Genomic DNA, 57,671 nt, shown 5'->3' with positions numbered 1-57,671 from the left:
AAGTACAGCGTACGAAGGACCTGTTAGTGACTTTTAAAGCGGTACGATATGCAACAGGGGATCATTACCTGCTTACAGTGGGAGTTAATGGACCAGGAGCAGTCAGTGTAAAAGAGTTTGACGTTATGAATGTGGCTAGTCCGAATTCGAACCTAGAAGCATGCCGAGCGGCATGGCAAGCTCCAGAAGCGACATATTCTTTTGTCGTGACAGGTGCGACTGCCGAAACGCAAGTGTGGTTTTTGGGAGGAGCTTTTGATCAACGTGCCGGCAATTGGCCTAAAACGACAAATCGTATTTTTATAGATGATGTAGTCGTCACTGTTAAATAATTTATCACCTATAATTAACCCAGATCAAAGTCCGTGTAGAGTATTCCGCACGGGCTTTTTAATAACATTCAACGATGAGAAAGAAATTTCACTATAGCAGACGTTCGTTTATTCAAGCTTCTTTAGTGACGGGGTTAGGTTTGTCTTTAAATCTATACGGCTGTACAAAATCTGTAGCCGAACCAACAAAAGAACCTACTACCCCAGATTCTGGAGGAGGGGATGATGGTAAGTTCAGCATTACGGGGGTGCTTATTGCTGCATATATAGATGCGACCAAAGGTTCAGAATATAGTATTAGTGGAAAAGGATTTGCAGTCGGTGATCAGCTCTACTTTGAATCGCGGGCTAATATGACAGCAACAGGAAAACACACCATAACGAGTAAAACTGTCACAGCAGATCAGATTAGTTTTGTTTTCCCAATGGATATTCCTTCGGATAGCTATAGGATATCTGTAAAACGGGGATCACAGTCGTTGCTGTTGGGGACGACTATCCTTAATCTATACTTTAACGCTAATATACCAGATAGGGCGGGGATGACTATAAAAGGTGTGGTGTACGCTGCAGGTGCAGGATTGGCAAATGTGGTTGTATCAGATGGATTTGAGGTGACCACAACGGACGAAAACGGAGTCTACTATCTGCCCTCAACAAAAAAGGGGAAGTATGTTTTCGTTTCCATTCCGGGGAACTATGAGGTGGCAACAACAATGAATGCACCGCAGTTTTTTCAACGACTCAACCAACCGATAGATGTTGTTGAAACCAAAGATTTTGAACTTAAAGCGGTCAATAACGAGAAACATACGGTCATGATATTGGGCGATATGCACCTGGCACGACGTACGGATGATCTTAATCAGTTTCAAAAAGGTTTTTTACCTGATGTCAATAAATCTATTCAGGCCTATAAGAACGCCGGTAATAAGGTGTACGCGCTGACGCTCGGTGATATGACATGGGAAAGTTATTGGTATTCAAATAATTATGCTCTACCACAGTACCTGACCGAGATGAATAAAATAGAGGCTATGGTATTCAATACGATGGGCAACCATGATAATGACCCTAAGGCGGTTGGCGATTGGGAGTCTGAAAATACCTATAGATCGATTATTGGACCTACTTATTATTCCTTCAATCTGGGTAAGATCCATTATATCGTATTGGACAATATCGAGTACCTGAATGTAAATGATGCGAGAAATTACAATACGAAAATCGTGGAAAACCAGATCGAATGGTTGAAAAAGGATCTTGCTACATTAACCGACAAAAGTACACCTGTAGTAGTCGCGATGCATGCACATTTGCATAGTAATCCTTCATTAAATAGTAGTGGTAGTGAGACATCAGGCTATAGGATTATTAATGCGGATGATTTTGTCAATGCGTTAAAAGCTTTCACGACGGTGCATGTGATTACGGGACATACACATATCAATTATAATGTAGAAACGGCGGCGGCACCTAATATCATGGAGCATAATACTGGAGCGGTGTGTGCGACCTGGTGGTGGACAGGCAATGTAGGCTACGCTGGAAATCATATCTGTAAAGATGGTGCGCCAGGTGGCTATGCTATATGGGAGATGCAGGGTAGAGATTTGAAATGGAAGTACAAAGCGATTGGTGAGAACGAAGATTACCAGTTTAGAGCATATGACCTTAATAAGGTACACTTGACCAGGGAAAAATATGCGCCTGCATACAACGGCGCAGAATGGAACAACTACGCCGCTGAATATGCGAATGCAAGTACAGCCAATGAGGTGCTGATCAATGTGTGGAATTATGATAAAAACTGGAAGGTAGAGGTAATAGAAAATGGACAGCCTTTGAAGGTAACCCGTGTGCGTATGCGGGATCCATTACATATTATTTCGTACTCTGCGCAAAGATTGAATCGGAATGCGGTACCTACGGAAGATTTTGTAACGTCTTTGACGGCCCATATGTTTAAGGTGAAAGCTTCATCGCCAACTAGCACGTTACAGATCAGGGTTACAGATCGCTTTGGTAAGGTTTATCAGGAAAGTATGGTGCGGCCTAAAGCCTTAGGGTATTTAATGAAGTAGTCGAGTACGTCATGTCGCAGCGTCACGATTGTCGTCGACGAGCTTCCAGTATCGATTTATCGGGGACCTTGTGGAGACATCTATGGGCTATCTAGACGGTGAATATAATATTTATTGGTGTTAAAGTTTTTTAGAAATGAAATTCATATTAATATCTATTATTGGGATTTTTACGATTGTTTCCGCCGCACAGGCACAAACTGAATTTGGTCTCAAGGCAGGAGCTAGTTTTTCGTCTTATAAATGCGCTGATTCGGAAGTGCTTGGAGAGACCAAACCTCTTACCAGTTTTTATTTAGCAGGATACCTCGATACCCGTATTGCTTCAGGACTTTATTTTCAACCTGAAGTATCATTGCAAGGAAAGGGGAGCAAGCTGGTAGAGTCGCAGGTAAGAGGGGCATGGCAGACTGAACAGAAAACCAAATGGTTGGATTTTGCTTTTAACTTTTTGGGTAAAGTGCCTGTTGGGCAAATAGGTAAGGTATTTGTTGGTGCTGGGCCCTATGTTGGATTTGCGATGGACGGGACTAATGAATATACCGAAAAAGGTACTACCACAGCCGTGATTATATATGATGATAATGCCATGAGAAGCTTTGATTATGGCGTCAATTTTTTAACAGGGATTAAATTTGCCAAGCGATTTTCTGTGACAGCCAACTATCGGGTGGGGATGGCTAATATTGCAGAGAGTGGCTTCAAATGGTCAGATAATGTTAAAAACCGAGTGTTTTCTGTAGGTTTTGGGGTTGCTTTATGAGTGTATTTGGCGATAAACAAGTGTCTTTTTGCAATGCTAGTCGCTTGATTTATAGAATAGAAGAGGATGAAATTCAAATTGTCAAGTGTCGCTATCACTATGATTAAACAAAAAAGGAGCTTTTAAAGCTCCTTTTTTGTTTCTATTGATATCCTAGAAGTTTCATAACCTGCTTGGAGTTTTGCTCCTCGCCGAATACTTCGTAGTTGAATGTCTCGTCTCTATTACGTCGGATGATCACGTGTTTTGGAGATGGTAATAAACAGTGGTGTATACCGCCATAGCCGCTTAATACATCTTGGTAAGCACCTGTATGGAAGAATCCAAGGTATTGTACCTTACGTGTCTTAGGCATAAACACGGAGTTCATATGTGCTTCCTGATTGTAATAATCCTGTCCGTCGCAAGTAATACCACCTAGATTGACACGCTCGTACTCCGAATCCCAGTTGTTGATCGGTAATAGAATGTATTTTTGGTTCAACGCCCATACGTCCGGTAGGTTGGTAATGAATGAACCATCGATCATAAACCATTTCTCACGGTCATTCTGTAGCTTACGTCCTAATACTTTGTAAAGTATACCTGATGCCTCAGCCACCGTATACTTACCAAATTCGGTAATAATATCCGGTTCCATGACCTCGTGGTGCGCACAAATCTGCTTGATACGGTTTACGATCTCATTGACCATGTATTCGTAATCGAAATCATGAACCAAAGAATCTTTAAACGGCATACCGCCACCGATATCCAAGGTATCTAGATCAGGGTTTACTTTTTTGAATTTACAGTATAACGTAACGTATTTCTCTAACTCATTCCAGTAGTACGGGGTATCCGAAATACCGGAGTTGATAAAGAAGTGTAACAACTTTACTTTGAAGTTGGGGTTGTCCGCGATCTTATTATTGTAAAACTCGATAACTTCTTCAATACGGATACCTAGACGCGAAGTATAGAACTGCGAATCAGGCTGCTCTTCGGAAGCGATACGGATACCTAAAGCACAAGGTTGATCCAATTCGATCTCATCGTCATATAGGTTAAACTCTTCCTTGTTGTCTAATACAGGAATGATGTTGGTATATCCATCGTGAATCATGTCGATGATATACTGCTTGTATTGATAGGTCTTAAAACCATTACAGATTACTGTAATGTCTTTGTTGACCGTACCCGCGCGTTCTAGAGAGTCGATCATAGGCATGTCAAATGCCGATGAAGTCTCCAGGTGGATGTCGTTTTTAAGGGCCTCCTCTACGATATGTTTAAAGTGGGAAGATTTGGTACAGTAACAGTACTTGTACGACCCCCTATAATCATGTTTAAGGATAGCGGTTTGAAAAAGAATCTTCGCCTGTTGAATTTTTTTGCTAATTATAGGTAGATAGGTAAACCGCAATGGAGTTCCATATGTCTCTATCATTTCCATTAAATTCAAATCATGGAAGTACAATTCGTCGTCGATTATTTCGAATCCGTCTTGCGGAAAACCAACACTTAAGTCAAGAAATTCCTGATAGCTCTGCATTTTTTATTATTTTTGGCAAAGATATGCTTTCGTAATGAATACCTAAACACTTTGGGTGTTATTTTTATCGTTCATTATCAATGGGATATGAATATTACATAATATTTACATGACTAATTCTATACAATTTACGCTCGTCCAAGAAACTGTAGCGGCGGTAAAGTCGCTTTATGGCGCTGATATTCCAGAAACTCAGATCACTTTGCAGGAAACCCGCAAGGAATTTGAGGGTCAAATAACCATTGTCACGTTTCCGGTAACTCGATTTTCGAAAAAGTCGCCTGAGCAGACGGGAATGGAAATTGGCGAATATTTGCAACAGCATATTGACTCGATTTCGGGCTATAACGTCATCAAAGGGTTCTTGAATATCAGCTTGTCCGATGCATATTGGATCTCCATGCTCAATGACAGGATCTCTAAACCGGATTTTGGTCAGTTTGCAAAAAATGGGAAGAAACTGATGGTGGAATATTCTTCGCCAAATACCAACAAACCACTGCATCTCGGCCATATCCGCAACAACTTATTAGGCTATTCGGTCGCAGAGATATTGAAGGCGTATGGTTATGATGTTGTCAAAGCTAATCTGGTAAATGACAGGGGGATTCATATCTGTAAGTCGATGCTGGCTTGGCAACGATTCGGTAATGGAGAGACCCCAGAATCTGCCGGGATGAAAGGTGACCACCTTGTGGGCAAGTACTATGTTGTATTTGATAAAGAATATAAGAAGGAAATAGAGACCCTGAAAGCGGAAGGACAGTCCGAAGAGGAAGCTAAGAAAAATGCGCCTCTGATCAAAGCAGCTCAAACTATGTTGCAACAATGGGAGGCTGGAGATGAGGAGGTCATTTCTTTGTGGAAGACGATGAACGGCTGGGTATACGCAGGTTTTGAAGCGACATACAAACAGTTGGGCGTTGACTTTGATAAATATTACTACGAATCGAATACGTACCTATTGGGTAAAGATATCATTCAGGAAGGATTGGAAAAAGGGGTTTTCTTTAAGAAAGAAGATAACTCGGTCTGGATCGATCTGACAGCCGAAGGCCTGGATGAAAAGCTGGTACTCCGTGGTGACGGTACTTCGGTATATATCACACAGGATCTGGGTACAGCACAGCTAAAATACGACGAGTTCCACATGGATGAGTCGATTTATGTGGTGGGCAATGAGCAGGACTACCACTTTAAGGTGTTATTTGCGATATTGAAAAAACTGGGTAAATCCTGGGCAGAGGGATTATTCCATCTTTCGTATGGAATGGTCGACTTGCCTTCGGGTAAGATGAAATCCCGTGAGGGAACGGTTGTTGATGCCGATGATCTGATGCGTGAAATGGTCGATACCGCAAAGGAACGTACCGAAGAATTGGGAAAAACGGAGGGGTTTGACGAGGAAGAAAAAGCACAGCTTTACGATATGATCGGTATGGGGGCGCTGAAGTATTTCTTATTAAAAGTAGATCCGAAGAAGAGGTTGCTTTTTGATCCAAAGGAGTCGGTCGATTTTCAAGGACACACAGGGCCATTTATTCAGTATACACACGCTCGTATCAAGTCGGTATTACGTAGGGCATCTTTTGACAGTGCTGCTGCTACTGTGGTGCCTTCTTCTTTTTCGCCTTACGAACGGGATCTTATCTTGGCGCTATCCAACTACCCGATGGTAATTGAATCTGCAGCAAAGGAGTTCAGTCCGGCACAACTGGCAAATTATGTTTATGAAGTGGCCAAGCTGTACAATAAATTCTATCACGAAGAAAGTATTCTTAAGGCAGAGCAGGAGGATGTGAAGACTTTCCGTCTGCATCTATCTGCAGCATCGGTCCGTATCATCGCTGAGAGTATGCGCATGCTGGGGATTGATTCGCCAGAGAGGATGTAAGTGAAAAGAGAAGTTATCTGGTTAACAAGTTAACAGGATAATCCCGATTAGATCGGGACAGGCAAGATCACAGAATAACAACATAATAGGTGTTCACTTTAAAGAGTTAGAAAAATGAAAAAGTTTAAAGTTGGGTTAATAGGATTTTCGATAGGAGGTTATGTATTTCATGCGCCTTTTATCGCTAGTAATCCAAATCTTGAATTATACAAAGTAACTGCTCGAAAAGAAGAGCAACAGAAGATGTTGGCCGAACGCTATCCTAATACTATAGGCGTATTGTCTGCGGAAGATATTATCCAAGATCCGGAGGTGGATATTGTGGTTATCGCTACTTCAAACGATGTTCATTTTAGCTTGGCCAAAGCGGCTTTAGAAGCGGGTAAAAATGTGATTGTAGAGAAGCCGTTTACCAATACGACGGAAGAGGCAGATATCTTAATAGCATTGGCCAAGGAAAAAGGTGTATTGCTATCGGTGCACCATAATGCACGGTTTCATTCGGACTATAAAACAGTGCAGAAGGTACTAGCCTCAGGAAGGCTGGGACGTGTAGTGCATTACGAAGCTCGGTTTGATCGGTTTCGTAACTTCTTGCGCGAGGGTGCTTGGCGCGAAGCTGCGCTTCCAGGATCGGGTATTCATTACGATTTAGGAGCTCATCTTATTGATCAGGCATTACAGTTGTTTGGTTATCCTGATGCAGTGTTTGCAGACTTGAGAGCACAGCGCGATGGGGCCAAAGCAGTGGATGATTTTGAGTTTATTTTATCCTACCCGAGTTTAAAAGTTTCGTTAAAGGGACAGATGCTCGCTAAAGAACCTACGCCAAGATTTGCAATATACGGTATGAATGGCTGTTTTGTAAAACGTGGTGTAGACCCTCAGGAAAACATGTTGCGTGCTGGTGTACGTCCTGAAAATGACCCTAAATGGGGGGTGGAACCAGCCGAGATACAGGGGAAACTCTCTTTGTTGGAAAATGGTGAAGATGTAGAGGAATATGTGCTTAGCGAAATCGGAACGGGACAGGATTTTTATAAAAACATTGTCGCGGCGTTGTCGGGAGAGGAAGAATTGTTCGTCAAACCGGAACAGGCTAGGGATGTAATCCGTATTTTGGAACTGGCAGAACAATCCTGGGCGGAACAAAGAACGGTGAAAACTGAAGGACAGTTGATTTCTTAATGAAAAATAAGTGATCAAGTGATCGGGTTATCAAGTTATCAAGTGAACAGGATAACTCGATAACTCGATAACATCATAACTTTTATAACTTGAATAACTACGACGCTATTATAATAGGGGCTGGGGCTTGTGGGTTAATGTGTGCGGTACAGGCTGGATTGTTGGGTAAGAAAACGCTTGTCCTGGAACGTAACGATAAACCAGGGGCCAAAATATTGATCTCTGGTGGTGGACGTTGTAATTATACAAATCTATATACCTCTACCGATAATTTCGTATCGGAGAATCCAAAATTTCTGAATGCAGTCTTTGCACAGTGGTCTGTGGATGATACGATAGCGTTTTTTGAGAATTTCGGACAGATTACGGGGCAAGAGAAGACACTAGGTCAGCTTTTTCCCGTATCGAATAAAGCTAAAGATATCGTAACCACATTTACCCAATTGATGTACGATACAGGGCAAGATATCTGGTTAAATACCTTGGTTAAGGAGGTGACTCCAAATGGAGAAGGGTATCGCGTCACTATAGAGCGGAATGGGAAAATGGAGGACCTACAGACTTCCAAGGTTGTCTTTGCTTCGGGAGGACTCCCTGTGGCGAAGCTGGGGGCTACTGATTTTGCCCTGCGTACCGCTCGTCGATTGGGATTAGAAATCGTACCGACAGCACCTGCTTTGGTACCACTTACTATTACGGGGAAAGATGCTGAATGGTATGCTTCGCTTTCTGGAAATTCGGTTTATGCCCGGGTGTATAGCGATAAAATATCTTTTGAAGAGAATATACTGTTTACCCATTGGGGGCTAAGCGGTCCCGCTATCCTGCAAATATCTTCGTACTGGCAGCCGGGTGAATCTTTTACCATGGATCTTTTACCAAGATTTAAGCTACAGGATCTAATTGCTGAAGAGCGTAATTTTGGCGGCAAACGTACTGTTGGACAGATGCTGCAAAGCCATTTTACCAAAAAGATGGTGGATGCCTTAGCTCGTTTTTTACCGGTGGATATCAAGATAGCTTCGCTTAGTAAAGCGGATGCAAAACTGGTAGTAGAGACTATTCATAAGTTTAAAGTCAAAGCTGCTGGTGATAAAGGCTACGACAAAGCTGAGGTGATGCGTGGCGGTGTGTCTACGACGGAGTTAAAAGCTAAAACATTGGAATCTAAAAAATATCCAGGGTTGTATTTTGGAGGCGAAGCAGTGGATGTAACAGGTTGGCTGGGTGGATATAACTTTCAATGGGCCTGGGCCGCAGGCTATGCGATAGCGCAAGATATATAGAAGGAGGTGATGGAGTTAACAAGTTATCCGGTGAACAAGTTAACTAGATAATCCCGCTTATATCGGGATAGGCAAGATAACAGGTTAACAAGATAACTCGATAACAAGATTACTTTCTATTCTTATAAATACTATCTACAATAACCGCGATAGCACCGTCTCCGGTGACATTACAGGCTGTCCCGAAGCTATCCATGGCAATGTACAAGGATATCATTAAAGCTTGATTCTGCGCATCAAAACCTAACATGGAAGCGATAACACCAATAGCAGCCATGATAGCGCCGCCGGGTACGCCGGGTGCAGCAATCATAGTAACTCCCAACATGCATACAAAACCTATCATCTGAATAGGGTCTATTGGCATACCTTGCATAAGCATCAGGGCTACAACACAGGCTACAATCTTTAACATACTGCCCGCAAGATGTATGGTGGCGCACAAAGGAACGGTGAAGTTGGCGATGTCTTCACTGACACCAGCTTTCTTTGCCTGCGCCAAAGTGACCGGAATGGTGGCTGCAGAAGATTGGGTGCCCAATGCCGTGAAATAGGCCGGCAGCATCGTGGACAGAAGACGAATCGGATTCTTTTTGCCGATAATGCCGGCTATAACAAATTGTGTCAGGAGCAAGAGGACATGCATGATGAAAATCACGCCGATGATCTTGATGAATACATACAATATCATTCCGACTTTGCCTGAATAGGTCATATCCAAAAAGATCCCGAAAATGAACAAGGGAAGGATAGGAATGATCAGCTTTTCAATTATAAACGATATTATTTTTTCAAAATCTATTGCTGCTTTTTCCAAGGTGGAATCTTCTAAACGTGCTAAACCTATGCCCACCAGAAATGCAAACACCAACGCGGTCATCACGTCAAATAGTGGCGGAAAGCTTAATGTAAAATAAGGTGTGAGGGCTTTGGTAGACTCTGCGATGTCGGTAGCTACCTGTCCTTGGATAAGAGAAGGAAAGATAGCCATACTACCGAAGTAGGAAGAGAAACCAGCAAATAAGGTCGATCCGTAGGCTATAGCGACGGTCATTAACAGGAGTTTGCCGGCGGTCTTGCCTAGCTTGGAAATAGCAGGAATAATCAAACCTACAATGATCAACGGGATCAAAAACTTGAGCAGTTGATCAAATAGGGAATTGAAAGTGGCAAAAATACGACCTATCGGCTCGGGAATAATATAGCCTATACCTATGCCTAGCGCTATGGCTAGGACAACGCGGAACAGAAGATTGTCTATCAGTTTTCTCATGTTCTTACTTTAATAAGCCTGCTCTTTTTAATAGGGGTTCTACCTGTGGTTCCTGCCCTCTAAACCGTAGATACAGCGTCATAGGGTGTTCGGTACCTCCTTTGGAAAGGATGTTGTCTTTGAATTTTGTTGCGATTTCTTTGTTGAAAATGCCATTTTCCTTGAAGTAGTCAAAGGCGTCTGCATCCAGTACTTCGGCCCACTTGTAGCTGTAATAACCGGAAGAATAACCCCCATTGAAAATATGGGAAAAGCTGGGACTCATCGCATTGTCTGCGACATCGGGGTACAGTTGTGTGGAAGCAAACTGCTCGGTTTCAAAAGCCTTTAGGCTCTTTATGAGGTTTGGATCGCCACCATGCCAACCAATGTCCAATAAACCAAAGCTGATCTGTCTTACGGTAGCCATTCCTTCTTGAAAAGAAGCAGATTCTTTTATTTTCTCGACCAATTCCATCGGTATGTTCTCTCCGGTCTCATAATGCTTGGCAAATAGTGCTAGCGCTTCTTTTTCGTAGCACCAGTTCTCCATAATTTGGCTCGGCAGCTCTACAAAATCCCAGTATACCGAAGTGCCGGAAAGGCTGGGGTAAGTGGTGTCGGCCAACATGCCGTGTAGCGCATGTCCAAATTCATGAAATAAAGTGGTAACCTCTTGAAATGTCAATAGGGAAGGTTTGGACGGTGTTGGTCGCGTAAAGTTACAAACGATAGATACATGTGGACGTTCTTGTATGCCTTGATACTGGTACTGCGGCTTGAAAGAGGTCATCCAGGCACCGTTGCGTTTACCCTTGCGGGGGAAGAAATCGGTGTAAAATATAGATACGAGTTCTCCGGCATCATTGGTCACTTCAAAGGTTTGAACCTCTTCGTGGTACTTGTCGATTGTAGTTATCTCTTTGAAATGTAACCCGTACAAAAGCCTTGCTGTTTCGTAAGCGCCCTCCAGTACTTTTTCAAGCTGAAAATAGGGTTTTAACTTTTCGTCATCGAGATTGAACCGCTCTTGCTTTAACTTCTCGGCATAGTATGCACCATCCCATTTTTGCAACTGGCTGATTCCATCTGTTTTCTTTGCGAAATCCTTAAGTTCCTGAAACTCGCGCTCTGCTGCCGGTTTTGCTTTTTCTAATAAATCTTGTAGAAACTCCTTTACTTTGTCGGGAGACTGCGCCATACGTTCTTCTAGAACGAAGTGAGCGTGTGTCGCATAGCCCAAAAGCTGTGCCCGTCGAAAACGTAATTGCGCTATTTTAAGGACATTACTTTCATTGTTGTATTCATTGTTCTGAAATGCTTTGCGTCCTGCTGCAAGGGCTAATTCCTGACGTAGCGCTCTGTTGTCGGCATAGGTCATAAATGGAATATAACTCGGGTAATCTAGCGTAAATAACCACCCCTCTTTTTCTTGGCTTTCTGCCTGGGCTTTGGCGGCTTCAATGACGCCTTCTGGTAGACCGGATAAATCGGCTTCCTCTTCGATTAGGAGCTGGTAAGCATTGGTCTCCGCAAGAATATTTTCGCCGAATTTTAATTTTGTAACGGCGAGTTCTGCATCGATCTGGCGTAATTCTTCTTTATCTCCATCTTGAAGTAAAGCCCCGTTACGGACAAAATCTTTGTATGATTTCTCCAATAGGGTATGTTGTTCTGCTGTGAGACGGAGATCGTCCCGCTGCTCATATACTTGTTGGATGCGTCTGAATAGATCAAAATTTAAGGTGATATCATTGCCCAATGCAGAAAGCTTAGGTGCTATTTCCTGGGCTATTTTTTCCAGCTCGTCGTTGGTCTCGGCAGAATGTAGATTGAAAAATATATTGGAAAGGCGATCTAGGGTCATTCCTGAAAAAGCCATGGCTTCTAAGGTGTTTAAGAAACTAGCAGGCTCGGGATTATTGACGATGGCATCGATCTCATCCTTTGTCTTTTGTATAGCCTCTTCAAAGGCTGGGATATAATCTTCTATGTTGATTTTTGAAAAGGGCGCTGTATCGTACAGCGTATCAAATTTGCGTGTTAGTATTGACATGGGTGTAAAGTTAACAAATATTTGTGCGGATTCTATCCGCACAAATAATGTGAAAAGTTATTACATCTCACGCTCTACGTCTTTGTCTCCTCTTCCGGATACGTTGACGATAGCTAAAGCATTTTTGTCTTTTAATAATTTAATAGCCAACGCTACCGCATGGGCACTCTCGATGGCTGTTGTAATACCTTCTAAGCGTGATAATAATTTATAGGCATCGATGGCTTCTTGATCGGTCACCGGATAATACTGCGCACGGTTGGTATCTTTGAGATAAGCATGCTGTGGCGATATTCCTGGATAATCTAATCCGGCAGCGATGGATTTGGAAGCGATCGGTTGGCCGTTGTCGTCGACCAAACAATAAGAACGTGTACCTTGAAATACGGTAGGCTTGCCGAAAGAAAGTGTAGCGGCAGTATTGGGGTAAGTCCCATCTCCACCTCCTTCTGCGCCGTGGATTGCTACCTTATTGTCTTCCAAAAAACCTGAAAAAAGACCTATGGCATTGGATCCTCCTCCTACTGAAGCGAATATGCTATCGGGAAGGCGGCCTTCAAAAGTTAGTATTTGCTGTTTCGCTTCTTGGCCGATAACGGACTGAAAATAACCTACCATTTTAGGGTAGGGGTGCGGCCCTACATGCGAACCTAAGAGGTAGTAAGCCGTTGGATTTTCGATGTAATAACCCAATGCGGCATCAACAGCATCTTTTAAAGTCTTACTGCCCAGTTCGGTGGCGATAACCTCCGCCCCTAATAAGCGCATACGACGGACATTGAGTGCCTGTCGCTCGACATCTACAGCGCCCATAAATACCTTGCAAGGGATATTTAACAAAGCTGCTGCTGTGGCAGTAGCTACACCGTGCTGACCGGCGCCTGTCTCGGCGATGATCTCTTTGGCTCCCATTTTCTTTGCCAACAGTATCTGACCGATCGCATTATTGATCTTGTGGGATCCGGTGTGATTGAGGTCTTCACGTTTTAGATATATCGTAGAACCTACGTAGGCACTTAGATTTTTAGCATGAAATAGTGCTGATGGTCTTCCTACGTAATTTTTCAAGAGCTGGATAAACTCTTCATTGAATTCGGTTTTTTTAGCTTCGTTGTCAAAAAAAACTGCAAGTTCCTGCAGTTGTTTTTCGAGTACAGGAGGGATATAAGATCCTCCATATTCTCCATAGTTTCCCTGATAAGCGAGCATGGATGGGTTTGGTTTGACTTCGATCATGGTTGTATGCTGTTGTTAAATTGTATGCTAAACTTAGAAAAATTACGGTGAATAAACAATAAGATAGAATCCGCATAATGGAGATGTATGGGACTTATTCAGATGGTAGCTATGCGTATCATTAGTAAAGGGCCTCTACTGGGCAATCTTGATGATTTCTGTAGAAGGCCCTATTATAGTTAGTGATTGGTTAAAAACTTGTTAATTTAATTGCAGGGAGGCTGGGCCGAACTCTTCAAAATGTATCGCATCATGCGATACTCCATTGGCTATCAGGTAATCGTAATGTTTACGGATAAAGGGTGCCGGACCACAAATATAATAGTCTGCTTTAGATCCCAGAATTTCATTTTTCAATACATCTAATTCGACACGGCCTGGATATCTATTTCCCACTGGAGCAGTTATATCCTCGTAGAAAATATGTTGATTGATCTGTTGGTAAACACTACTAATCTCGGTAAGTCTGTCCTTAAATGCGTGTATCTGCTCGCTACGGCAACCATGAATCCAGGTTACGGGGGCATGGTCTATCTGTGGCCGCGAAACAATATCTTCTAACATTGAAAGTAGGGGAGTCTGACCTACTCCTCCACTGATGAAGACCTTATGGGCATGGCTCTCTTTGTTCAGAACGAATGAACCAGCCGGGGCGCTTAGATCGACAGCGTCGCCTTCTTGTACATGGTCGTGTAGGCGGTTACTGATCATACCATCGGGATGTTGGCTACCCACTTCGCGTTTTACAGAAATACGATAATATGCGCCATTGGGCGAGCTGGATACGCTGTACTGACGGGGTTGTAACAAGTTGAGCTCCGGTAGAAACAAACGTAGACTGATGTATTGCCCTGGAAGATGATCCGCTACCTGTCCTTTGTCTGATGGGTAGAGATAGAAAGAGGTGATCTCTGAAGACTCTCGTACTTTTTGCTTGACAATGAATGGACGCCAGCCCGTCCAACCTCCTTGTTTGGAACTCTGTGTATCATATATTTTTTGTTCATGACCACTCATGATGCTAGCGAGTTGCTGATAGGCTAGTGTCCATGCTTCTAATAATGCTGGACTTGCGGATTCACCCAATACCTCAGAAATGGAGGCTATCAAATGTTTTCCTACAATGGCATAATGTTCTGGACGGATATCTAGGCTGGTATGTTTTTGACCGATATGATCGACTGTAGGCATTAAGGCGGCAGGGTTTTCAATATGTTCGGCATAAGCGAGCACGGCTAACGCTAAAGCAGTCTGCTGTTTGCTGTTTTGTTGGTTTCCCATATTAAATACATGTTTTAGCTCTGGATTGTACGCAAACATACGTTTGTAAAAATGGCTAGTCAATAGGACACCCTGCTGACGTAGTATAGGGGCAGTGCTTTTTACCAGTTGTATTTGTTCTTTTGTCATCGTGTATTAAATTATTAAAGGATATTTTTGTCTTTTATTGAGAGGCTTGTTTATTGTATAGTGGATATTTTTGTCTTCTATTTGTTAAAAAAAACTATTTGTTCAGTGTGAGTGCTCCAGACAATAGATCTTGGTTAAACTCGCCTATACTTGTATTATAAAGCATGTGAGTCAACTGATTTCTTACTTTTTTAAATTCGTTGTGAAGGGGGCAAGGGTTGCTTTCGGAGCAATAGCTTAATCCCATGCCACAGCCAGTGAATATTTCATCCCCCTCTAAACAGGTGATAATATCGGCCAGTGGTCTATTCATTCCATTCGATTCAATATAGAACCCGCCATGGGGACCCTTAATGGAGGATATGATTCCTGTTTTAGTGAGTTTTTGCAGTATTTTGGCTAAAAAATGCTCAGGTGAATTGATGTTTTCGGCAATCTCTTTTATACCAGGACGACTGCTACTGGTCGAGTGACTGGCAATATAAAAAACGGCCCGCATCGCATACTCACATGTTTTTGAAAACAACCCCATTTTGTCTAATTACCTTCTACGGCCTGTTGTACGCGTTCTACCCGATCTCCTTTATATAAAGATAACCTGATAATGCTATTTACAGATGCTTTGAGCTCATGGACCACATTACTTTCTAGACTGATAAGAGAGCCTTTGGGCAAGTCGTGGCGTTGGTTGCCTACACCAAAATCTATAAAACCATCCACAACTTCAATGACAATAGGGAATGGCGCTTTATGCGCTTTAATTTCTTGACCCTCGCGAAATACAATGCGTATTTCTTTGCTATAGTCGTTATTGATCAATACTTGCGCCGAAGGGTGGTTCTCCGCGTAGTTGATGTTTGTTAGTAGTGACGTAATTTCCATAACATTAAATTCCCTTTAAAGGGTATTTCATAGATCAAAGGTAGTGATTATTTAATAAAAGATGAAAATATCTTTTATTATTTTGTCCTTAATTTCGTATACTAGCATATATATAGCCAATAGTATGACAATGGAAAAGGTAGGATTTATAGGTTTAGGTAGTATGGGGTACCCCATGGCGAAGAATTTGGAAAGAGCCGGGTTTCCACTCTCCGTATATAATAGAACGGCAGCCAAGGCTACAGCCTTCGTTGCGCAATCGAAGGTGTCGCCAAATGTAGAGACATTGGTATGCAATAACGATGTTATCTTTACAATGTTGACCGACGACGAGGCGGTGGTCACAATATATGATATCATTTTACAGCAGGATATCGAAGGAAAATTGTTTGTAGATATGAGTACAATCTCGCAAAAACGAAGCCTGGGACTTGCAAGGGCCTTGCGTAGCAAGGGGGCTACTTTTGTAGATGCTCCGGTGGCTGGAAGTACGGTGCCCGCAGCCGAGGGGACATTGATCATTATTGCTGGGGGGGAGGTAGCGGATATTGCCCGCGCTAAGCCTTATTTTGACAAGATGGGCAAGTTAACAAAGCATGTGGGGGTAAATGGACAAGGGATAGCTGCGAAGCTCGCTATTAATTATTTTCTATCCACGTTATATCAGGGATTAGCCGAGACGGTTCTTTTTTCGGAAAGCTTGGGGCTAGCCCGGAAAGATATGTTAGAGATTATTAATGAAAGTGCAAGCGGTAGCGGAGCGACTAAAGTAAAGACTCCACTTCTGCTAAATGAAGATTATAAGCCTGCTTTTGCGTTAGATCTGATGTTGAAGGATGTATTGCTGGCACAGGAAGCAGGAGTAGATTACCCATTGACCAACCCGCTGATTGAGACTTACCGTACGGCTCAAAAAGAGGGCTTGGGACAACAGGATGTAATAGCGGTTATCAATTGTTTACGAAAAAAATAACTTGGAAAACAGATGAAAATATATACAGCTCAACAAATGAAGGAGATAGACAAGGTGACCGCAGAACAACAGTGTATCTCTAGTTTTCAATTGATGGAACGTGCTTCCGGGGCGCTTCTGTCAGCTTTGAGCCGTAGATTTGTGTTGTCAAAGCAGCGCTTTGTGATTTTCTGTGGAAAAGGAAATAACGGCGGTGATGGGTTGGTCCTCGCTCAGTATCTTCGCCAGCATCTGGCCAGAGTGACGGTGTATCTGCTGGAGTCTGATTCGTATTCGAAGGATAATATAGAGGCACAGAAGCGTAACCCCATTTCGCTGACTCAGAAGTTTTCACTTGATGAACAACTGGATATACCAACAGATGCTGTAATATTGGATTGCCTGTTTGGATATGGTTTAAAGAGGGAACTGGATGTTACATGGAACCGTCTTGTAGAGGAGATCAATACCTCAGTGTGTAGCGTTATAGCTGTAGACATGCCATCAGGATTACTCTCTGATAGTCCTACTCCAAAGGAGGCCGTGGTGGTATATGCCGATGAAGTCTTGACTTTTCAGAGTCCGAAGCTAGCGCTACTCATGCCGGAAAATCAAAAGTTTTTTGGATCTTTCGAGGTCTTGGATATCGATCTTAGCAAAGATGCTACGGATGCAGTTGATTCGCCCTATTCGTACGTGACAAGGGAGGATGTTAGGATGTTTTATAAGAAGCGTAAGAAATTTGACCATAAAGGGGTATTCGGTCACGCACTTATTATTGGAGGAAGTCATGGTAAGATCGGTGCTGTACAACTGGCTGCGAAAGCGGCGTTACGATCGGGATGTGGTCTACTGTCAACTTATGTCCCGGAATGTGGCTGCCCGATTATTCAAACAGCAGTGCCCGAAGCGATGGTTATTACGGATGTACAAACAAATTTGATTTCTTCTATGCCCCAAGTGATGACATATCAGGCGGTAGGTATTGGGGTAGGAATGGGGACAGATGAAAAGACAAAGGTTGCGTTTTGTGAATTTTTATCGGCATTAGAACATCCTCCTCTGGTGCTCGATGCTGATGCCTTGAATATATTGGCGGAAGAGCCTACTCTGTTGTCGAAAATCCCGTTGCATAGCATCCTTACCCCGCACCCCAAAGAATTGAAAAGAATAATCGGGAACTGGGATAACGACTGGGATAAAATAGAGAAAGTGAAACTCTTGGCTGCAGAATATGAGTTGCATATATTGATCAAAGGTGCTAATAGTGTCATTGTTTTACCGAACGGGATGGTTTATTTCAATAGTACTGGGAATGTGGGCATGGCTACAGGCGGGAGCGGTGATGTGCTGACGGGAATCTTGACGGCACTAATCGGTCAAGGATATACTGCAGCTGATGCTTTGAGAATGGGGGTATACCTGCACGGTAGGGCCGCAGATATTGCTGTGCAGCAATATGGAACTTATGGTTTATTGCCTTCGGATATTATCAGTTCTTTGCCGCAGGCTTTTTTGGAACTGGAAAAGGGGGAGTAAACTTATTCCATAAACTCTTTTGGGTAGACCACTACACCTGACTTATTCTTAAGAGCATCCTCGGTCAGACCTATAACCATACAATTTTCTTTGGGTACTTCAAAAGGAAGAAAAATTCCATAATCTTTGGCCTTTTCATATCCAAATTTAGGATAGTATTTTTCGTGGCCTAACACTACAATAGTGTCAAAACCTAATGCTTGAGCCTTGCTGTGCGCATGTCGAATCAGACTACTGCCGATACCTTGATTTTGATAATGGGGATGGACCGCCACAGGTGCTAAGGCGAGGGCGTCCATTGTCGACGAATCGCTGACAATTTGAATCTTGGACAAAAGGAGATAACCGATAAGCTGTCCATCAATTTCTGCAACAAAGGAGAGTTCTGAAATGAAGTCTTTCGATTTGCGAAGTCGATCTACTAAATGCTGTTCCTGATGGTCGCTGTGTGTCTCCGATTCGAAAGCGGTGCGTATCAAATCAAATACTGCTGCATAATCTTGTGGGAGCTCCTGCCTGATGTTCATACGTACTAATATAGTGGATAAAATTTGGATATTAACGTAACAGATAAATAATCAAAATTAATTGTAGATATTGTTAATATATGTAAACCATTTTAGTTAAGTTTGGAATATCGTAATCTCAACCTAATCAAAACGATAAGCCATTAATGAAGTATTATTGCTCTTTTTTCTGCTGTCTTTTATTCTCTTCGCTATGTTGGGCGCAGGATGAAAGAAAGGAAGTTGTTTCTTTTGAAGATGCCTATAAACGCATATACAATATTACAAAACTTTCGGAGGAGCGTCCGCGTATCGATGGTAAGCTCGATGAAAATATATGGCAGGAACAAGGCGAATGGTCTGAGAAATTCTCACAGGTTATCCCTTTTGAACGTGCCTATACAGCATCTTGGACCCGAGTGAAGCTTTTTTATGACGACGTCAACATTTATATAGGGGTCTATTGCAAGGATGTGCGTCCAGAGACGATGAATGCTTTCATCGGAAATAGAGATGATAATAGTAACGGGGATCTGGTTAGTATTGCTTTTGATACCTATTATGACTATAGGGTGGCCTCGGAGTTTAATATTAATCTGGGTGGAAATAAGACAGATCTGACTGTTACAGATAAGCTGTCTGTAAATTTGAGCTGGAATGCGGTGTGGGAAGGACAGACGCATATCAATAAAACAGATTCTTGCTGGACTGCTGAATTACGTATTCCTTTTAGCCAGTTGCGGTATAACCAGAAAAATGGGGATGGAAAATGGGGACTGCATGTGCGCCGTATCATTCGTAGGAATAATGAAGTGCAGAATTGGAGTTTGATCCCGATTAAGAATAATGGTCATGTCTTTTCTTTTGGAGAGATGCATGGTATGAGCGAGCTACCTAAACCGAAGGGAATTGAATTTTTACCATATGCAATGGCTAAATTTACGAAAGAGCCTAAAATCCTGAACAGTCCTTTTCAGAAGGGAAATCGGTGGGGACGAAATATAGGACTGGATACGAAGGTGGCATTGAATGACTTTACGATGGATCTTACGATCAACCCGGATTATGGTCAGGTAGAGTTGGATCCTTCGGTGATGAATCTGTCTGCTTACGAAATATTCTATGATGAAAAGAGACCGTTTTTTTTGGAAGGTAAGCATATTTTAGAGTTTGATAATAATGAGGGGGGAATGATGTTCTATTCGCGAAGAATAGGAGCAATGCCTTCTTATCAACCTAAAGGAATAGATAATGTCAGCAATTACGCGAGTATGGCGAATCCTATACCGATACTCGGTGCCCTGAAACTGACAGGAACCAATAAAAGTGGAGTGACAGTAGGACTTTTGGAAAGTATAACTGCAAAAACTACATCCCGGGTGATGCGTGAGGGAGTCTATGATCGCGAAATAACGGAACCACTGACTAACTATACGGTAGCACGGGTACAAAAAAACTGGGAAGGTAATACCTTGTTGGGAGGAATGGTGACAGCGGTAAATCGGAATCTCAAAGCGGGTCATCTGAAGGAGGCGTTGATCGAAAATGCATTTGCTGCAGGAATTGATTTTACCCAGTATTTTGCAAATCGCTTGTATTACGTCGATGCGAAGGGAATGTTCAGTACGCTAAATGGTTCGTCGACGGCAATTTTGAATACCAAGCGAAATGCAGCTCATTATTTTCAACGGGAGTCGGGTGCTTCTTATTTGGATCTAAGGCCCGACCAGACGTCGATGCAGGGCAGTAGTGGCTATGTGAAAGTAGGTAAAAAGGGAAATGCGGTGTGGAACTTTTCGCAGACCTTCAGTTGGGCATCTCCAGGGTTTGATCTGAATGATGTGGGGTATATGAAACAGTCTGACTATAAGTTAAATGAGTCGGAGGTGGTGTTCAGGAGGACGGATCCATGGGGACCTTTTCGTTTTGCAGGAATTAACCTGACGCAAAAGAATATTTGGAACTATGGAGGGAAAGCTGTCAATAATGATATTGCGGTCCGATGGCGTAGCTTGAGTATCAAGCGGAGAATTGAGATGGATATCAAGGAGACTTTTAGCTGGAATACTATCGACAGCCGGAGGTTGCGAGGAGGACCGGATATGCGCTATAATTCGAATTTTGAAACAAATGCAATGGTTAGTACCGATCGGGCGAAACCTATGATGGTTAAGATGGAATATAATGGACGGCATTATTTGGATGAAAAAACGGGATACAATGCGCTACATCCGAGCATGGTCTTTCGTGTAGGTAATCATGTACGGGTGGCGGGACAATTTAACTATTCCTGGAATAAAGATAACCTGCAATATGTAGGCACGGTAAAACCTTCTGATAATCCTGAGAATTCAAATGCGTATATTTTGGGCCGTATGGATCAGAAGACCTATGGTGTCACGTTAAATCTACAGATGAATGTGACACCGGATATTTCCATCCAATATTATGGTTCGCCTTTTACTTCAACAGCGACCTATGATAAGTTTAAGCTGGCACAAAATATGGATGCCAAACGCTATGAGAATAGATTTGTTGATTTTGAGGATCAAGCTCTCACAGCGGGGGATGGTGGCTATATTGGTACATCGGGTAATCATACCTATACGTTTAAGAATCCTAATTTTAGTTTTAATGAATTTCGTTCCAATCTGGTGGCACGCTGGGAGTATCTACCAGGGTCTACGGTTTATGTGGTCTGGGAACATAATCAATCGCGAAATGAGATGGTGTATCAACCAGGCTGGGGAAATAATCTGGACAGGATGTTTGGATTGCCAGCCAGCAATACTTTTATGATTAAAATCAATTATTGGTTCTCATTGTAAAAGCAAAGTTATAAGGGGGGAGGCCCCCCTTATAACCTAGTGTTGGGATAATTTTTCGATAAATTGTTTTAAAACATCGATCTGTACGTGATCCATAACCACTATTTTGTACCATTGTGAGGCATCGCCGTGTGAATCTGGTACCAAACCAAATTCGGTAACTAATGCGATAGGGATATCTGCGGCACGTATGGTAATGATATTCATCTGTGGATTTCTATAATAACGTATACCTAGCTCGTCCAGATCTCCACAGCATACGGTGGTTCTGTACAATAAGGTGTTCAACTTTTCTAGCCATCCGTGTGGACCGTAGGTTTGTAATATCATCCATACTGCTATGGCATTGGCACCGGATCTGCTACCACTCAGGGTGATGTCCATGCCGTTAACGTATTTGGCCTCGGCAGTGAGCACATAGTTGATCAGTCCTTTTCTAGATAAAAAGATGCCGGTTCCGTAAGGTGCCTGAAGCATTTTGTGGGCATCTAAGGTGACGGAAGATACATGCGGATTATTGAATCCTATGTTATTCTCCGATTGTACTATGGGGTATATAAAACCTCCAAAAGCTGCATCCATGTGAATTTTGAAGTGCAGTTCGTATTTGGCAAGGACTGTTGCATAACTATCTGGATTGTCTACACTACCGAACATGGTTGTGCCCACATTGGAAATTACGATAGCGTATTTCTTTCCAGACCGTTGAGCTTGTGCTACCAAGCAGTCTAGTTCGGATTCAATAAGTTCTCGGGTATCCATTTGAACAGGGATGGAGAGAAAGTCGATCTGAAGCAGATTAGAGGCTTTATGGACGGAATAATGAGTGTCTTCGGAAGCGATCAATAGGATCTCGTCGAGACGGGCTCCGTACTCTTGCATGAAAAAATTTCTATACATCCAACAGGCCTGAATATTAGCTTCGGTGCCACCTGTTGCGATGTAGCCATCACAACTGTCTTCTGTGGCTTTTAATATGTCCTCACTCAATATTTTTATGACTTCCCGTTCGATTTCCTGAGTTCCTGCAAAATAAGGTTCCGATTCGCCAAGGGTGTGACAACCGATATGATTGGGGTTTTGCACGATTGACTGTAGGAAAGGAGCTTCTTTGAGAAAGGAGGCTTGGTCGTAAAACACCTGACTGTCTAATTTGGAACCAGGTACGCCTAGGGTTATAATCTTTTGATAGTCTATGTTTTTTGAAAGCGCATCTGCGATATGTTGGCGCTGTTCGTCAAAATTTATTTTTTTCCAGTATTTCATCTTGCTGTTTAGTTCTATTAGTTACGGACTGTATGTAAAAATACACCATCGAGCACCTTAAGGGGTGTTGAAAAATCCTTAGCCTAACAAAAGTAAAGTATCTTGAGCGATTTGTGTTCGATCACCATATACTTCCGAATATTTTGTAGAATTCTAGTGCCTTTTGGGGATTGTTCTGATATTATTTCGGTACATCTATTCTTTGTCTTACGTTTTTTAGTACATCTTACTTTTTTTGAAAATAAGGTGTTTGTTAATTTAAGTGAAAGTGATGTTGTAGATAAGTGCTTTACTTTATAGTAGTGACATGTTATTAAAGTTTTGTTATAAAATAGTCTTATGAGGATCCTGTACAAAGATTTTTGTACTTTTGGGTAGATAGGGATAAAATGTTGGATTATTAATTAAAAACAGTCAGGTGAAAATACTACGCGCGTATACGGATTCCTTTAAGGGCTTATCTCAAGAGGCTTGGATGCTTTCGATTGTGATGTTGATCAATCGTACCGGTTCTATGGTTATTCCTTTTTTGGGGGTGTATATGGCAGATCACCTGAAGTTTGACATTACGCACACAGGTATTGTACTTAGCTTTTACGGTATAGGTTCGGTAATCGGATCTTGGTTAGGTGGTTTTTTTACGGATCGATTTGGCGAGTATAGGGTGCAAAGCTTAAGCTTATTCCTCAGTGCACCTTTATTTGTGCTAATTCCATTTTTTCCTACTGTAGAGGGGATGGCTTGTATTATATTGGTGCAGAGTATTATCAGCGAAACATTCCGACCCGCCAATTCTGTAGCTATAACAAAGTATGCCAAACCCCAAAATCTGACGCGGGCATTTTCATTGAATCGAATGGCTGTGAATCTTGGTTATTCCATTGGACCCGCTTTAGGAGGGATTCTTTCTGCTATTTCTTATGAGTTTTTGTTTTCTATAAATACGGCCGGAGCTTTGATCGCGGGGATTGTCTATGTCAAGTTTTTTAGGAAAAGGCATAAACAGTATCAGGCAAAGGTCCAAGAACGTGAAAAACATAGAAAGGAGCTAAATATGCAATCTACGGTGAAAAGTAAATCACCTTACCGTGATATACCGTTTGTTGTATTTTGTTTTTTCTGTACAATATTTTCCATCTGTTTTTTTCAGTTTTTCAATACCATTCCTATCTTCTATAAGGAGGTTGCCCAAATGGATCAGGCTACGATAGGCTATGTGTTGGGATATAGTGGCTTTATAATCGTTTTGTTAGAGATGTTGGTGGTTAATTTTGCTGATAAATACCTGACGATTGCTAAAACTATTCTTTACGGAGCCTTGTTGTGTGCGATTGCCTATGCTATTTTAGCATTCAATCATCATATTTCTATATTGTTACTGTCTATAACGTTGTTGAGTGTTAGTGAGATATTGGTGCTACCGTTTATGTCAACAATTACAGCGTTGCGATCTGGAAAACAGAGCCAAGGTGCTTATATGGGGTTGAATGGGATGAGTTTTTCGTTCTCTTTTATTATTACGCCCTTATTGGGGACACAAATCGTACATCAATTGGGATTTGATACATTGTGGTTGGGAACTGGAAGTATATTGGCATTGTCGGCAGTAGCCCTGTATTTTGTAATACGATGGATGCTGCCGAAGGATAAGTATACACAGGCCGAAGGCCTAGGGGACCATTAGGTTATCTGCAAATACTATTCGCAAAAAAAGGTTGCTCCTGATAATTGAGCAACCTTTATGATGTATCGATGAACTATAAACAAAATTACATCAGTTCTATTTCAGAAATCTGATTGCCTTGTTTGGTTCTTGTGTATTTGTACTTTACTTTTTGATTTAGCGTCAATACCATCCCCGCTAGTTTGTCGTTAAAGTATACTGTCTCGCGGCTCTCGTTGTCCCTGATGAAACCATAATTTCCAGTTTCGTTGTAATAGGAAACTTTACCGTAAAGGAATTCGTCTTCATTATCAACAGGGCGTTGCAAATCTTCTTCCTTAAACTTATAAACCTGTGTAGGAGGTGTATCCGAGATGTTTCCGAATTCGTCAACGTAAGCAAACATTTCTTCCAATGATTTTCCTTTGTTATTATTGGATTTGTTTACCTCACGTCTTTCTTGCTTTTCTTTTTTCTTCTGTTGTTGTTTCTTCGCGCGTTCTTTTTTGTTGAATGTAAGTTGACTTTTAGCCATTAAATAGAATTAAAGATTATTATATAAATAAAAATGAAAGGTGTATGTCTTAAATTAGCGGACTTGGCTCAAGGATAAGAAATAGGGGCCTTTGTGATATTGGAACAAAGATACAAACTTTATTTGATAAAAACTAACAGACAGACGTCTAACCGTCAAAGTTAACTACTGGTAATAAGGCGTCTAATTGTAGATAAGGGATTTTTTTTTTAGGTTTAAGGAACAAATTAAATCAAGATTGCGATGAATTTTAAAATAGTATTTTTCTTTAGTCTATTTTTCTGGACGATATGGGGATTAAAGGCGCAAACGTCTTTGGACTATTGTAACGACCGGATTCGGACGGGGGCTGAGCGGACAGAAAGCTATGTTCCTTATCTGAAAGGCAAGCGTGTCGCTATTTTGGGAAACCCTTCTACAGTTATTAAAAAAGAGCATCTGGTTGATAGTCTATTGAAGTTGGGGGTAAAGATTGTAAAGATATTCGGACCTGAGCATGGTTTTAGAGGTAATGCGAGTAATGGTACAGAGGTGAGTGATGAGGTGGATGTAAAGACGGGAATACCGATCATTTCTTTGTATGGCAGTAAAAGGAAGCCTTCTGCTGCAGATCTTGCCGATATCGATGTTTTTATTTTTGATGTTCAGGATATGGGTGTACGTTTTTATACGAATATCAATACGCTACGCGATATTATGGAAGCCTGTGCGGAGCAGGGTAAAGAATTGTTGATCCTTGATCGGCCTAACCCGAACGCGTATCTTATCGATGGACCTATCCTGGATATGAAGCACAGGTCAGGTATAGGTCAATTTCCGGTGCCGATAGCCCACGGTATGACGATAGCGGAATTTGCACAGATGATAAATGGAGAGGGCTGGATGTCAACTGCGAAGAAGTGCAAATTAAAGATTATTCCTGTAGAAGGATATGCGCACCATATGTTGTATAAATTGCTCGTGAGCCCTTCGCCTAATCTAAATACAGAACAAAGTATTCTTTTATACCCGAGTACCTGTCTGTTTGAAGGCGTTAAAGTGAATCATGGCAGAGGTACTGATTATCCATTTACAGTTATTGGGAGCCCTGCCTACAAAGGTATCTATAGCTTTTCTTTTACGCCGGTGAGTAAGAAGGGCATGAGTGAGAAACCGTTGTTTATGAATGAAAAGTGTTATGGACTGGATTTACGCGGATATGATCTGCATAGCTTGGTAAAGCGTAAAAAGCTTAATTTAGCATGGATTATGGAATTGTATGAAAAATCGCCTGAAAAGGATAAATTCTTTGACCAAAGTTTTTCAGATCAGATCGGTCGTTTTGAAAACTTGTCGGGTGTAGATGATTTACGTCTACAGATTGAGAGAGGTACTAGTGAGAAAGAGATACGCGCCAGCTGGGCAGATGGGTTGGCCAAGTATAAGCTGATGCGTAAAAAGTATACAATTTATGAAGATTAAGGAGTTAACAGACAAAGATAATATGGGTATTAAATCTAAGGAGTGAATGCAGGAGAAAGTGAATTTATTTTGGTTTCGTAGAGACCTGAGGTTGGAGGATAACCATGGTTTATTTAGGGCCTTGAATGAGGGGGGAGAGGTGATCCCAATCTTTATTTTTGATCCTGATATATTATCTAAACTACCGACTGTCGAGGACCGGAGGGTGGATTATATTCATCAAGCCTTATGCTCGCTACAGGAACAGTTAAGGATATTAGGTACGGATATCTATGTATATGTCGGAAAGCCCCTTGCTGTTTTTAAGGAGTTGACACAGGTGTTTAACATTGATAAGGTGTACAGCAATAAAGATTATGAACCCGATGCGGTTGGAAGAGATATTGAAGTTGGAGCTTGGTTGAAAAATGAGGGGATAGGATTTAAGTCCTATAAAGATCAGGTGATCTTTGAGGAATTTGATGTCTTAAAAAAGGATGGAACCCCCTATACGGTGTATACTCCTTATAGTCGTATATGGAAATCTAAATTGTCTGCGAAAGATTTGGTTCCCTTTGAAATCATTGATGCTGGCTTCAAAAAACTTCCTTTTAAAGAGATACCTACACTGGCAGATATTGGTTTTCAAAAGACGGACATTCATTATGTGAAGCCTAAATTGGAAGGGCAAGATATCAAAGACTACGATAAAAACAGGGATTTCCCGGGATTGGATGCTACTAGCAGAATTGGAATAGCCTTACGGTTTGGGACTATTTCTATTCGTAAATGTGTGTCAATGGCCCAACGGTGGAATGAAGTGTGGCTGAATGAACTGATCTGGCGCGAGTTTTTTATGCAGATTATCTTTCATTATCCGCAGTCGCAACGTGAATGTTTTAAATCTGCATATGAGTCGATACCATGGCGCAATGATGAGTCGGCATTCGAACGGTGGTGCAAAGGAGAGACGGGGTATGCGCTGGTTGATGCGGGTATGATCGAGCTGAATGAGACAGGATTTATGCATAATAGGGTGCGGATGGTGGTCGCTAGCTTTTTGACCAAGCATCTTTTGATTGATTGGCGTTGGGGCGAAGCTTATTTTGCAGGAAAGCTATTGGATTACGATTGTAGTGCAAATGTAGGAAATTGGCAATGGGCGGCGGGATGTGGTTGTGATGCGGCTCCGTATTTTCGGGTATTCAATCCGGATGAACAGCTTAGAAAGTTTGATAAGGACTTAAGTTATGTAAGACGTTGGAATCCTGATTTTGAATCTAAGTCAATGAATCGTATTGTCGAACATGTTTTTGCGAGAGAACGCGCATTGCGTACCTATAAAGAAGCTTTACAAAATAGGGGGTAAACCGTGAAAATAGGGGCATAAAAAAAGGTTTTCAAACGGGGAGAATGAAAACCTTTATAACCAATTATAAACCTAAATTATGATGCCACAAAGATAGTGTATCTTTTACACAAATGCAAATTTATTTTTATATATGTGTTAAGCGAGCTCTTGTAACCATGTGATGTTACCAGAATAACGTATATAAAGCTGCTGTAATACCTAATACCAATAATGCACCGACAGCAAACGAATGGTCGAGTTTGAACATCTTTACATCTATCTCAAGCCCCTTTGGTATCACTCCTTTTTTGTTTTCATATATACTTATTAGATACATTCCTATTAAACAGGTAATAAATACCATAGCAACTCTATCTATAAACGGTATTTCATAGATTCCGTTGACCGGAACAGCAAATCCGGCGGACGCTAAGAAGGACAGGTCTACCATTTTGGGTAAAAATTTCAGAAGCAAAGAAAATAGAAAACCTCCGATCGTCGCAAACAAAGCCGCGTTGGAGGTAGTCCGCTTCCAGAAGAAACCCAATAAGAACATAGCGAAAATCCCGGGAGACACAAATCCGGTGTATTCTTGTATATATTGAAAGCCTCCCTTTTTGTCTATTCCTAAGTGTGGGGCTATTATTACGGCTAATAGCATAGAGACTACAATTGTTATCTTACCAATATTGACCAGTTTTTTTTCTGAAGCCTCTTTGTGAAAGAGGTTTTTGTAGATGTCTAGTGTGAATATAGTGGCAATACTATTTGCTTTTCCTGCTAAAGAAGCGACGACGGCGGCAGTCAATGCTGCAAAGGATAAGCCTTTTAGTCCTGTAGGGAGAAGATTCAGGAGGACAGGATAGGCCCGATCTGGATTAAGCTCTCCACCGCTGGTCATTTCTTGTTGAAAGAGTCCTTCTTTATAGAGTACGTAAGCAGCAATGCCTGGCAAAACAACGATAATAGGCATTAAAAGTTTTAAAAAGGCCGCAAATAGGAGTCCATTCCGTGCAGTCGAAAGGTCTGCTCCTAAGGCCCGTTGGGTAATATATTGATTACAGCCCCAATAGCTTAAATTGATCACCCACATACCTCCGATTAGGACACTTAGTCCGGGCAGGTCTATGTAATTGGGATTATCGGGGTGTAATATCATATGGAAATGTTCTGAGGCATGGGTCGTGACATGCTGGTAACCGTCCAAAATGCCAGTGCCGCCGAAGTGGCTGGATACTAAATCTAAGGCCAAATAGGTGGTGGCCAGTCCACCAAAGATTAGAAAGAATACTTGTATAACATCGGTATACCCGATTACTTTCATACCGCCCAGGGTGATAAATATCGCAAATATGGCGAGCCCATACGTGCATAGATTAAAGTCTAATTCTGAAATACTGGATACCGCAAGAGCGCCAAGAAAAAGTATAGAGGTGAGATTGACAACGATATAGAGTAATAACCAAAAGACCGCCATAATTAAAGCAACGGTCCCATTGTAACGTTGATGGAGAAATTGTGGCATGGTGAAAATCTTATTTTTTAGATAGACTGGAAGAAAAAATACCGCTACAACTAGTAGGGTAACAGCGGCCATCCACTCGTAGGTGGCTATAGCTAACCCTATTTTGAAACCAGAGCCACTCATACCTATAAACTGTTCGGCGGAGATATTAGAAGCGATCAGGGAGGCACCGATAGCCCACCACGTTAAAGAACCTTCTGCTAAAAAATAGTCTTTGGAACCTTCGATAGCAGATTTTTTCTTGAAGTAGATATATATTCCATAACCTGCCACGATAATGAAATACACTAAAAAAACGATATAATCTTGAATAGCCATATTGGGTTTATATAAAGGTTGTTTGGTTAAATTGTTCTCAATGGAAATACACGGATTACTTTTTGACTTTAATATTCTAATAGTGAGGTCCCGTTGCTTAGTTTTACTTGTATTGGCGAAATAGACTTTCCAAATCGATCGAAGTAAGCGGTGGCTATTTTATCAATCAGTGCGGTTGAACCGCCTTTTTTGATAATGTTGATGGTACAGCCTCCAAAACCACCGCCCATCATACGGGCGCCTGCTACTGTGGGAAGTCCTTGTACAAAGTGTACCAAAAAGTCTAACTCTGCACAACTGACTTCATAATCCTTACTCAAGTCCCAGTGTGCTTCATAAAGAAGCCGGCCAAACTGCGTGATGTCTTTACGTTGAATAGCGTCACTGGCTTGCTGTACTCGCATATTCTCTTGGACAACGAACCTGCATTTTCTAAATATATCCTCGGATAGAGGACGAACTATGTCGTCCAACTGCTGTAGATTGATATCGCGCAGGGTGTTTAATTCAGGATACTTTTCTTTTACCCATGCGACACCTTGCTCACAGGCTTCTCTACGTTTGTTGTATGCTGAGGAGGCGAGATTGTGCTTCACATTGCTATTGAGAAGGAGAATTTCATATTCTGGCCATTGTAATTCAAAATAACGGTATGATAGGTCTTTACAGTCTAGGACAAAAGCTTGGTTTTCTTTGCCCATAATAGAGGCAAATTGATCCATAATGCCACAATTGACCCCGATGTATCTGTGCTCGGTCTGCTGTCCTATTTGTGCTATTTCTAAACGCGATAATCCCAGTTGAAAAAGTGTATTGATTCCAAAACCTGTGGCACAGGTTAGCGCGGCCGACGAGGATAGGCCTGCCCCAAGAGGAATATCTCCGTCTAGAAAGAGGTTGATACCCGATTTTATACTTTTTTTGTCGTTTATTAGTTGTACGACCCCCAATATATACCTGGCCCATTCGGGAGCTGATTCCGAGGCCTGTTGATGTAGTGTAGTTTTAAAGTAGGTATTGTAGGCGGCAGAGAAGATATGGATTTCATTGTCTTCTCTGATAGATAGCGCTACATATATGTATCTGTCTATTGCAGCGGGAAAAACAAAGCCTTCATTGTAATCGGTATGTTCGCCGATAAGATTTATACGTCCCGGTGATCTGGCTATACAGCTAGGGACGACTTGAAAGTGTTGAATAAATTGTTGATTAAGGTATGTTTTGGTGTACATGATATATTATCGGGTGCTTTTGTAGTGTATGGTTGACTGATTGCGTAATATCTCGGCGGCGGATTCTGGCGTAATATCTCGTTGAGGATTGGCGAGCATTTCATAACCTACCATGAATTTTTTGATGTTTGCAGATCGCAACAATGGTGGATAAAAGTGCATATGCCAATGCCAACCTGTGTATGCTCCGCTATTGACTGGAGACTGGTGCATACCTGCAGAATAAGGAAATGAGGTCTGAAAAAGATTATCGTAACGTATGGTAAGCTTTTGAAGGATGTTGGCTAGGTCATTTTTTTCGTCTATTTTAAATTGACCTATGTGCTGTATATGCCTCTTGCTGATGATCAATGTCTCATAAGGCCAGGATGCCCAAAATGGAACTACTACTGCAAAATGACGGCTTTCGGTGACTATTCGTGTTTGTTCTCTTAACTCGAGTTCAAGATAATCTGAAAGAAGAGATGTTTTATATTGTTGGTAGTGTTTTTCAAGATGGTATGTCTCTTTCTCAATCTCTGTCGGTATCGACTGCTGTGCCCATATCTGGCCATGCGGGTGTGGATTGCTACATCCCATGATAGTCCCTTTATTCTCAAATATCTGTATGTATTTGATCCATTCTATCTGTTGTAGATTTATAAATTCGCTCTGCCAAAGATCAACCACAGACGTTATTTTGTCAAGTTCCATTTCGGGTAATGTTAGATCATGCCGAGGACTAAAAACAATAACCTTGCAAATACCTCTTTCATGAGTGGCTTGTAATAAGTGCTTTGTGTCTGCTGGTTCTACAATGGGCTCATTAATAGTATTATCTAACAGTGCTGAAAAGTCATTGATAAATACATAGGGGTCTTTATAATCTGGATTGTTGGCTCCTCCTGCTCTCGAGTTATTGGGGCATAAGTAACATTTAGGGTCGTGTGGGGGCATGGCGTCGACAATAATGTCTTCCATTTGTCCCTGCCAAGGGCGTTTATTTCTTTGAGGAGATACCAATACTCTTTCACCTGTTAATATATTGGTGCGTAAATGTGGGCTATCGAAGTTTAAGTTCATTTTACTACAACATGGCTAATGAATCGGAAGATTCCTTTTTTGGAATACAAAATACGAATATGTGTGCTGAAAACATAATGCTTTTGTAATATCTGGCTGCCTTTGTTGTTTTTTAGAATATACATATATTCGTCTACAATTCTATAATATGGTGGGATTGATTAATTAGTGATTTATGAATAAAATTTATGATTTTTTTAATTTACACCAAGGGGAGGACGCTAAAGATAAAGTCCTGGAGAATGTGTTGTCTAACATATCCTTTCGTGGGGCTAACCTGTGGATTCTTGCCTGTGCTATTGTAGTTGCATCGGTCGGACTTAACGTGAACTCGACAGCTGTTATCATTGGAGCGATGCTAATATCACCATTGATGGGGCCTATTGTAGGAGCTGGATTTGCACTAGGTACGTACGATTTTGAGTTGTTGAAAAAGTCCTTAAAAAATCTGGCCATCGCTACATTGGTGAGTCTTTTGGTATCTTTTTTATATTTTGTATTGAGCCCGTTTAAAGATGCTCAATCTGAACTTTTGGCCCGTACCTCGCCGAATATTTATGACGTATTGATTGCCTTTTTTGGTGGCTTGGTAGGCGTTATTGCTATTACGAGGGTGGAGAAAGGAAACCCCATTCCGGGGGTTGCAATTGCGACAGCGTTGATGCCACCATTATGTACAGCAGGTTATGGGTTGGCAATAGGTAATATCAGTTACTTTGCAGGTGCCCTATACTTATACACGATAAATTGTTTTTTTATCTGTATTTCAACATTCCTGATTGTAAAGCTATTGAAGTATCCTAAAGTGAAATTTGTTGATGAGGAACGGGAAAAGCGGATAACAAGAATCATATCTTTATTAATACTGGTTATGTTGGTGCCAAGTTCTTATTTGGCTTATGCGCTGTTGCAAGAAAAAAAATACGCTCAAAATGCAGATCGGTTTATCAAAAGTGAATTGATCGACAAAGGATATACGTTGATTTATGAAAAGATAAGTTTTAACAGCCGTCCGAAGAAAATTGAATTGGCCTTTTTGGATAAACGCTTTACAAACCAGGAATTGACCATGCTGAACGATAGGCTGGAAGCCTATCAGATAGGAGATACAGAGTTGCGTATCAGACAGGATAGTACCGATCTGAAACAGGATATCCTCAAGGAAATAAATAGGCAGTCGTATAATGTTTCTGAAAAAGACCTCACTATTCAGAATTTAAGGAAGCAATTGGCTAGTTATACCTTTGACGATAAGCAGTTGATTCAAGAGATCAATATCTTGTTCCCGGATCTAGCCCCGTTTTCTATCGGAAAGCAGTTGGTCGTGGTGAATGTAGATAGCAGCTATCATGAAGATGTACTGCTGTATGGTGCTAAGAAAGATTTGGGAGCAGAGTCCGTAAAAACTTTGGAGAACTGGTTGCGGACGAAACTCAATTCGGATAAGGTACGGGTGAGTAAAGCTGAAATGTAAGTTTGATTTATGATACAGCGCGATCTGTAGAATTACGTCGTCGATAGATCGCGCTGTATTTAATTTATTTAAGACTTTTATTTTGAAGAGACTTTGCCCGAAAGCAAGGTCAGATAACCGATAATCCCGGCCAATAAAGACGTTATTAAAATGGAAAGCTTAGCTTCAGAAACATGTAATGGGTCACCAAAAGAAAGGATGGCTATAAATATGGACATGGTGAAACCAATACCGGCTAAGAGACCTACCCCCAAAATATGACGCCAGGTACTACCTTCCGGTAGACTACTTAATTTTAGTTTTGTACATAGGTAAGAAGTTAACAGGATACCTACTGGTTTGCCCAATAATAGTCCCAAGGAGATACCTAATCCCAGTGAAGATGTTAGTCCAGCCAGCATTTCGCTTTCAAGTGTGATGTTTGTATTGGCAAAGGCGAACAGTGGGATGATGAGGAAGTTGACCGGCTTGGTCAACGCATGCTCAAGACGTTCTAACGGGGACTCTATATCTGTATCGTTGGTAGGAATAGTCATGGCTACCAATACACCAGCAATCGTAGCGTGTATGCCCGAATGGTGGACAAAATACCAAATAAATATTCCTGGTATAAGATATAGATAAGGATTGAGTACGTTCATTCTATTCATGATAATCAGAACTACGAGGCCAATAGCTGCATACAATAGGTAGGTTGTCTCGATACCTGAGGAATAGAAAAATGCAATGACGAGGATGGCTATTAAATCGTCCACAATAGCCAGAGCGGCTAGAAATATCTTTAGACTGCTTGGTATACGGTTGCCCAATAGATTGATCACAGCTAATGCAAAAGCGATATCTGTCGCCATTGGAATTCCCCAGCCTGATGCGGTCTCTTGTCCAGCATTGAGACCCAGGTATATGATGGCTGGTACTACGGCTCCGCCTATAGCACATAAAATAGGTAAAGATGCTTTTTGAGGAGATGACAATTCTCCTTCTACAATCTCCCGTTTGATCTCTAAGCCAACTAGAAGGAAGAAAATAGCCATTAAACCGTCGTTAATCCAGAGAAGGATAGGGTAGCGGAGATGAACACTTTCGTTCTCAAATCCGATAGGATGATCAAGTATATTTTGCAAGGGGACGGCAAAATCGGTGTTTGCTAAAATCATGGAGATAATAACACAGATAAATAGAATAATCCCGCCTGCATTACTTGATTGAAAAAAGTCTTTAAAGACATTTAAATTGATAAGTTTTGTCATCGCTTACGATAAAGTTAAAATATGAACCCTTTGGAGGCTTTTAAATTATGTTTGGCAATGGCGTATTTTTATTCACGTATCTGATCTACACTTTTTAAAATAGCCGTTGAAAGCTTAGCAGGAGATTGTACTTTTCCTTTCTAAGCCTTGCTAAAATAGGAAAAACAGAAGGTGCTGCCTTGAATTATTGCATAGATTATATCTATTGCAATCACAATTAGTTATTCGATTTTTTGTATTTTGCGGGTTTAAAAAGGTTAACAGCTGCTTTTGATCAGACGCTGTGCCGAATCGGATGCTACCACTAGACCAGCTGCGAGCATGATGATATCTTTCAGTACCAATCTACCTGCACCCGATAGGTAGGGAAATCCGTAGTGGGGAGTAGCGAAGTCGCCCCCGAGATTAGGAACGTATACCTCAGGCGTAGTAACAAGAAAGGATAAGGTGACTAAGGACATACCAAATGTCAGTATTCCTCCAATCAACCCCAACTTCGCAGACCATATCCCCGCTAAGGTGAGAAGACCGATAATAACAATGACCGAACCGAGTGCATACGAAAATGCATAGGTACCGTTTGATAGATGCCAATCTATGTTCTTCTGTACGGTTTTGCCTTCTGGGTTTTTATAATTTTGATATTCAGGGGCTGATTTTTGATAGAAAAAGCTCATAAATGGACTGTTGGCGACAAAGGGGACAATGCCGTCGGCTTCATATTGAAAAGCCTTTAACCCACCTATCCATGCCATTACAATAAAGATACTGATTCGCATTAAATGTATGAAGTTCGATTGTGAGTTTGCTAGAAACTGTAAGATGTACTGCATATCTGTGACTTTCTTTGGTATACACAAAAATATGTTATACTTGATGATCACGGAATGGACAAATTCGACTATACCATAGATTATTTTGCTACGATGGATATGCCTACCTTCTCTCGGTATTGAGACGGGGAGATGCCAACATTTTTCTTAAAGTATCGACTAAAATAATATTCGTCATTGAAGTTTAAGGTTTCTGCAATCTCTTTAATAGGTAAATGGGTGAGGTGGAGTAGTTTTTTTGCTTCTAAAACAGTGCGTTCCTGAATAAGTAAGGATGGGGATTTGCCGAGTTGTTGTCTGATTTTTTTGCTGAAACTGTCCAAATTTATATTTGCTTGATCAGCATAATATTTTACCGATTTTTGGGTGCGGAATAGTTGTTCTAACTGTTTCTGAAAGGTGTTACCTATAGTGTGGTTAATCTGGTCTAATGGCGTGAATCCTTCCATTATTAACTTCTTCTCTTTACTACAAAGTGCCAATAATAGCTGTAGGTAGGCTTTTATGATAGAGTCTGAATTGTCAGGAGATAAGGAGATTTCGTCTGCTATTTTTTGGTATATCCGTTCCATTTCGTTGAATAAGGATGTTCCAACTGTTACATAGGGTTGTATATAAATATTATTGAATAGTATGCCGTTGCAGGCTACCTCTTTTTTATGGTATTCGATGCAATAATAATCTCCATGAAAGGTGAGCTGTCTGTAACATAAATGAGGAGCGCCGTGGATTTGTAAGTGTTGATAAGGACTGAGAAAAAGAATCGAATGCGCAGGAATAGTGTATGCTGTGAAATCGACTTGTGTAATAGTAACTTTGTCTACTAGTAAAATCTGGTATAGGGGAATTTGATAATCATCCGCTAATAGGATGGAGTCTAGTTGGTTAATTCTTATTAGTTCCTGTTGACGATCCACTTGCTCCATGATTGTAATACTTAAGTTATCGGTGAAGACTAAAAATAGTAATATTCTGTGGTATTTGGGTCGGATAAGGGAGGAATAGGTACGAAGAAATCTTTAATAGAGAATGTTGTTGGAATAGCTGGAATTTTAATAGCTTCGTATTCAAATGAACATGAAGTGAATAAGGTACTAATTATTGATGACGAAGATAAATTAAGGCAGTTAATGGCCAAGATTATCGGTCTGGAGGGGTTTGAAGTCTTTCAGGCAGCTGATATTAAAGCGGGATTGAAAAGGTTGGAGTCTACGGATATCGATGTGGTGATCTGCGATGTGAAGCTTCCCGATGGAAGTGGTGTGGATACCGTAAAGTATATCAAGGAAAAATATCCTTGCGTGGAGGTTATCTTATTGACAGCTTACGGCAATATACCCGACGGTGTACAGGCGATTAAGAATGGTGCCTTTGATTATATTACGAAGGGAGACGATAATAATAAGATAATCCCACTTTTATATAAGGCGAATGATAAAGCTTCTTTGGCGAAGAAGGTGAATCAGTTGGAAAATAGATTGGTAAAAAAATATTCTTTTGATAAAATAGTGGGTAAATCTAAAATTTTACAACAAACCATAGATTTAGCAAAAAGAGTAGCTGCTACCGATACCACGGTATTGCTTACAGGAGAGACAGGAACCGGAAAGGAAGTCTTTGCACAGTCAATACATCAAGAAAGCACCCGCTCCAAGTCAAACTTCGTCGCTATAAATTGTTCGGCATTCAGTCGTGAGCTTTTGGAAAATGAACTTTTCGGACATCGCGCAGGCGCTTTCACTGGCGCAAACAAAGACCAAAAGGGATTATTTGAAGAAGCGCATCGAGGTACTATATTTCTGGATGAGATAGGCGAGATGGCAGTTGAGCTTCAAGCTAAAATATTACGGGTACTGGAAACAGGAGAGTTTTTAAGGGTAGGAGATTCTAAACCTACGAAAGTGGATGTGCGTATCATTGCGGCAACTAATCGGAATCTCGAAGAAGAGATTGCTAAAGATACTTTTCGTAGTGATCTGTTTTACAGACTTTCTGTTTTTGTAATTCACCTTCCGGCTCTGCGTGATAGGAAGGAGGACTTAAAGGGCCTTGCGCTACACTATATTCAGGAATTTTCACTTAAGGCGGGTAAAAAGCCCTTGTCCCTGAGTCCAGAGTATCTAGAGCTACTGGAGAAAAACGAATGGAAAGGTAATATCAGGGAACTAAAGAATGTTATCGAACGAAGTGTAATCTTAGCAGATAATGATAGTGTAGATGTAGGAACATTGCCTTTAGAAATGCAGTACGACGGTTTAAAAACCAGTAGCTCATCTTCTATGGCGTTGACTGAAATAGAACGTATCCATATTCATAAAGTACTACAGCACACTGGTGGTAATAAAGCGGAGGCTGCACGCCTTTTACAGATTGGCATAGCTACCCTGTATCGGAAGATAGACGAATATAAATTGTAAATCATATTAAAATAAAACGCACTCATTTTGAGAAAGAGCCTATCATTTTGATAGGCTTTTTTTGTTGATGAATAAGTACTTCTGTTTGTTTTTGGTTGATAGATAGTTGTTTGTGTTTTTTTGGATTGACTTGGAATAAACTTTGGCATTAAGGAGTAAACAAAGAAAAATATGTTGTCAATTATTTTATTAACTGTGGGGCTTATCTGTTTTTGGTTATTGTTCAGATCAGTCTCTTTTTTCGAGAATATCTAGATGATAAAGACAGTAAAAATGGAAACCAAAATTAAAAGTACGCTAACGCAATGGATTCCGGGAATCCAGCAAGCCTGCGATGAGGAGTCAGATTATCAGATGTTGCGACGTCTGGCCTGTTCCTGTATGAATAGAATCCGTACAGGAACAGATGAAGACTTACAATGGGTGGAAGATATAGGCAAGGTGGTGAATCTTCTATATCAAAGTGGTAATAGGTACACCAAAAACGCCATAGAAAATGAATTTCTGTGCGAACTGATACAGGAAGAATGTCCAGCCAGTCTAAAGCAGCACATGGCTCTGCTGCCCAAAGAGCTGCGAAAGGAATATTTGAAAGTTATCTTAGAGAACTAATTAATATGAAAAGGGTAAATGAAGAAAACATGGCTACCTATCTAGCACATGATTGTAAAGAGATCGAAGAAGAGATAGATCTGCTTTCAAAGAAGCGCAACATCGCTGGAGTGCTACAGGCAGTGGTCAATTTTTTGAGGACGTTATTACTGACAAATCGCTTAAAGGATGCCTGTATGCATATACGGTTCTTAGGACAGGTATACCAAAAGGGGGATAAGTACGTGCGCTATCTAATTGAAAATATGGTAGTACGTGCGTTTGAGAGCTTTAGACGACAGTGTGACCAACAGCAATGGGAACAGTTTTATAGACGTATTCCATATCAGCTACAGGGGGTGTATCAACAACAGGTAATCGAGAATCAAACTCAAAAATCAAGACTATGAGTATCCTATTTATAATCGCAGTTGCAGTATTTATATATATCGCTTATGTGCTGCTCAACCCGGAGAAGTTTTAAATTTTAGAAGACGGATATTTTAAAAAATATACATATATGAACACAGAAATATTAAGTATTGTAATTCTTTTCCTACTGACCATAGTTCTGGCTATTCCATTGGGGAGATACATAGCTCGGGTTTATAGTGGTGATAAAACCTTGTTTGATGGTGTTTTGGGACCTCTTGAAAGATTCGTTTTTAAGATCAGTGGTATTAATCCATCGCAGGAGATGAGCTGGAAGCAACAGATGGTCGCGATGTTGACCATCAATATGCTATGGTTTATTATAGGTATGCTACTCTTGATGACGCAGGGTAGTCTGCCGTTGAATCCAGATAACAATGCTAGTATGTCTGCTGATTTGGCCTTTAATACAACGATCTCTTTTGTGGTGAACTGTAATTTACAGCATTATTCGGGCGAGACAGGGGTCAGCTATTTAGCCCAATTGTGGCTGATGTTTTTACAGTTCGTCAGTGCAGGTACTGGGATGGCGGCAGCGGTAGTGGTATTTAGGGCGTTTCGGGATAAGACGGCAGATAAATTGGGGAATTTTTATAATTATCTCATGTTATCTTGTACACGAATTTTATTGCCTATTTCACTTTTTGTTGCGATAGTTTTGATTTTTCAAGGTACGCCGATGACATTCGAGGGTAAGGGGACGATGCAAACATTGGAAGGGGATACGGTAGAGGTTTCTCGTGGGCCGGTAGCCGGTTTTGTCGCGATAAAACATGTTGGTACAAATGGAGGTGGATTCTTTGGTACGAATGGGTCTCACCCTCTTGAAAACCCCACTTACCTGACAAACATGTTGGAGATGATGGCGCAGATGATTATTCCGTTGGCTATGTTGTTTGCTTTCGGATATTTTACGAAGCGTCTTCGTTTTTCATGGATGATGTTTTCAGTCATGACCTTTGGTTTTTTACTGTTGGTGATACCCAATGTATATATGGAGATGCAAGGAAATCCTGCAATAGGGAACATGGGGATCGATAATAGACTAGGGGCTATGGAAGGGAAGGAATTGCGTATTGGGGCCGCAGCTTCGGGCTTTTGGAGTATTGCTACTACCGTTATTTCCACGGGTTCGGTGAATAGTATGCACGACAGTACAATGCCGCTATCTGGGATGAATGAACTGTTGGCTATGATGATTAATAGTTTTTACGGTGGTGTGGGGGTAGGTATACTGAACTTTTTTGTCTTTGTGATACTTGCTGTTTTTATCAGCGGCCTTATGGTGGGACGTACTCCAGAGCTTTTTGGTAAAAAAGTAGAAGCGCGGGAGATGAAGATCGCTATGATTGTGGCACTGATTCATCCATTTCTTATTCTTGTCGGCACGGGTATTTCTACAGCATTTCCTCAGTTGACGGCAGGAACATTAAATAATCCGGGATTTCACGGTTTTAGTGAGATATTATATGAGTATACTTCTGCATCTGCCAATAATGGTAGCGGATTTGAAGGCTTGGGAGATAATACGCTTTGGTGGAATATCAGTACGGGGATTGTGTTGATCTTAAGTCGTTTTCTGCCCATTATAGGTCCTGTGGCGATTGCGGGATTGATGGCGCAAAAGAAATTTATACCTGAAGGGGAAGGAACCTTAAAAACAGATACGACTACTTTTGGTATGATGATTTTTACAGTTATCATTATTGTTGCCGCATTAGCCTTTTTTCCAGCCCTGACTTTAGGCCCTTTGGCAGAATACTTTTCTGCACGTTAATTTAGAGATAGAAGACTTTTAGAGGGAAATACACTATTAATACTATACTAATGGAAAATACTAAATCCTTGTTTCAAGGAAATATGATAAATGATGCCTTGAAGCAATCTTTTGTAAAGCTGCATCCAAGACATATGTACCGCAATCCTATAATGTTTACCGTAGAATTGGGTACCGTGATTATGCTGTTTGTCTGTGGATGGATTGCCTTTGGCGAACAAGAACAAGGTAGCTTACTATACAATTTTGTGGTCTTTCTCGTATTGCTGTTGACATTGCTTTTTGCAAATTTTGCAGAAGCTATAGCGGAGGCTCGTGGTAAAGCACAGGCCGATAGCCTTCGGAAGACCCGTGAAGATACGCCTGCAAAGTTATCGGACGGTAGGATAGTTTCCTCAGCGACACTTCGTAAAGGTGACGTGTTTTATTGTGAAGCTGGTGATATTATTCCCTCGGACGGGGAGATTATCGAAGGATTGGCTACTATAGACGAGAGTGCTATCACAGGAGAGTCTGCTCCGGTCATTCGGGAATCGGGAGGAGATAAGAGTTCGGTCACTGGAGGTACGAAAGTGCTTTCTGATCGTATTGTGGTGCAGGTAACTGCTCAGCCAGGAGAGAGCTTTTTGGATAAAATGATTGCCCTTGTGGAAGGAGCGAGTCGCCAAAAAACTCCAAATGAAGTCGCTTTGACCATTTTGTTGTCAGGATTTACGTTGGTGTTTGTTTTAGTCACCATCACCTTGAAGCCTTTTGCTGATTATGCTAATGTACACATCACTATAGCTTCATTTATCGCATTATTTGTTTGTCTTATTCCGACTACAATCGGTGGACTGTTGTCTGCGATTGGTATTGCTGGTATGGATAGGGCGTTGAAGGCGAATGTTATCACGAAGAGTGGTAAAGCTGTAGAGACAGCAGGAGATATCGACGTATTATTGCTGGATAAAACCGGTACGATCACTATAGGAAATAGGAAGGCTACTCACTTTTATCCGACAGAGGGGCATGGTAGTAAGGCATTAATTGAGGCTGCATTACTGAGTTCTGTAGCGGACGAAACTCCGGAAGGAAAATCTATTGTGGAGTTGGCGAGTGTAACTGATAATGCTAGGCTTATCACAGATAAGGAGAGTATCTCTTATATAAAAGATGGGGTGGTGTCATTCGACCATAAACTATCGGAATTGAGTTTTATTCGTTTTACAGCAGAGACTCGTAGTTCTGGTGTGAATATAGGGGATAGGTCTATTCGAAAGGGTGCTACAGATGCCATGCGTGTACAGGTGGAGCAAGCTGGAAATGTATTTCCGAAGGACACTTTAGAACATGTGAAAACAATTTCGGAAAATGGGGGTACACCACTGGTTGTAACGGAGAATAATCAGGTGTTGGGTGTGATTGAGTTGCAAGATGTGATTAAAACAGGTATTCAGGAGCGATTTGAACGCCTTCGGAAGATGGGAATTAAGACGGTTATGGTAACGGGGGATAACCCATTGACCGCGCGGTATATCGCTGAAAAAGCAGGAGTAGATGATTTTATCGCCGAAGCAAAGCCGGAAGATAAGATGAACTATATCAAGAAGGAGCAACAGGAAGGTCGCTTGGTAGCAATGATGGGAGACGGTACAAATGATGCTCCTGCCCTGGCACAAGCTGATGTTGGTGTCGCTATGAATAGCGGAACACAAGCTGCCAAAGAAGCCGGTAATATGGTAGATCTGGACAATGATCCTACCAAGCTGATTGAGGTCGTTGAAATCGGTAAGCAATTGCTCATGACCAGAGGTACTTTGACGACTTTTAGTATAGCTAATGACGTAGCTAAGTATTTTGCTATTATTCCGGCATTGTTTGTTGCGGCGATACCAGCGCTGCAGGGGCTTAATATTATGCGTCTACACAGTCCGGAAACAGCTATACTTTCGGCTGTAATTTTTAATGCTATTGTCATCCCCATATTGATCCCGCTGGCATTGAAGGGTGTGGCCTACAAACCAATAGGTGCAAGTGCGTTATTGCGACGTAACCTATTGGTATATGGTCTAGGGGGTGTGCTAGTGCCATTTGTCGGTATTAAACTGATCGACATACTGGTGGCTTTATTCTTTTAGTATTTTAAATAGTTATACATATGAAAACAAATATATTACCAGCTATAAAGCTGACATTTATCTTAATTCTTTTATTTGTTGTGTTATACCCATGCGTATTATGGGGTGTAGGACAATTGTCAAAAGACAATGGAAGGGGAATCTTGGTCACACAGGATGGGAAAGCGTATTATAAAAACATAGGTCAATCGTTTAAAGAATCAAAGTATTTCTGGTCACGTCCTTCTGCTGTTGATTATAATGCAGCTGGTTCGGGCGCTAGTAATAAAGGACCTAATAATGAGGAATACCTTCTGCTTGTCAAGCAGCGGATAGATGAGTTTGTGCTGCAGAATCCTACGGTAAAAGTCTCTGATATTCCGGTTGATCTTGTCACCGCTAGTGGCAGTGGATTAGATCCTCATATTTCTGTTGCCGCGGCACGCATCCAGGTGGATCGAATCGCACAGCAACGTCAATTGGATACTGCACGTATTCACGTGTTGATTGATAGCTGTATTGAGCATCCCCTCTTAGGTTTGTTTGGTCCCGAGAAAATCAATGTTCTGGAATTGAACCTCGCTTTGGATCAGTTGGGTAAATAATTAAAAGATGATAATAAGTAATATACATATGGAAAGATATATAGCTGCATGGGTAGGTGCTATCCTATTAGGAGGAGTTTTTTTAAAAGCAGGTGCACAAGATAATAAGGGACTGCAGGTTAGTGGCAACGCTGAAGTTTATTACCAACATGATTTTGGCTCTCATAAATCAAATCAAAGACCTAACTTTATATATAGTCACAATCGCAACAACGAGATAAGCTTGAATTTAGGGGTTATAAAAGCTTCCTATGAGGCAGAGCGAATGCGGACTAATTTAGCAATGGGGATAGGGTCGTATATGAGCGCCAACTATGCTGCGGAGCCTGATGTCTTAAAAAACATTTATGAAGCCAATGTTGGTGTGCGGCTTTCTTCTACTAAAGACTTGTGGTTGGATGTTGGTATATTACCTTCTCATATTGGTGCGGAGAGCGCAATAGGTATGGATTGTCCGACTTTGACACGCAGTTTGATGGCTGAGAATTCGCCTTATTTTGAAACAGGAGCAAAGCTGTCATATCAGACGGTTAATAAAAAATGGCAATTGGCGTTATTGGTGCTCAATGGGTGGCAGCGCATACAACGGGTCGACGGAAATACAACACCTGCTTTCGGGCATCAATTGACATATCGCCCCGCAGAGCGATTAACATTTAATAGCAGTTCTTTTGTAGGTAGTGATAAACCGGATAGTACAAGGCAGATGCGTTATTTTCACAATTTGTATGGACAGTTTCACTGGACCGAGAACCTGAGTATTACTGCGGTATTTGATATAGGTGCAGAGCAACGGGAGAAGGGAAGTGACAACTATAATATATGGTATTCGCCAGCACTAATATTGAGCTATAAAGTTGGTACGGCATGGCGTTTTGCTGGACGTGCCGAGTATTATAAAGATCGCAAAGGTGTTATTGTTTCCGTTCCAGCTGTAGAAGGGATGCGTAGCTTTGGAGCATCGGTGAATGCAGATTATCATATTTTACCAAATCTGCTGTGGCGGATAGAAGTCAAAGACCTGATGCAGGACAAAAGGCAGCATTGGACCGCGACAACTGCGTTGGCTGTTAAGTTTTGACAGCCTGATAAATAAAAAGGTATGGAAGAAAATAAACGTGCGGAGCATTTTCTTGAACTGATCAAAAAGTCAAGAAAAGGAAAATTTAAACTCTACATTGGGATGAGCGCAGGGGTGGGGAAGACCTATCGTATGCTACAGGAGGCGCATTCGATGCTAAAGAATGGAGTTGATGTAAAGATTGGCTTTATAGAAACACATTATAGAAAAGAGACGCATTCGCTCCTAGAGGGACTTCCGATCATTCAGCGGAAACGCATGTTTTATAAAGGCAAGGAACTGGAGGAAATGGACCTCCAGGCCATCTTGTCTGTACGGCCAGAAGTGGTAATCGTTGACGAACTGGCTCATACCAATATGGAAGGCAGTGCCAATGCAAAGAGGTGGCAGGATGTGATGGATATTCTGGCAGCTGGAATTAATGTGGTTAGCGCGGTGAATATACAGCATATCGAAAGTTTGAATGATGAGATTCGTGCCATCACAGGTGTGGAGGTCCGTGAACGTATCCCCGATAGCGTCGTAGCATTGGCCGATGAAGTGGTGAACATAGACTTAAGTGCAGAAGAACTAATCGATCGCTTGAAAGAGGGAAAGATTTATGACAAAAATAAAGTCGATGCCGCATTGGCTAATTTCTTCAAAAGTGATCATATTCTTCAGTTGCGTGAACTGGCATTGAAAGAGGTTGCTTCGCAGGTACAGCGGAAGGTCGAATCGGAGATAGCTCCCTTGCGCTCTGTTAAAAAGGAACGTCTTTTAGCTTGTATCAGTTCAAATGAAAAGACTGCGCGAACCATCATCCGTAAGACGGCTAGATTGGCCAATTACTATAACGCGATCTGGTACGTGCTTTATGTGCAGACCAATAAAGAGCGACTGGACAAGATTGCGCTGGATAAACAGCGGCATCTCATTAATAACTTTAAGTTGGCTACGGATTTAGGCGCAGAAATCATCAAAATAAAAAGCAATCGTATTACCCAAACTATTCTATCACAATGCGAAGACCGAAGAATAACAACGGTATGTATCGGTAAACCGCATTTGACGTTGTTAAGGATAATTTTGGCTACCGATACTTTTAATACTTTATTAAATAAATTATCAAAAGAAAATATAGATTTGGTGATTCTAAGCTGATAGTTATAGTCCCAATTAAAGAACAAATGGTATGAACATAAAGGCAAAAATTACGTTTGGTGTAGGGATGCTCTTCCTGCTGATAGTCTTGTTGGCATCTGTAAGCGGTTGGTATGTAAATCAACTGAAAAGAGATACGAATAATATACTGGTGGCCAACTATAATACGTTGCAGTATAGCAATAATATGCTATTGGCTTTGGAAGATTTGGAAAGGGATCCTGTGTCGGTAAAACGTTTTCGGGAAAATCTGGATAAGCAACAACTAAATGTGACGGAGCTTGGCGAGCAGGAGGCTACAACGCTTATTGTCGAACATTTGGATGCATTGATGAAGAATCCGAAAGATCAGAACTTAACGTCGGCAATTCGTCAGGATGTCGCTGAATTAATGCGCTTGAATATGGAAGCTATCGAACGAAAGAGTGTCATTGCCGATGAGACCGCCGAGCGAGCAATTATCATAATATCTATAACAGGAGCTTTATGCTTTTTGATTGCTTTCGTTCTATTAGTAAATCTACCCTCTTCGATTGCGAATCCCATAACGGAGTTGACGGAGAGTATTAAACAGATTGCGAATCAAAACTATAAGAAACGTGTATTTTTCTCCGGGCATAAGGAGTTTGTGGAGTTAGCAGACTCTTTTAATACGATGGCTGAAAAGCTTGAAGAGTATGCGGAGAGTAAATTAGATAAACTATTGAAAAGTAAGAAACGCATCGAGACGTTGATAGACCGAATGCATGATCCGGTAATCGGTACAGATGAAGATGAGATCGTTCTGTTTGCTAATGAGCAAGCCTGTAAAGTGACCGGAATGAGAAGGGAAGAATTGGTCGGTTATTCTATCCGGGATTTGGCATTGCGAAATGATTTGATCCGTGATGTGTATAGAGACTGGAATAGGGATGGGAATGTTTTTTTAGGAAACGGTACGCTTAAAATATATGCTGACGATAAGGAGAGCTACTTTGAGAAGGAACTTATTGACATAGGGATAGTTCCTACGGGCGAACGTGGAGAACAGTTTATCGGGCGTGTGGTCTTATTAAAGAATGTTACGACGTTTAAGGAGATGGACTTAGCAAAGACTAATTTCATAGGTACGGTTTCGCATGAGTTTAAGACACCGATCGCTTCTATTAAATTAGGAATACAACTGTTGGAGAATAAGCAAATAGGGGTATTAAACGAAGAGCAGTCGAATTTGGTTACAGGGATCAAAGACGATTTGCAACGCTTGTTGCAGATTACTGGGGAGTTGTTGAATATGGCTCAGGTGGAAAGTGGCGCTATTCAGATGAATATAACGGCGACCGAAGTGAAGCCTATTGTTAACTACGCTGTAGAGGCCAATCGCGCACTGATGGAGCAACGTCATATTCAGATTGCTGTGGATATCGAGGAGCCTATGGTCAAAGTTCAGGCAGATTCAGAAAAGACAGCTTGGGTGTTGACGAATTTGATTTCTAATGCATTGCGGTATTCGCATGACGATTCTCATGTGTATGTACGGGTATATGTTAAGGAAGATAAAGTTTGGTTTTCGGTGGGTGATACAGGTCAAGGTATTTTGCCCGAGTACATGGACAAGATCTTTCATCGTTACTTTCGGGTACCCGGCGTAAAAAAAGAAGGAACGGGACTGGGACTCAGCATTAGTAAGGATTTTATTGAAGCGCAAGGTGGAATGATCACTGTTGACAGTGAGTATGGGGTAGGTAGTGTTTTTTCTTTTTTCCTGCGGGCTGAAAAACGCTTGTAGTCAACTCAAAATCGTGCTCACTTTTAGATAGGTCAATCTAATTTTTCCAATATTTTAAACGAACCTCAGCGAAAAGTCTGAGGTTTTTTGTTGTTGTTCAATTGTGGTTGAACGTTGTGTGGACAACCATTAATATATACGCGAGTGTTTTGTAGCTAAAAGTTTACAAAATGAAATTAAAAAGTTCTCTAGAGTTAAAACTATAACACGCGTCACTAAAAAAAGTGATATATATCACTTTTTTTAGTGACGCGTGTTAACTCTGTGGTGAAAGTATTTAATGACTTTATTTTTTTTGAATCGTTTTAGGAAAATATAGCTGTGTTTATAATGATTATTGTTTAAGCATGTTTATTTTTTTTGTTGTTTTATGTTGTTTTGGTTAATAAATATTCTGAAAATAAATTTTAAATTTTCGTTTGAATAATTTTTTTTAATAAAAAGTAACATATAGATTTGTAGTGTAATCATCATGCTAGACATGGTGATTACTACCTATTAGAAATTGTAATGTTGTATTTGAGGTCATGAATTTTGTGATCTGAAAAGACCATACCAAGTTGTTGATTATATGAAAAACGCAAATCAAGCCCCTGGATTGTTGCGAAGCCGTTCGTTTAGCTTCGTGTTTATGCTCGTTACTTATTGTATATTATTGCTGATGCCTGGCTGGGCTAGAGGGCAGACGAAGCAGTATGCTACGGTTAGGCCGAGTTCAGCTAATTTAGGGCATTATATTACTTTAGGAATTCCAACTATTGCTGAAAATTCTAATGCAGCAGAGGTAAGTGGAGCTACCAATGTAATGGATGATAGTAACAATAGTGCTTTTTTAAAAGCTTATTATACTAATATTTTGGGCCTTATTAAGGCGGAAGGTGAGGCGTGGATTCAGGTTAAGTTTCCTGATGACAATTTTGTGGCTGGCACACCGGCTTATATTCGAATAGATGAACCTGTCTTAAAAGGAGTATCACTTGATTTGTTAGGACTGATAGGTGATTTGACTGGCCTTTTTTCTAAAGAGCTTGTCGTTTTAGAGGCTTATAGTGGTGCTAGTGCTGATTCGGATGGGAATAAGGTAGGTAATGTTGTAGGTGATATTGTTGCTGATGAAGAAGGAAATCTATATATTAAAGCAACGCCGAATGAAGCATATAATTCTATTCGTGTAAAACTGAGATATCGTGGAGGATTATTGGGATTGGCACTAGGTGCTTCAATAGAAATGAATGTTAATAGTGCGTTTGTATTGAATGGTGCAAACGCATGTGATGAAGTTGCTTTTACGGATCAAGGTAAGTCAACGGGAATCTCTGTTAATCTAGAAGATGTGGTTAAAAATCCATCAAACGCTATTGATGCTAACACATCAAATTATTCTGAGATTTCGACAGGTACGTTAAATATTTTAGGATCTGCTTCTCAAAACATTTATTTTCCGACACTTTCCGAGGCAAATTCCACGTTAAAGGTTCGCTTACAGGTGAGTTCTTCGACCGTAAATGCAAATTTATTGGGTGCTTATCATATTCGGGCATATAATGGCAATACATTGGTTCAAAATGTGAGTTTGGGTGGCGGATTAATCAGCGGTCTGGATTTATTGGGACTATTAAGTAGTGGGGGAATTGCGACTATTCCGGTTGAGGTGGCCAGTCCGTTTGACCGTGTAGAGATAGGATTGTACAGTACGGTAGGTTTAAATTTAGCAGCTTCCGATTTACGCATTTACGGTGTAACACGTTCAAGTGTGTCTTGTCCGGCGCCGACACCGACACCAAATCCGTTATTTAGCCCAGAATGTGCGAATACCACCATTGTTTCGTCATCAAATGCTGATGATCCTCAATTTGCGGTAGATGGCAACTTTGATAGCTACGCTACGATACGCTCCGATGCAGGAATTCTAGTAGGCCTTGCTAGTAGAGCTGGATATTTGGAAGCAAAGTTTGATGCTCCAGTTCCTATTGGTAAAACTACTTATATCCGTATAGACTACGATCAAGATGTCTTGAAGTCTCTATTGGCTGGAAGTATAGGGGACTTAGTCGGAGGACTGGTAAATGGTCTCGTATTGGGGAATCATTTCTTCGAAGTACAGCTCAAGAATGGTAATTTAGAAACATTGAATACATCGAGTGCTAACCTTTTTGCTTCTTCAGCAGGTCAGGTTAAAATTGTACAGGATAAGGCCGGTCGTTATTATATTGCGATTAAGGCAAATGAGTCTTTTACGAATATTAGGTTAACAGATAAAACCACCTCTGCTGTAGGGCTTTTATCTTCTGATAAATATTTAAATGTTTATAATATATGCTACGATGCTAGTAACGCAATTTGTGATCCTGCTTTTTCTACCTCTTACGAGGGGAGTGGTATTTCATTAGATTTACTGCAGCTTGGCAAGACAGGCGTCATCAATGCTCAAAATGCGATTGATGACAGTGATGTAACATTTTCTGAAATTAACCTTGGTGTATTGAGTGTGGCAGGCTATATGTCGCAATTCATAAATTATAACTCACTAAGTGATTCAAAATCTGTATTTAAAATAAAACTAGCTTTAGCTGCTAGCAAAACATTAAATGTTGACTTGTTAGGAGCATATGAAGTACTGGCTTATAATGGCAATACGGAAGTATATCGTCGTACATTAAGTTCAGGTTTATTAAACGGCACCGATCTTCTCGGCTTGTTAGGAGGACAAGAGTCAACAATTACTTTTGCACCTGGAAAGGCTTTTGATCGTATTGAGATCCGAGTAAATGGCTTGTTAGGAGTTAGCGCTTTTGAGTCAGCCGTAAAAGTATATAATGTGAAACGTTTTGGGCCTGACGGTTCAGCTTGTCCTGATCCAGATTTTGTGTTGCCTGCAGCCACTCCAACGCCATTCGAAGTCCCAGCCTGTGATGCCAAAGTTATAGATTCACAACACGCGGATTACCCTTGGCTAGCTGGAGATGGTAATAACGAGTCCTATGCAACCTTAAGGGCTGGCAGTGGATCCTTATTGGGAATTGGTGCGTACTCAGGATTCTTAGAATATGAAATAGCTAATGGAGTTGCAGCTAATAAAACTACCTATGTACGTATAGACATGGAAGATAATATCTTGGATCGTCTGCTAAGTGGTACATTAGGTAATTTAGTAGGGGCAGTTGGGGGGCTAGTTCTAGGTGATCACTATTTTACAGTGGAGGCTAAAACGGAAACTGGAGGAACTACGGTACTAACAGGCTCAAGTGCAAATGCTTTTTTGGGAACCAGTGGTGGAGACTTACGCATTGTTCAGGACAATATTGGACGTTACTACATAGCTATTACACCTAATCAGGCGTATAAAAATATTAAAATCACAGAGCACTTCCCTGCATTAGTTGGAACTACGAAAGATGGTGCGACAATGAAGATCTTTGAGGCTTGTAGAGAAATTGGAACAGACAACTGTCTGCCAGCTCAGTTTACGTCTTTTGATCAATCGGGACTTTCGTTAGGAGTTTTAAATGGTGCTGGTGTAAAAGATGCAGATCATGCAATCAGTGATAACTCTTCCGATTATTCGGAGATTAGCACGGGAACTGTAGCGGTGGCGGCAGAAGTTGCACAACGCATCTATTTCAATAAGCTTTCTGCTGCTGGAGATACTTTAAAAGTACGTCTACAGATGGACCCAGCTAGTTTAGTAGCAGTAGATTTGGCTGGACGTTACAAAATCGTTACTTACAATGGAAGTGCGGTAGCCGAAACATTCACCTTACAGCAAGGACTGATTAATAACCTTAATTTGTTGGATTTGTTCAGTTCTGGAGGAGTACAGACCTTGACCTTCAAGACTAATACATCTTATGATCGTGTAGATGTAGTTGCTGGGTCACTGCTAAATGCAGCTCTAACCCCTGCAATTCGTCTTTACGAAGTGAAACGTATAGGTGCAGGATGTCGGTTAACAACGACTCCTTCTCCATTCGAAAATCCAGTATGTGTGACTACAATTAGAGCATCCTCAAATGCCGATAATATTTCGAATCTATTCGATAACGATTTTGATTCGTATGCAACCCTAAGATCTGGATCTAACTCTTTATTAGGACAGTTATTAGGAGGTCAACCGAATCAATATACTGGATTTGTTGAGCTAGGATTTGATGCACCAGTGGATGCAAATAGAACAGCCTACGTACGCATTGATTTTGAACCAACATTATTAAGTAAGTTGTTAGCAGGAAGTGTTGGTGGTGCTTTAGCAGGATTGGTCGACAATCTGTTGCTTGGAAATCATTACTTCAGTATTCAAGCGAAAAATGGAAACGCTATTGTACTGGAAGGTGCTACTAATAATAATTTTGGAAATAATAATGATGGTATCCGTATTGTTCAGGATGCATTAGGACGTTACTACATAGCTATTACGCCAACGCAACAATTTGATGCCATTCGTATTACTGACCATACCAATACAGCTTTTGCATTGACTTCAAATGGAAATTCAATGAATGTATATGGTGCTTGTGTAGATAATCCGTTGACAGACTGTCAGCCAGTATTTACTACATCATATGATGCTAAAGGGCTTTCTTTGGACGCGGCTGGTTTGGCTGGAGGTAGTGGCGTTACAAATGCAAATCATGCTATTGATGCGAATACCACTAACTACTCGGAGATTAGTCTAGGTGTAGTAGGAGTGGGCACGTCAGTAAAACAGATATTTGACTTCCGTAAAGTAGCATTAGCTAGTGAAGTTGTTAATATTAAATTGCAGTATGGTTCAGGCGCTTTAGATGCCAACCTCATAGGTGGTTTGGAAATCGTCGCTTATAAAGGCGCCATTCCAGTTAAAACCTTGGATGTACAAAGTAGATTGATTAACGGACTGAATGTCTTAGATATATTGAACAATGGAGCAACTGGAATTATTCCGTTTGCACCGGGTGTTGAGTTCGATCGTATCAGTGTAGGATTGAGTGGTGCTGTTGCCGTAGGCGTACTTCCGGCTTTACGTGTATATGCAATCGAGAAAGATTGTAATACGCCGATGTTTAAATCTTGGAAATCATTTGTCGTCGGTACTGACGCTAATGTCAAAACTGTAAAAGGTGGCGAAGAGGTAACGTATACGATTCATGTTCGTAATACAGGTACTGTAGCATTGAATGATTTCATCATTACGGATGCTGTTCCTGCCAATACAACTTTTGCATCTGCCGCTAACGGTGGAAGTGAGGTTGGAGGTATTGTGACATTTAATGGTGTTGATATTGCAGCCGGAGCTACAGCAAAGGTGAGCTTTAAAGTGGATGTGGATGCGGACTTAACAGGTGTTACTGAAATACGTAATGTAGCATTGGTTAAGAAAGACGCTACGGATTCTGGTACGGAGACATTGCCACCATCACCTACGGATCCTAACGAGCCGGATGAGACAGGTGGCACGGGAACTATTATACCAGTGACACCAGTATCTACTATCGCTACTTGGAAAGCAGCAGACAAAACGGCTGTACAAGGAGGCGAAGATATTACTTATACAATTTATATTAAAAATACAGGTAATCAGGCCTTGACCGGATTGTCGGTCAAAGATCCGATTCCGACTGGTACCACATACAAATCTGGAGGTACGTCAAATACGGCAACAGAAGTTACTTTTACGGGTATTGATGTTCCTGTAGGAGCAATTGTTCCAGTAACGTTCATTGTTACGGTGAAGAATGATCTTACAGGCTTAACAAATATCAGCAACGTAGCTACTGTCACAGCTGGAGGTACACCAGTGCCGACGACTCCGGCAGACCCTACAAATCCTAAGCTTGGGCCTGATGTGACGAAAAATCCAGGAGACCCTACGTTGGTGCTAGTTACAGATAACTTTGCGTTAGTTTCTTGGAAGAATGCGGTTGTCAATAATGACCCTGCTGTTACTACAGTAAAAGGAGGGGAAGTAATCGAATATAGTATTTATGTACGCAATACAGGTAATAAGGATTTGACCAATGTGGTTATCAACGATCCTTTGCCTGCAGGTACGACTTTGGTTTCCGGTAGTTTGCCATTCACCATTACGACATTGAAGGTGGGGGCCACATCTATAGGTTATACCTTTAAAGTCAAGGTTAATCAAAATCTTACAAATGTTAGCGAAATTAAAAATATTGCAAAAGTAACTAGTACGGAGATTACGACTGAGCAGGAAAGTTATCCTTCTGATTTAGGTAATCCGAACGAACCGGATGTGACTAAACCAGCGGGTACTGTGACTTCGGTAACTCCGGTAAATAGTATTGATTTAACATTAGCAGGTGTTAGTAACGGAGCTGTTTCTAGCATGGCAGCTAGTGACGATCAAATAACTTATACAGTTACCGTAACAAATACAGGCAACCAGGATTTAGTGGCTCTTGATTTGGCAACCACTATTCCTACAAATACAACTTCTGTAAATGATGGTGTTTTTACTGCCAATGGAACAGATTTGACTTTTACCATACCGACTTTGAAGGTTGGTCAGACAGCGACTTATAGTTTTGTTGTCAAAGTGGGCACGATAGATAACGTTACAGTACCTTCTATCGATAATAGTGTTAAAGCTAGTAATACGGTTGTGTCTGATACGAAACCGCATACAATGTTGACGAATTGTACACCGGTTGTGGCTGGCAATTTGACATTGACATCTTCTGTCTCAAGTGTATGCATTGGCGGATCCATTACCTTAGAAGGTGCTGTTAGTGGTGTTGCAGGAGTAGATCCAAGTATGATCAAATGGTACCGTGCTTATAATGAAACTACAGAGGCCGTAAGTGGTTCTTTAGGAGCTGGGGCATCTGTGGTGGTAACTCCTACTGGAGTTGGCACTATTACATATTATGCTGTTGTTGAAGGAGCTGGGGTCTGTTTCGACAATCCACCTGCAAAGATATCGATTATCGTGAATGCTTTACCAGCTACGCCAACGATTACACCGAGTTCAGCTACTGTTTGTGAAGGTGAACAAGTTACATTGACAGCTACAGGTGGTGTGACTTATGTCTGGTCGAAAGTTGGAGAGGCAACTCCTCTTGCAGAGACAACCGGTACATTGACTCTTCTTGGAGCATTATCTGATGCAGGAAAATATACAGTTAGGGCTGTAAATGAAGATGGCTGTACAAGCGACGCTTCGACAGCTGTGGAAGTTGTAGTCAACCAGAAACCTGTTGCATTAATAAGCCCATCTTCTTCGTCAATTTGTGCGGGAGAAAATATTATTCTGACCTCTAATAGTGCTACTAATAACAAGTGGTATAGAGATGGAGTACTGTTGTTGGATGAGGCCGGTAATACTTTGACAGCAGAGACAATTACGGTTAATAAATCTGGAAGCTATACCTTGGTGATAGTTGATGCAGTAACAGGTTGCGAAAGTTTACCTTCTGTACCTACAGTCATCACAGTTAACCCACTTCCGGTAATTACGTTGATTGGAGAGACTCAAATGACAGTAGCTTTGGGTAGCTCTGTTGCATTGCCTACAATTTCGAATCCTGATGCCGATGTCACCTATACTTGGTATGATGAAAAAGGAAAGGTGATTGATCCACTTTTGCCGGTTACCTTAAACTCGGCAGGTGTGTATACGTATACAATCGTCGCCAATAATAATGTGAGCGGATGTATGGCGTCAACAACGGTAATTATTACAGTTTTTGACAGTAATGGCTGTCCTCCAATCTATAAAAGACATTATGCTTCTTCACAGAAATGGGTGAGCACACTACCTGGATTGAATGGAGTGACTGATGCTGGCAATGCAGTTGATGGCAATCCGAGAACGTATTCGAAATTATATGTGACAGCTGTTGCCTTAGGACTTGGTACGACATATCAAGATTTGAAATTTAATGATAAAATTGATAAAGGTACTCCTGTAACCATAAAGGTTGGCCCAGGTGGCGGATTATTAGGATTGGGAGATGGGCTATCCATTGTTGGTAGACGAAATGGAAGTGACATTAGTACCATTCAGCCTGTGGATGGTAAGCTATTGAGTTTGATCGATGGTGAAAGTTCTTACGAGTATACATTTGTACCAGCAAACTCCAATGGGCCTCAGGATTATGATGAGGTACGTATTATTTATGGTGCGTTATTGTCCGCTGCAAAAACCTTCAATATTTATGGTGCCTATATTAATGAACCAGTTTCTCAGTTAGATTGTAACCAACCGGAGATTATAGACGTTCTATCTGGGACACAGGATTTAGGTTTAGCGGCACTTACTGCTACAATAGGTGTAAGGGATGCTTGGAATGTGGTAGATTCAGATTCTACTAATTATGCCCAATTATATAGTGGAGTAGGTGTTTTAGCTGCTGCTCAATTGACTGCAACCTTTAAATCTGTCAGTCTTCCAGGAGATAAGCTGGAAATTAAAGTTTCTAATCCAAATCAGATACTACAGTTGAGTTTGTTGAGCGGGATGGAGGTGCAACGTTATCACGGTACTACACCTGTGGGTTCAGCATTGAGTTCTGATGGAAACTTGCTGAAATTGGTGTTACTTTCTGGAAACAATGATGGAAGGATTATAGTAGATCCTCAAGATGATTTACCATACGATCGAGTGAAAATTTCGTTAGGCGGTACAGTGAATGTGCTTGATTTCTTGAATGTATATTACATTAAGCGGACACCGAAGATTGAAATTACTAATCCTGTGGTAGATGGTAAAATTGAGTTATGTCCTAGTGAGTCGTTGAACTTGACTATACCGCAATCCTGCGTTACTTACGAGGTGTCTTACAATGGCCAGCTTTTGGATCCTATCCAAGGAACCCCAGGAGGATTTAAATTACCTAGCGGGTTGACAGCAGGTGAGTATACTTTGTTGGTACAACAAAAACGCTACGGTTGTAACTTTGGCGAACCCCAAGAAGTCTTATTGACTTTGTTACCATCACCAGTTTCGACTGTCAAGCTCAATGATGTGGAACAAACAGCAATTACGTTGGCGCCATACGAGGAATTAAATGTAGAGGTTACAACAGATGCGACTACAACTATAGCAAAATGGGAAATTAATGAAAATGGTACGTGGGATGATTACACTATAGCTAGTACAGCGAAAACATTTACATACGATGTGCCATTAAAACCGGCTGGTTCTCAAGTCAAATTCAGAGCTTTATTAACTTCTGATAAAGGATGTGATGCGTATACAGGTGAAATTGTATTAAATATCAAAGCTCAAGAGGTTGATTATGATAATTCGAGACTTGTAGTTAAAAAAGGTACAGCCGTTGCAAATGGTTCGGATATGAATGCGATCGAAGCACAGATACGCGATAAGTTTGATATGCCTATTGCGGGTATCACGGTAGCGTATACCGTTTCAGGCTTGCCAGAGGCTCAGCCATCCGCGTTGACGGGTACTTCGGATGCAAATGGTCAGTTCGAATTGACATTGACCAGTGAGAAGATCGGTACAGCTAGTATCACAGCTACTGCTGGTGGTACAGCGATCACGGTAGGAAGCCCGGCATTGGTTACGTTTGTTGCCGGTGCTATTGATTTCCGTAAATCAAACATCGAGGTTGTAGATAACAATGCTACAGCGGATGGTATATCTAAGAACAAAGTTGTCGTCAACTTAATGGATGCGTTCAGTAATCCGGTTGCTAATGCTTCAGTAGCATATACTGTTGCAGGTTTGCCAGAGGCTCAGCCATCCGCGTTGACGGGTACATCGGATGCAAATGGTCAGTTCGAATTGACATTGACCAGTGAGAAGATCGGTACGGCAAGTATCACAGCTACTGCTGGTGGTACAGCGATCACGGTAGGAAGCCCGGCATTGGTTACGTTTGTTGCCGGTGCTATTGATTTCAACCTATCTAATATTGAGGTTATTGATAATAACGCAACTGCAGATGGTGTTGAAGAGAATAAAGTACGAGTCAATTTAGTGGATGCTTTCAATAATCCGGTTGCTAATGCTTCTGTGGAGTACACCGTTTCAGGTTTGACAGGCGTTCAGACATCTACATTAATTGGTACTTCAGATGCTAATGGCCAGTTTGAACTAACGT

40 protein-coding genes (1 of these 40 running past the window's edge) are annotated in these 57,671 nt (G+C 41.2%); 24 read left to right on the top strand and 16 right to left on the bottom strand.

From position 1 onward, the window contains the following. From G7B20_RS09575 to G7B20_RS09565, 3 genes are all read left to right on the top strand, one after another. A protein-coding gene (locus G7B20_RS09575) for a BACON domain-containing protein (RefSeq protein ID WP_240452754.1) crosses the window boundary here: on the top strand, positions 1–332 show its final stretch. Its footprint begins 940 nt before the window's first position; 332 of the gene's 1,272 nt are visible here — the last part of the coding sequence; its start codon lies off the left edge, out of view; the stop codon is at positions 330–332. Between the two features lie 74 nt (positions 333–406). Then, complete coding sequence (locus tag G7B20_RS09570; RefSeq protein WP_164110675.1) at positions 407–2,416, top strand: calcineurin-like phosphoesterase C-terminal domain-containing protein; 2,010 nt, start codon at positions 407–409, stop codon at positions 2,414–2,416. A gap of 136 nt (positions 2,417–2,552) precedes the next feature. Continuing rightward, complete coding sequence (locus tag G7B20_RS09565; protein ID WP_164110672.1) at positions 2,553–3,179, top strand: outer membrane beta-barrel protein; 627 nt, start codon at positions 2,553–2,555, stop codon at positions 3,177–3,179. A 142-nt stretch (positions 3,180–3,321) separates the two neighbouring features. On the opposite strand, the gene G7B20_RS09555 is transcribed toward G7B20_RS09565, so the two are convergent. Beyond that, entirely contained in the window at positions 3,322–4,713 is a 1,392-nt protein-coding gene (locus tag G7B20_RS09555) for an arginine decarboxylase (RefSeq protein ID WP_079642657.1), read from the bottom strand. 109 nt (positions 4,714–4,822) lie between these two features. On the opposite strand from G7B20_RS09555, the gene argS reads away from it, so the two are divergent. The 3 genes from argS to G7B20_RS09540 all read left to right on the top strand — a co-directional run bounded on the left by argS (position 4,823) and on the right by G7B20_RS09540 (position 9,081). Beyond that, positions 4,823–6,607 carry an arginine--tRNA ligase gene (argS, locus tag G7B20_RS09550; protein ID WP_164110667.1) on the top strand — a complete coding sequence of 595 codons (1,785 nt, stop codon included), beginning with the start codon at positions 4,823–4,825 and terminating at the stop codon, positions 6,605–6,607. 114 nt (positions 6,608–6,721) lie between these two features. Continuing rightward, complete coding sequence (locus G7B20_RS09545; protein WP_164110665.1) at positions 6,722–7,795, top strand: Gfo/Idh/MocA family oxidoreductase; 1,074 nt, start codon at positions 6,722–6,724, stop codon at positions 7,793–7,795. An 89-nt stretch (positions 7,796–7,884) separates the two neighbouring features. After that, on the top strand, positions 7,885–9,081 hold the full coding sequence (locus G7B20_RS09540) for an NAD(P)/FAD-dependent oxidoreductase (RefSeq protein WP_262886560.1): 1,197 nt from the start codon (positions 7,885–7,887) through the stop codon (positions 9,079–9,081). 109 nt (positions 9,082–9,190) lie between these two features. On the opposite strand, the gene G7B20_RS09535 is transcribed toward G7B20_RS09540, so the two are convergent. The 6 genes from G7B20_RS09535 to G7B20_RS09510 all read right to left on the bottom strand — a co-directional run bounded on the left by G7B20_RS09535 (position 9,191) and on the right by G7B20_RS09510 (position 15,917). Continuing rightward, a complete protein-coding gene (locus G7B20_RS09535) occupies positions 9,191–10,354 on the bottom strand; it encodes a dicarboxylate/amino acid:cation symporter (protein WP_164110663.1) in 1,164 nt (387 codons plus the stop codon). A gap of 4 nt (positions 10,355–10,358) precedes the next feature. Continuing rightward, positions 10,359–12,389, bottom strand: a complete 2,031-nt coding sequence (locus G7B20_RS09530; protein WP_164110662.1) for a M3 family metallopeptidase — start codon at positions 12,387–12,389, stop codon at positions 10,359–10,361. A gap of 60 nt (positions 12,390–12,449) precedes the next feature. Then, positions 12,450–13,625: a tryptophan synthase subunit beta gene (gene trpB / locus G7B20_RS09525; RefSeq protein ID WP_240452753.1), complete on the bottom strand. Its 1,176-nt coding sequence runs from the start codon at positions 13,623–13,625 to the stop codon at positions 12,450–12,452. A gap of 201 nt (positions 13,626–13,826) precedes the next feature. Then, the gene (gene hmpA / locus G7B20_RS09520) at positions 13,827–15,035 is read right to left on the bottom strand and encodes an NO-inducible flavohemoprotein (RefSeq protein WP_164110659.1); all 1,209 of its coding nucleotides are present in this window, start codon (positions 15,033–15,035) and stop codon (positions 13,827–13,829) included. A 94-nt stretch (positions 15,036–15,129) separates the two neighbouring features. Beyond that, complete coding sequence (locus tag G7B20_RS09515) at positions 15,130–15,567, bottom strand: RrF2 family transcriptional regulator (protein WP_164110657.1); 438 nt, start codon at positions 15,565–15,567, stop codon at positions 15,130–15,132. Positions 15,568–15,572: 5 nt separating this feature from the next. Then, positions 15,573–15,917, bottom strand: coding sequence for a cupin (locus G7B20_RS09510; RefSeq protein ID WP_164110655.1), 345 nt, complete (start codon positions 15,915–15,917; stop codon positions 15,573–15,575). A gap of 124 nt (positions 15,918–16,041) precedes the next feature. Here G7B20_RS09510 and G7B20_RS09505 point away from each other — a divergent pair, with 124 nt between their 5' ends. Continuing rightward, a complete protein-coding gene (locus G7B20_RS09505; protein WP_164110652.1) occupies positions 16,042–16,890 on the top strand; it encodes an NAD(P)-dependent oxidoreductase in 849 nt (282 codons plus the stop codon). Positions 16,891–16,902: 12 nt separating this feature from the next. Continuing rightward, entirely contained in the window at positions 16,903–18,408 is a 1,506-nt protein-coding gene (locus G7B20_RS09500) for an NAD(P)H-hydrate dehydratase (protein WP_164110650.1), read from the top strand. Between the two features lie 2 nt (positions 18,409–18,410). Here the strand turns inward: G7B20_RS09500 and G7B20_RS09495 are convergent, their stop codons facing one another. Further along, positions 18,411–18,935, bottom strand: a complete 525-nt coding sequence (locus G7B20_RS09495) for a GNAT family N-acetyltransferase (protein WP_164110648.1) — start codon at positions 18,933–18,935, stop codon at positions 18,411–18,413. A gap of 146 nt (positions 18,936–19,081) precedes the next feature. Between G7B20_RS09495 and G7B20_RS09490 the strand changes: the two genes are divergently transcribed. Next, positions 19,082–21,742, top strand: a complete 2,661-nt coding sequence (locus G7B20_RS09490) for a DUF5916 domain-containing protein (protein WP_164110646.1) — start codon at positions 19,082–19,084, stop codon at positions 21,740–21,742. A gap of 36 nt (positions 21,743–21,778) precedes the next feature. On the opposite strand, the gene G7B20_RS09485 is transcribed toward G7B20_RS09490, so the two are convergent. Further along, entirely contained in the window at positions 21,779–23,008 is a 1,230-nt protein-coding gene (locus G7B20_RS09485) for a pyridoxal phosphate-dependent decarboxylase family protein (protein ID WP_164110644.1), read from the bottom strand. A 418-nt stretch (positions 23,009–23,426) separates the two neighbouring features. Between G7B20_RS09485 and G7B20_RS09480 the strand changes: the two genes are divergently transcribed. Further along, complete coding sequence (locus tag G7B20_RS09480; RefSeq protein ID WP_240452752.1) at positions 23,427–24,692, top strand: MFS transporter; 1,266 nt, start codon at positions 23,427–23,429, stop codon at positions 24,690–24,692. Positions 24,693–24,777: 85 nt separating this feature from the next. Here the strand turns inward: G7B20_RS09480 and G7B20_RS09475 are convergent, their stop codons facing one another. After that, positions 24,778–25,206, bottom strand: coding sequence for a cold-shock protein (locus G7B20_RS09475; protein WP_205600200.1), 429 nt, complete (start codon positions 25,204–25,206; stop codon positions 24,778–24,780). A 243-nt stretch (positions 25,207–25,449) separates the two neighbouring features. Between G7B20_RS09475 and G7B20_RS09470 the strand changes: the two genes are divergently transcribed. Together G7B20_RS09470 and G7B20_RS09465 are read left to right on the top strand one after the other, a co-directional pair. After that, on the top strand, positions 25,450–26,667 hold the full coding sequence (locus tag G7B20_RS09470; RefSeq protein ID WP_164110642.1) for an exo-beta-N-acetylmuramidase NamZ domain-containing protein: 1,218 nt from the start codon (positions 25,450–25,452) through the stop codon (positions 26,665–26,667). Between the two features lie 46 nt (positions 26,668–26,713). Beyond that, positions 26,714–28,015, top strand: coding sequence for a cryptochrome/photolyase family protein (locus G7B20_RS09465; protein ID WP_164110640.1), 1,302 nt, complete (start codon positions 26,714–26,716; stop codon positions 28,013–28,015). A gap of 166 nt (positions 28,016–28,181) precedes the next feature. Here G7B20_RS09465 and G7B20_RS09460 read toward each other — a convergent pair whose 3' ends face one another. The 3 genes from G7B20_RS09460 to G7B20_RS09450 form a co-directional block, all read right to left on the bottom strand. After that, positions 28,182–29,840 carry a sodium:solute symporter family transporter gene (locus tag G7B20_RS09460; protein WP_164110638.1) on the bottom strand — a complete coding sequence of 553 codons (1,659 nt, stop codon included), beginning with the start codon at positions 29,838–29,840 and terminating at the stop codon, positions 28,182–28,184. A gap of 68 nt (positions 29,841–29,908) precedes the next feature. Continuing rightward, positions 29,909–31,072 (bottom strand): galactokinase, encoded by a 1,164-nt coding sequence (gene galK / locus G7B20_RS09455; protein WP_164110636.1) that lies wholly within the window; start codon positions 31,070–31,072, stop codon positions 29,909–29,911. A 6-nt stretch (positions 31,073–31,078) separates the two neighbouring features. Further along, a complete protein-coding gene (locus G7B20_RS09450; protein WP_164110634.1) occupies positions 31,079–32,134 on the bottom strand; it encodes a UDP-glucose--hexose-1-phosphate uridylyltransferase in 1,056 nt (351 codons plus the stop codon). Between the two features lie 175 nt (positions 32,135–32,309). On the opposite strand from G7B20_RS09450, the gene G7B20_RS09445 reads away from it, so the two are divergent. Beyond that, positions 32,310–33,608: a DUF389 domain-containing protein gene (locus tag G7B20_RS09445; RefSeq protein WP_164110632.1), complete on the top strand. Its 1,299-nt coding sequence runs from the start codon at positions 32,310–32,312 to the stop codon at positions 33,606–33,608. Positions 33,609–33,685: 77 nt separating this feature from the next. On the opposite strand, the gene nhaA is transcribed toward G7B20_RS09445, so the two are convergent. The 3 genes from nhaA to G7B20_RS09430 form a co-directional block, all read right to left on the bottom strand. After that, on the bottom strand, positions 33,686–34,858 hold the full coding sequence (nhaA, locus tag G7B20_RS09440; RefSeq protein ID WP_164110630.1) for a Na+/H+ antiporter NhaA: 1,173 nt from the start codon (positions 34,856–34,858) through the stop codon (positions 33,686–33,688). Positions 34,859–35,115: 257 nt separating this feature from the next. Then, a complete protein-coding gene (gene rclC, locus G7B20_RS09435; RefSeq protein ID WP_164110628.1) occupies positions 35,116–35,691 on the bottom strand; it encodes a reactive chlorine resistance membrane protein RclC in 576 nt (191 codons plus the stop codon). Between the two features lie 80 nt (positions 35,692–35,771). Next, a complete protein-coding gene (locus G7B20_RS09430; protein ID WP_164110625.1) occupies positions 35,772–36,617 on the bottom strand; it encodes a helix-turn-helix domain-containing protein in 846 nt (281 codons plus the stop codon). Between the two features lie 156 nt (positions 36,618–36,773). Between G7B20_RS09430 and G7B20_RS09425 the strand changes: the two genes are divergently transcribed. The 11 genes from G7B20_RS09425 to G7B20_RS09375 form a co-directional block, all read left to right on the top strand. After that, on the top strand, positions 36,774–38,108 hold the full coding sequence (locus tag G7B20_RS09425) for a sigma-54-dependent transcriptional regulator (RefSeq protein WP_164110881.1): 1,335 nt from the start codon (positions 36,774–36,776) through the stop codon (positions 38,106–38,108). A 273-nt stretch (positions 38,109–38,381) separates the two neighbouring features. Then, a complete protein-coding gene (locus G7B20_RS09420; RefSeq protein ID WP_164110623.1) occupies positions 38,382–38,720 on the top strand; it encodes a hypothetical protein in 339 nt (112 codons plus the stop codon). 5 nt (positions 38,721–38,725) lie between these two features. Further along, positions 38,726–39,109: a hypothetical protein gene (locus tag G7B20_RS09415; RefSeq protein ID WP_164110621.1), complete on the top strand. Its 384-nt coding sequence runs from the start codon at positions 38,726–38,728 to the stop codon at positions 39,107–39,109. Next, complete coding sequence (locus tag G7B20_RS19750) at positions 39,106–39,183, top strand: potassium-transporting ATPase subunit F (RefSeq protein WP_079642702.1); 78 nt, start codon at positions 39,106–39,108, stop codon at positions 39,181–39,183. Before G7B20_RS09415 ends, G7B20_RS19750 begins: the two co-directional genes overlap by 4 nt. A 36-nt stretch (positions 39,184–39,219) precedes the next feature. Continuing rightward, positions 39,220–40,908 (top strand): potassium-transporting ATPase subunit KdpA, encoded by a 1,689-nt coding sequence (kdpA, locus tag G7B20_RS09405; protein ID WP_164110619.1) that lies wholly within the window; start codon positions 39,220–39,222, stop codon positions 40,906–40,908. A 50-nt stretch (positions 40,909–40,958) separates the two neighbouring features. Then, a complete protein-coding gene (gene kdpB, locus G7B20_RS09400) occupies positions 40,959–43,028 on the top strand; it encodes a potassium-transporting ATPase subunit KdpB (RefSeq protein ID WP_164110617.1) in 2,070 nt (689 codons plus the stop codon). A gap of 20 nt (positions 43,029–43,048) precedes the next feature. Continuing rightward, the gene (locus tag G7B20_RS09395) at positions 43,049–43,612 is read left to right on the top strand and encodes a K(+)-transporting ATPase subunit C (protein WP_164110615.1); all 564 of its coding nucleotides are present in this window, start codon (positions 43,049–43,051) and stop codon (positions 43,610–43,612) included. A gap of 28 nt (positions 43,613–43,640) precedes the next feature. Beyond that, the gene (locus G7B20_RS09390) at positions 43,641–44,693 is read left to right on the top strand and encodes a porin (protein WP_164110613.1); all 1,053 of its coding nucleotides are present in this window, start codon (positions 43,641–43,643) and stop codon (positions 44,691–44,693) included. 21 nt (positions 44,694–44,714) lie between these two features. After that, a complete protein-coding gene (locus tag G7B20_RS09385) occupies positions 44,715–45,836 on the top strand; it encodes a sensor protein KdpD (RefSeq protein WP_164110611.1) in 1,122 nt (373 codons plus the stop codon). 31 nt (positions 45,837–45,867) lie between these two features. Then, positions 45,868–47,604, top strand: a complete 1,737-nt coding sequence (locus G7B20_RS09380; RefSeq protein ID WP_164110609.1) for an ATP-binding protein — start codon at positions 45,868–45,870, stop codon at positions 47,602–47,604. Positions 47,605–48,175: 571 nt separating this feature from the next. Next, the coding region (locus G7B20_RS09375; protein WP_164110607.1) for an Ig-like domain-containing protein at positions 48,176–57,671 on the top strand (9,496 nt) is incomplete at its 3' end.

Origin of the sequence: Sphingobacterium sp. xlx-96, assembly GCF_011007365.1 — a bacterium.
GTDB lineage: Bacteria > Bacteroidota > Bacteroidia > Sphingobacteriales > Sphingobacteriaceae > Sphingobacterium > Sphingobacterium luzhongxinii.
Note: the sequence above shows the minus strand (reverse complement) of the source record. Positions and strands in the feature narration are given on the sequence as shown.

Coding starts and splice junctions, on each gene's coding strand:
- G7B20_RS09570 (WP_164110675.1), top strand. CDS start 407: ATGAGAAAGAAATTTCACTATAGCAGACGTTCGTTTATTCAAGCTTCT.
- G7B20_RS09565 (WP_164110672.1), top strand. CDS start 2,553: ATGAAATTCATATTAATATCTATTATTGGGATTTTTACGATTGTTTCC.
- G7B20_RS09555 (WP_079642657.1), bottom strand. CDS start 4,713: ATGCAGAGCTATCAGGAATTTCTTGACTTAAGTGTTGGTTTTCCGCAA.
- argS (WP_164110667.1), top strand. CDS start 4,823: ATGACTAATTCTATACAATTTACGCTCGTCCAAGAAACTGTAGCGGCG.
- G7B20_RS09545 (WP_164110665.1), top strand. CDS start 6,722: ATGAAAAAGTTTAAAGTTGGGTTAATAGGATTTTCGATAGGAGGTTAT.
- G7B20_RS09535 (WP_164110663.1), bottom strand. CDS start 10,354: ATGAGAAAACTGATAGACAATCTTCTGTTCCGCGTTGTCCTAGCCATA.
- G7B20_RS09530 (WP_164110662.1), bottom strand. CDS start 12,389: ATGTCAATACTAACACGCAAATTTGATACGCTGTACGATACAGCGCCC.
- trpB (WP_240452753.1), bottom strand. CDS start 13,625: ATGATCGAAGTCAAACCAAACCCATCCATGCTCGCTTATCAGGGAAAC.
- hmpA (WP_164110659.1), bottom strand. CDS start 15,035: ATGACAAAAGAACAAATACAACTGGTAAAAAGCACTGCCCCTATACTA.
- G7B20_RS09515 (WP_164110657.1), bottom strand. CDS start 15,567: ATGGGGTTGTTTTCAAAAACATGTGAGTATGCGATGCGGGCCGTTTTT.
- G7B20_RS09510 (WP_164110655.1), bottom strand. CDS start 15,917: ATGGAAATTACGTCACTACTAACAAACATCAACTACGCGGAGAACCAC.
- G7B20_RS09505 (WP_164110652.1), top strand. CDS start 16,042: ATGACAATGGAAAAGGTAGGATTTATAGGTTTAGGTAGTATGGGGTAC.
- G7B20_RS09500 (WP_164110650.1), top strand. CDS start 16,903: ATGAAAATATATACAGCTCAACAAATGAAGGAGATAGACAAGGTGACC.
- G7B20_RS09495 (WP_164110648.1), bottom strand. CDS start 18,935: ATGAACATCAGGCAGGAGCTCCCACAAGATTATGCAGCAGTATTTGAT.
- G7B20_RS09490 (WP_164110646.1), top strand. CDS start 19,082: ATGAAGTATTATTGCTCTTTTTTCTGCTGTCTTTTATTCTCTTCGCTA.
- G7B20_RS09485 (WP_164110644.1), bottom strand. CDS start 23,008: ATGAAATACTGGAAAAAAATAAATTTTGACGAACAGCGCCAACATATC.
- G7B20_RS09475 (WP_205600200.1), bottom strand. CDS start 25,206: ATGGCTAAAAGTCAACTTACATTCAACAAAAAAGAACGCGCGAAGAAA.
- G7B20_RS09470 (WP_164110642.1), top strand. CDS start 25,450: ATGAATTTTAAAATAGTATTTTTCTTTAGTCTATTTTTCTGGACGATA.
- G7B20_RS09465 (WP_164110640.1), top strand. CDS start 26,714: ATGCAGGAGAAAGTGAATTTATTTTGGTTTCGTAGAGACCTGAGGTTG.
- G7B20_RS09460 (WP_164110638.1), bottom strand. CDS start 29,840: ATGGCTATTCAAGATTATATCGTTTTTTTAGTGTATTTCATTATCGTG.
- galK (WP_164110636.1), bottom strand. CDS start 31,072: ATGTACACCAAAACATACCTTAATCAACAATTTATTCAACACTTTCAA.
- G7B20_RS09450 (WP_164110634.1), bottom strand. CDS start 32,134: ATGAACTTAAACTTCGATAGCCCACATTTACGCACCAATATATTAACA.
- G7B20_RS09445 (WP_164110632.1), top strand. CDS start 32,310: ATGAATAAAATTTATGATTTTTTTAATTTACACCAAGGGGAGGACGCT.
- nhaA (WP_164110630.1), bottom strand. CDS start 34,858: ATGACAAAACTTATCAATTTAAATGTCTTTAAAGACTTTTTTCAATCA.
- rclC (WP_164110628.1), bottom strand. CDS start 35,691: ATGCAGTACATCTTACAGTTTCTAGCAAACTCACAATCGAACTTCATA.
- G7B20_RS09430 (WP_164110625.1), bottom strand. CDS start 36,617: ATGGAGCAAGTGGATCGTCAACAGGAACTAATAAGAATTAACCAACTA.
- G7B20_RS09420 (WP_164110623.1), top strand. CDS start 38,382: ATGGAAACCAAAATTAAAAGTACGCTAACGCAATGGATTCCGGGAATC.
- G7B20_RS09415 (WP_164110621.1), top strand. CDS start 38,726: ATGAAAAGGGTAAATGAAGAAAACATGGCTACCTATCTAGCACATGAT.
- G7B20_RS19750 (WP_079642702.1), top strand. CDS start 39,106: ATGAGTATCCTATTTATAATCGCAGTTGCAGTATTTATATATATCGCT.
- kdpA (WP_164110619.1), top strand. CDS start 39,220: ATGAACACAGAAATATTAAGTATTGTAATTCTTTTCCTACTGACCATA.
- kdpB (WP_164110617.1), top strand. CDS start 40,959: ATGGAAAATACTAAATCCTTGTTTCAAGGAAATATGATAAATGATGCC.
- G7B20_RS09395 (WP_164110615.1), top strand. CDS start 43,049: ATGAAAACAAATATATTACCAGCTATAAAGCTGACATTTATCTTAATT.
- G7B20_RS09390 (WP_164110613.1), top strand. CDS start 43,641: ATGGAAAGATATATAGCTGCATGGGTAGGTGCTATCCTATTAGGAGGA.
- G7B20_RS09385 (WP_164110611.1), top strand. CDS start 44,715: ATGGAAGAAAATAAACGTGCGGAGCATTTTCTTGAACTGATCAAAAAG.
- G7B20_RS09380 (WP_164110609.1), top strand. CDS start 45,868: ATGAACATAAAGGCAAAAATTACGTTTGGTGTAGGGATGCTCTTCCTG.